We start from the raw sequence: 57,671 nt of genomic DNA, 5'->3' as shown, positions 1-57,671 counted from the left end.
GTTGTGACTAAAGCGATTAGATCCGAGCAATACGTTCAGAAATGCCAAAATTGATTTTCAATTTTGCGGATTTTTGACGTAATGTCGAGGGATCTGCTTTAGACACACCGTTTAAATAGAGGTTGTGACTAAAGCGATTAGATCCGAGCAATACGTTCAGAAATTGTTGAGTAATTAACTATAAAAGGGCCAGGAAATCCGAAGTGTTAAACTTCTGGATTTCCTGGCCCTTTTGTAGTTAATTGTCTTAGCTTCTTTTTAATGATTTCGTTTTAGTAATTGTTTGGTTAGGCGCTCTAATTGCTCACGTGCTGCACCTGCAGGTAATTCTTGAATGCCAGCCAATGCTTTTTCGGTATAAGATCGAGCGAAGGCTTTTGCTTGTTCGACGCCTTGGTAATGAACGACTAAAGCGGCGACTTCTTTGGCCTCAGATTCGGTTAAGTTTGCTCGTTTTTCTAAGAGTGGTGCAAAGGCAGCCGGATTCTTGGTTTTTGCTAATAGCAAGGGGATGGTGTAGACACCTTGCGTCAAGTCTTCTAAGACTGGTTTTTGTAAGATTGCTTCGTCAGCAGTGTAGTCCAAGATATCATCATAAGCTTGAAAGGCAATCCCGATATTTCGGCCAATTTCACCGGCTAAGGCTTCAATCTGCGGAGAGGTCTTGCCAAAATGGGCGCCCTCGAGGCAAGCGAGCCAGAAGAGTTCTGCTGTTTTGCCATTGACGCTTAGCAGGTAGTCATCAATTGTTTGATCGACATTGTAGCGTAAGTTCATTTGATCTAGCTCACCTAATAGCAAACCTTTCATCGCTTGGGCATTTGTCGCCATGAAAGGAGAGCCGTTCATCACATCAATCAGGACTTCAAAAAACAAAGTGAACAATAAATCGCCGGTATAAACAGCGATATCTTTGCCATAATGAGCTTGAACAGTCAGTGTCCCGCGGCGTAGCGGTGAATCATCTATAATATCATCGTGTATGAGTGTCGCCATATGGAGCAACTCAATCGAAGAAGCTACTTTGATCAATTCTTCTTCATTTTGTTTTTTTGGATCACCAAGTTCAGCAAATAAAAAGAAAAAGGCAGGTCGTAAATACTTGCCACCAGCTTGACTGAATTCAACCAAAGCATCTTGAATGTCTTTGTTGCGTACAGTCAGCTGTTTTTCTAAAAATGAGCATACGACTTGGAGTTTGTTTTGAATCGTGGGATAATCGTTCCAGTGTGAATGCATAATACAGCCCTTTCGATAGTCAGAGTCACATAGACACATTTTACCCTATTTTCTATCGAATTGGCTAATTTTATGCAAGTTTCTTGGAAAGGAGGATGTTATGTCACTAAAAGTTTTTTTAGAGCTTGTGGAGTTTAAAGCGAAGACTGCGAGCGTATTGCCGTTTTTGATAGGTATTTGCTATAGTTGGTATCAATTTCAGTCCATTCATTTAGGATTTGTTCTTATGTTTTTTATTGCAATGTTTTTATTTAATATGGCTGTAGATATTTTAGATAACTATAATGATTACCATCATGCGACAAGTGTGCATGATTATAAAGAAAAGACCAATATCATTGGCCGAGAAAATCTTTCACTGCGACTGGTGTTTTGGTTAATGATCGGTATGATTGTCGTATCGGCGACGATGGGGATTTTACTGGCGACTGTGGTTGGTTGGCCGCTGCTATGGATGGGCCTTTTCTGTTATTTTGTGGGTATTTTTTATTCGTCTGGTCCTAAGCCACTTTCGAGCATGCCAGTTGGTGAATTTTTCTCAGGTTTTACAATGGGCTTTATGATTACGCTCATCTGTGTTTATTTGAACACGTACCAAGCATTTTATTGGAATTTTTCACAAATTTTCAGTATCTTTATAATTGCATTGCCTAATACATTATGGATTGCAAATCTAATGTTAGCGAATAACACGTGTGACTTGGAAGAAGACGAAAAAAACAAACGGTTCACATTGGTGCATTACCTAGGTAGAAAGCGAGCTTTGGTTTTGTTTGTGAGTAATAATGTTTTAGCTTTTATTGCTATTTTTGGTGCGGTGTTGCTAGATTTGGCGCCTTATACAGTGCTTTTGACCTGTTTAGTCGTGCCATTTGTCTGGAAGCAAACAAAGCTGTACCTCGCAAAGCAAATAAAGAAAGAAACGTTCATTTGTGCGGTTCGGATTTTGGCAGTTGGCTCATTTGTACAAGTAATAACATATGCATTAGGAATAATGATTGATTTTTAGAAGAAAGAAGGAACGAATCGTGAAAGAAGTTACGATTTTGGGTGCTGGCTATGCCGGTTTGCGTGCATTACGAGCATTACAGGAAAAACAAGGGTCGTTTCATATTACATTGGTGGATCAAAATGATTACCACTACGAAGCGACTTGTCTGCATGAAGTAGCCGCAGGAACACAACCAAAGGAAAAAATTACGTTTCCAATTAAAGACGTAGTGAAAGGTTCTACGACATTTATTCAAGATTGCGTGCAAGCAATCGACACTGAAAAACAAGAAATTACGTTGGCCAACAATGCTCCTTTGCATTATGATTACTTGATTGTTTCACTAGGATTCCGTTCTGAAACATTTGGTATTCCAGGTGCAAAAGAAGATGCCTTGCAAATGGTAAACATCGAAACAGCAGAAAAAATTCATCAACATATTTTAGCGATGATGGCAAAATACAAAGAAACCAAAGATAAAAATTATTTGAAATTAGTTGTCTGTGGCGCTGGTTTTACTGGGATTGAATTGGTCGGTTCTTTAGTAGAAGCTCGTCCACGTTATGCCAAAATTGCAGGTGTTCAACCAGAAGAAATCGAAATCTATTGTGTCGAAGCTGCACCTAGCATTTTACCAATGTTTAATGACGACTTAACAAACTACTGCTTGAGCTACCTAGATAAATGGCAAGTAAAACTAATGACTGGTAAAGCAATCAAAGCAATCAAACCAAACACTGTTGTCTACCAAGATGGAAAAGAAGACACTGACTTGGCTGAATTGCAAGCAGCGACGATCATTTGGACTACTGGGGTTAGTGGTAGTGAAGTCATCACTAAATCTGGTTTCTCTGAACGTCGTGGCCGTGTAATGGTCAACGAAGATTTGACCGATCCAAATCATGCCAATGTCTACCTAATTGGTGACGTGTCTGCAGTGATGGATAAAGAATCAAATCGTCCTTATCCAACAACTGCACAAATCGCGACAAAAATGGGTGCGCACGCGGGTGAAAATATCTTGCGTCAATTAGCTGGTCAGGCACCAACACCATTTACGTATCAATCACAAGGTTCTGTGGCATCTATTGGAAACACGCATGCTTTTGGGGTAGTAGGTAAAGGCAGCAAGCCAATGAAAGGTTACCCAGCATCAGTCGTGAAGAAGATGATTGAAAACAAATCATTACTTGAATTAGGTGGGTTTAAAGAAGTCATGGCGAAAGGCCGTTTTGACTTGTACCATTAAGCAATAGCCAAAGTCTTAGTATCAGCACTCAGCGATGAGTAGCTGTTACTAGGGCTTTTTTTTGTGGAATGATGCAAGAAATTATCGTTGACAAATGTAAACACAAGTAATAAAGTGAAAGTAGCAAATAGGATAGGAAGGGATCGAAATGAAAGAGACGTTAGCGATAGAAGGCATGACGTGTGCTTCATGTGCACAAACAGTCGAAAAAGCAGTCAAAAAAGTTTCCGGCGTGAATGAAGCTTCCGTAAATTTGGCGACTGAAAAACTACAAGTAGCATTTGATGAAACGCAAACGACTATTCCTGCAATTGAACAAGCTGTCAAACAAGCGGGATATGGCGTACAACATACACAGGAAAAAGAAACCTTTGCGATAGAAGGGATGACGTGTGCTTCTTGTGTGCAGACAGTCGAAAAAGCAGTCAGTAAATTAACTGGTGTAGCAGCAGCGCCGGTGAATCTGGCGACGGAAAAAATGACCGTCACCTTCGACCAAAATCAAGTGACCACCCAAGCAATTATTGCAGCGGTAAAGGCAGCTGGGTATGATGCCAAACTGGCAACAGGCGAAGATTCCGCAAAGGATAGTAAAGAAGCTCATACGCAAGCCATGTGGCATCGATTTATCGGTTCGGCAGTCTTTACCATTCCACTATTATACATGGCGATGGCGGAGATGATTGGCTTGCCACTGCCTTCATTTTTAAGCCACGCGGGTCATCCAGTAGCTTTTGCAACGGTACAGTTGCTCCTATGCGTGCCGGTATTAGTATTGGGTCGCTCATTCTTTTACACAGGCTTTAAAACATTAGCAAAAGGACATCCGAATATGGATTCATTGGTCGCATTGGGTACGAGTGCTGCCTTTCTCTATAGCTTATATGGGACAATCGAGGTCATCATGGGTAGTCACCAGTATGCGATGAATTTGTATTACGAATCAGCAGCGGTCATTTTGACCTTGATTACATTAGGAAAATATTTTGAAGCAGTCTCAAAAGGGAAAACATCGGCTGCCATGCAATCACTGCTGAACTTAGCACCGAAAAAAGCCAGTGTGGTAAAAAATGGTACGGTACAAGAAATCCCAGTCGATCAGGTCGAATTAGATGATTTGATTGTCGTGCGTCCAGGCGAAAAAATCCCAGTCGACGGAGTGATTGTCGAAGGTGTATCAAGTGTCGATGAATCGATGCTGACAGGAGAGAGTCTGCCTGTTGAGAAGACAGTGGGCGATGAAGTAGTCGGTGCTAGCTTAAATAAGCACGGAAGCTTTCGATTTCGTGCCACGAAGGTCGGCAATGACACCGCACTGGCTCAGATTGTCAAACTAGTGGAAGAGGCGCAAGGATCAAAAGCACCGATTGCTAAATTAGCAGACAAAGTTGCGGGCGTCTTTGTGCCGATTGTCATTGCTTTGGCACTGGTATCTGGTGGTCTTTGGTTGTTCTTTGGTCAAGAGTCTTGGGTATTTGCTTTGACGATTACCATCTCAGTCTTGGTCATTGCTTGTCCATGCGCATTAGGCTTGGCGACGCCGACAGCGATTATGGTAGGGACAGGTAAAGGGGCTGAAAATGGCATCTTAATCAAAAGTGGGGATGCGTTAGAAATGACGCAAAAAATCCAAACAGTTGTGTTAGATAAAACAGGAACGATCACAGAAGGTAAGCCCGTAGTGACAGATGTATATGGGTACAATAACTGGCAAGAAGCAGACATTTTACAATATGCGGCGACAGCTGAAGAACTATCGGAACACCCTCTCGGTCAAGCAATTGTCGATGAAGCAAAGAAGCGTACGATTGCTGTCCTTACAGCGGAACAATTTACAGCAATCCCTGGTTTTGGGTTACGAGCTGTAGTTGACGGCAAGCTGCTATTTTTAGGCAATGAAGCCTTGATGAACCAACAAGCGATTGACGCTGATGTGGCCAAAGCAGCGGCACAAGGACTAGCGCAAGACGGCAAGACGCTGATGTTTTTAGCAGTCGATGGCCAATTAGTGGGTGTGATTGCCGTTGCCGATACGGTCAAAAAACATAGTCGCCAAGCCATTCAGCAATTACAAGCGCGTGGGGTCGAAGTCGTGATGTTGACAGGGGACAATCGACAAACAGCTCAAGCAATCGCTCAACAAGTAGGAATTAGTCGCGTACTAAGTGAAGTATTACCTGAAGACAAAGCCAATGAAATAAAAAAAATCCAACAAGAACACAAACGCGTGGCGATGGTCGGCGATGGCATTAATGATGCGCCGGCACTGGTGCAAGCCGATATCGGTATGGCGATTGGATCAGGGACAGACGTTGCCATTGAATCGGCCGATATTGTCCTTATGAAGAGTGAGCTACTCGACGTGGAAAAAGCCATTCACTTAAGCCAAGCAACCATGAAAAATATCCGCGAAAATCTATTCTGGGCCTTTGCTTACAATGTCTTAGGAATTCCAGTTGCGATGGGTGTGTTGCATGTATTCGGTGGACCACTATTAAATCCAATGATTGCCGGTGCAGCGATGAGCTTTAGTTCAGTATCAGTCGTTTTAAATGCATTACGCTTAAAACGATTACGACTAAATAGAGGTTGAATCAAAAGCGGTTAGCTCCGAGCGATAAGCTCAGAACTCTCGAAAATTGATTTTAAATTTTTGAGAATTCTGACTTATGGTCGAGAGAGCTGCTTTTGTACCACCGTAAATAGAGGCTGAATCAAAAGCGGTTAGCTCCGAGCAATAAGCTCAGAATTTTCGAAAATTGATTTTAAATTTTAGAGAAATTCTGACTTATGGTCGAGAGAGCTGCTTTTGCATCACCGTAAATAGAGGTTGAATCAAAAGCGGTTAACCACAAACAAAAGACCAGAACATCCAAATCGGATATTCTGGTCTATTTACGTATAGTTGCACACTACAGTCTAGTGTACGAATTCTTCTGTTATTTCAAGGAAAGTAGTAATATCGGCTAATACCATATCAATACCTGCTTGCCAAAAATCAGGCTGGGTCAAATCAACACCCAAATGTTTTTCGGCTAACTCTTCTGTCGTCATTGAAGCTGTATCACGCAAGAGTGCGATGTAATCATCTTCAAAGCTTGCGCCTTTTTGAGATGCATACGCATAAATGCCCATGCTAAACAAGTAACCAAATGTATATGGGAAGTTGTAAAACGGAATGTCATCAATGAAAAAGTGCAACTTAGCAGCCCAAAAATGAGGATGATAAGAAGCCAATTGATCAAGGTAACTTTCTTTTTGCGCAGCGAGCATCATGTCAGTGATTTGTTGCGGAGAGACTAGACCTTTTTGACGAGCAGTGTAGAAGTTATTTTCAAAAATAAAACGAGCGTGAATATTTAGAAACATCGCGACAGCATTTTGCATTTTTGTATCAAGTAAGTTGATTTTTTCTTCGACTGTTTGTGCTTCTTTCAAGGTCGCGTCGGCAACGATTAATTCCGCAAAGGTGCTTGCTGTTTCGGCAACGTTCATGGCATAGTCTTGATTCATACTAGGTAAGTCCCAAAGTACGCTACTATGGAAAGCGTGACCTAGCTCATGTGCAAGGGTCGCTACTTCATTAACTGAGTTGCTATAGGTCATAAAAATACGAGATTCTTTTGATTCTGGTAGACCCGTACAGTAGCCACCAGGACGCTTGCCAGGACGGTCTTCTGCTTCAATCCATGCTTTTTCAAAAGCCATTTGCGCGAAGTCTGCCATTTTTGGACTAAATGAGGCAAAGTTTTTGGTAATAAAGTCCGCCGCTTGATCAAATGAATACGTCTTTTCTTCCATATCCCCCAGAATAATAGGGGCATCTTGGTCTTGCCAAGGCATTTTTTCTTTGCCAAATAGTTGTGCTTTACGTGTTAAAAAGTCCATCATTGGTTGTTTGTTTTTTGCAATGGTCGCCCACATTGTATCAAGAGTTTCTTTTTTAAGTCGATTGTATTCTAATGGCTCTTTTAAGTAATCCGTGACACCGTGTAGTCGTTGTGTCGCAATTCGGAAGCCATCTAGATGATTGAGCGTATCGGCAAAGAGCGCTTCTTTTTCACCCCAAGCTTGCTCCCAAGCAGTGAACAATGTTTGGCGCACATCTGCATCAGGATCGCCCATCATTTTGTTAAAGGCTTGGCCAGCTGATAAGGTAATTGTTTTGCCTTCTTTATCAGTGAAAGGAATCGCAATTGTAGCGACCAACGTATCGTAGTGTTCACTCCAAGCATTCAAGCCGTCTAGAGCAAGCGTGTGAATAATATTTTCTTCTGATTCAGCTAACAATTCTTTTCCATCACGGCGAATTTCGCTTAAACGAAAAGCAACGGGTGCTAATGCTGAAGACTGCATTAATATTGCCCAATCGGCATCAGAAATGGTCGTTAATTTTTTTGAAAAGATGGTCGCAGCTAATTGAAAAACAGGGCGCTTGGCAGCTAGTTCACCCATTAATAATTTCGCTTCTTGGTCATTGACGTTACTAGAAAGCAAGGCAGTAATAAAGCTACCGCATTGGCCAAAGCCATTGGTACATTTTTCTGCAAGTTGCAAAATAGTCGCTAATTCTTCCGGTTGTTTTACTGAGGGGGTCCATGCTTCTATGGCGCGATGGTATTCAGCAATCTCCGTCGATAGTTGTGATAAACGAGTCTTTAGGGTCTCAGATTGGCTTCCACCAGGGAAGATGCTTTCTAAGTCCCAATTTATTGCATAAGTCATTGTGTTCATTCCTCCTTCTTTTCCTAGTATAGCATAGCTTTTCATGTTGGTTTGAAATGAAATCAGAAAATGGTAAGATAGAACAGGATAGGAGTGGCAGTAGATGAAACAATGGCAAAAAGATGGACGCTTATACTTAGCAATCGCGTTTGCAGTGATGGCGATATTGTTTTATAGTTCTTCGCAAACGTATGCACAGCAATCACAAATCGGATTGCTAGAGCGCGTGTTAAAGAATCAACCTTTTTTGGATAAATTGCAGACAATCTCGTTTGTCTATGCGGGCAAAGAGATTAGTATTGCAGCAGATGGCTACTTCTCGTTTGTGGAATTTTTCGTACGAAAAGGTGCGCATTTTGGCACGTATTTGGTGATGGGAGGTAGTTTGTTTTTAGGACTGCTACCGAGAATGAAGTCTTATCCGCTGACAGCGGTAGTGGCTTGGTTAGCAGCGGTCGGATATGCTGGTTTGGATGAATTCCATCAGATGATCACTGGTGGACGCACACCACTCTTTCAAGATGTTATGTTAGATGCTTCAGGAGCAGGCACGGCCATTATTCTTTGTATGATTTGGTCATTCATTCGAAAAAGAAGAACTTTTTAGGAGGAATACACATGTCAGGACACAGCAAATGGAACAATATTCAAGGGAGAAAAAATGCACAGGATGCCAAACGTGGCAAAATTTTTCAAAAGTTGTCGCGTGAAATTTACATCGCTGCCAAGGCTGGCGGTGGAGAAGTAAGTATGAATCCTGGGCTGCGCTTAGTTATTGATAAAGCCAAGGCAGCCAATATGCCTAATGACAATATTGAGCGCGCAATCAAAAAGGCAACCAGTGGCATAGAAGGTTCTAATTACGAAGAGCTCACGTATGAAGGGTATGGTCCAAATGGTGTGGCGATACTCGTCGAAGCGCTCACTGATAATCGCAATCGTACACAAACCAATGTCCGCGTGGCGTTTACCCGTAATGGTGGCTCATTGGGTGAGACAGGCTCAGTTAGTTATTTGTTTGAACGGCAAGGGTATTTAGCTATTGCGCGCGAAGGGATAGCACTTAGTGAGGAGCAGATGCTTGAAGCAGTGATCGATGCTGGAGCGGAAGATTTACAGATGCAACCAGAAGTAGTTGAAATCTATACGGATCCCGAAGATTTTCTGGCGGTAAAAGAAGCCTTAGAAGCTCAGTTTACACTCGCTCAAGCTGAATTAACTATGGTGCCTAAAACGACAGTCGCGCTCAATGACGCTCAGTTAGAGCAGCTGTCGCAACTAGTCGCGAAGCTAGAAGATGACGACGATGTTTCAGAAGTATATACAAACCTAGCAGAATAAAACAGCAGCACTAGCTACAAGCAAAAAGACCAGTAAATCCCTAAGTTTTTTCTAAAACTTTTGAATTTACTGGTTTTTTTTAAGTATAGCGAATTCTATCTTTTTTTATTCTAAAATAAATCAACACAATGGTTCAAAAGCTTTGTGTTAATTTATTTTTTTTCAGCTTGTGCATCTTCTTTTTCTAGTGCTTCAAAGGCAGCATCAACAACTTCTTTTAATTGTTTTGCGGAAGCAACCATTTTGTCTTGTTCGCTATCTGATAATGGGATTTCAATAATTTTTGCTACCCCATTGGCATTGACAACAGCTGGAGTACCAATGTAGATACCATCTAAGCCATATTGTCCTTCTAAGTAAACAGATAAAGGTAAAACAGCATTTTCGTTATCTAAGATAGCACGAGTAATTCTTGCCAAGGCAACGGCGATACCATAGTAAGTAGCACCTTTTTTCTCGATAATGGTATAGGCAGCATCACGAACACCAAAGAATAAGTTAACCATTGCTTCTTCATCTACTTCAGGGTTATTTTTTACCCATTCATAAATTTGTAAGCCGGCCACGTTGGCATGAGACCATACTGGGAATTCAGAGTCACCATGTTCACCTAAAATATAAGCATGGACATTACGTGCATCCACATCTACTAACTCAGCTAATGCTTGACGGAAACGAGCTGAGTCCAAAGAAGTACCAGATCCGATGACACGTTCTTTAGGAAAACCAGAGAATTTCCATGTTGCATAAGTTAAAATATCTACTGGGTTAGCAGCTACTAGGAAAATACCATCAAATCCTGAAGCAACGATTTGTGTGACAACTGCACGGTTAATTTTTAAGTTTTTATTTACTAAATCAAGACGAGTTTCACCAGGTTTTTGTGCTGCTCCTGCAGTAATAACTACTAAATCTGCATCGTGAGCATCAGCGTAAGTTGCAGAATAGATTTTCTTAGGAGAAGTAAATGCTAGCGCGTGTGAAAGGTCAATGGCATCACCTTCTGTTTTTTTTGTATCAATATCAATAATCCCGACTTCTTGCGCGATGTTTTGCGTAACTAATGCGAATGCATAACTTGAACCAACTGCGCCATCTCCAACTAAAATGACTTTTTGGTAATTCTTTTCAGTAGTTGCAACCATTTGAATCCATCCTTTTTCGTTTTTTTTTTTACAAAGTCTATGTTACCATCTTCTGGTCGATTTGTCATGTGATTTACTAAACAATGTAACAGTTTTTTTTGTGTGTTTTCTTGTAAATGCTTTCTAAAATGGATTTGCAGTATATTATATGACACAGTTGTAAGTGCTGTCATAAAATGATAAAAAAGAGAAAAGAAATTCACGAATTCACTCTTTTGGCTTGAGATGTGCTATAATTTTAGTACCAAATAATTTCCGATACTGGACAGCCTTAAGCTGCCCAGCATTTTGTGTTTGGAAAGAAAATTGATGGAGATTGTATCGCATGAAAATGATAGTAGGATTAGGCAATCCTGGAAAAAAATACGAGCAAACAAAACACAACGTCGGGTTTATGGTTGTTGATCAGATTGCCAATCAAGAAAATAGTGTTTTTAAGAAAACTGCTTTCGAAGCAGAAGTAGCTGATTTTTTTAGTAATGGTGAAAAGATATTACTTGTGAAGCCTCAAACGTTTATGAATGAATCAGGACGAGCTGTCGGCCCGTTGATGACATATTTTGGTGTATATCCAGAAGAATTAGTCGTTGTTTATGATGATTTGGATTTGCAAGTAGGAAAGATTCGATTACGACAAAAAGGCAGTGCTGGTGGACACAATGGGATTAAAAGTATTATTTCGCATCTGGACTCGCAAACATTTAAGCGTGTGAAAGTCGGCATTGGTCGCCCAAAAGGAAAGCAAACGGTGGTACAACATGTGTTAAGTCCGTTTGATAAAGTAGATGCACCATTGATTCAAGAAGGAATCGCACAAGGTGTAGATGCGACGGTAGCGTGGATGCGTGGAGAAGATTTTGTCATGGCTATGAATCGGTTTAATAAAAAAGGGGCATCTGAATGAATATAGTAGAATTAGTGCAAAAGACAGAGCCGGTTGAAAAGTGGCTTCGTCAATTGCAGGAAGGACTGTCGCGTCAGCTCATTACGGGGCTTGCTGGTTCGGCTAAGAATCTGGCCATTGTCGGAGCGTTTCAAAAGCTAGAGCAATCCGTGGTCGTTGTCGTACCCAATCTCTATTACGCCAATCAACTAGCAGAAGATTTGCGTCACGTACAAGAGCAAGTATATGTCTTTCCAGTTGATGAAGTTCTCTCAGCTGAGATGGCGTTTGCTTCGGCGGACGCCAAAGCAGAGCGTGTGGCAACCTTGACTGCAATCACGGCTGAAGAGAGAGGCATCTACATTTTACCAGTTGCAGCATTACGTAAAAGACTACCCAAAAAGCAAACTTGGCAAAATGCGCAACTAAGTATTGCACTAGAAGATGAGCTTGATTTAGAGCAACTGCCAAAAAAATTCGTACAAATGGGCTTTGTGCGTCAAGCAATGATTGAAAAACCAGGTGATTTTAGCATTCGTGGAAGCATCGTAGACATCTACCCATTAAATCAAGTACATCCTGTACGGATTGAATTATTTGATGTAGAAGTCGATTCAATTCGTTACTTTGATGCGCAAACGCAACGTTCACTGGAACAAGTAGAAAAAATTGCCATTCAGCCAACGACTGAACTTATCTTTGCGCCAGAAGATTTTGAACACGGTAAGGAAACATTGCGCGAAATGCTAGAAAAACGTCTGGCAGTGACACAAGATGAGACCGAGCGAGCATTTTTGACAGACTATTTTGGTCAGTTGATGCAATCATGGGACGAAGGTATTGCTGGAGATCAGCCACAGTTTTACACAGATATGCTTTATAAAGATACGGTCACGGTGATGGATTACTTCACCGACTCTTATTATCTGATGGTGGATGACTATGCACGTATCATGGAGACCAATCGAGAAATCGAGCGGGAAGAAGGTGAATGGCATACTCAAAAGATTGAAGAGTTGCGCCTCTTTGCCGATCAGACATTGGGGTATGATGTGCATGCCTTTTTCCAAAAAACGCATGTGCCGACTACATTTTTTGCGTTGTTTCAAAAAGGGATGGGAAATTTGCGCTTTCAAGCAATTGAAACCATTCAATACCGACCGATGCAACAATTTTTTGGTCAGATGGGCTTATTAAAAGCTGAGGTGGATCGTTGGGAGAAGCAAGCACAGACGGTCGTCTTTGTCGTTCAGTCGGCAGAACAACAAAAAAAATTGGAACAAGAATTTCGTGATCATGATATTTATGCAGTACAGACGACACCAGATCGATTATTTTTAGGGCGCTCACAAATTATACATGGGACGTTGCAAGCTGGGTTTGAGTTACCGCATGATCAAGTGGTGGTCGTCACGGAACGGGAGATTTTCCAAAAAGTTGCGAAGCGTCGTGCGCGTAGACAAACAGTGTCCAATGCCGAGCGCTTAAAAAGTTACAACGAGCTAAAAACTGGCGACTATGTGGTACATGAAAATCATGGGATTGGGAAATACATTGGTATGGAAACCCTTGAAGTAGATGGGGTTCATCAAGATTATTTGACAATTATTTACCAAAATGATGACAAACTCTTCATTCCAGTAACGCAGCTGAATATGATTCAAAAATATGTCGCCTCAGAGTCAAAGTCACCAAGAATCAATAAACTAGGCGGAAGCGAATGGACGAAAACCAAACGCAAAGTATCTGGTAAAATTGAAGATATCGCGGATGATTTGATTCAGCTTTACGCACAGCGGGAAGCGGAGAAAGGGTTTGCTTTTGGTCCAGATGATGGCTATCAAAAAGAATTCGAAGATGCCTTCCCTTACTCGGAAACAGAAGACCAGCTACGAAGCACGTCTGAGATAAAAAAAGATATGGAAAAAGAGAAACCAATGGATCGGCTGTTGGTCGGTGATGTTGGCTTTGGAAAGACAGAAGTCGCCTTACGAGCAGCGTTTAAAGCCATTCGTGAAAGCAAGCAAGTCGCAATTTTAGTACCTACGACAATCTTAGCGCAACAGCACTACGAGACCATGGTCGATCGCTTCCAAGGTTTTCCAGTCAATATTGGTATTTTGAGTCGCTTTAGAACCAAAAGCCAACAACAAGAGACCATCGAGCAATTGCGGCGCGGACAAATCGATATTGTAGTAGGGACGCATCGCCTATTATCAAAAGATATTACGTTTGCTGATTTGGGTTTATTGGTGATTGATGAAGAGCAACGTTTTGGGGTCAAGCACAAAGAGCGACTGAAGGAATTACGCTCGCAAGTCGATGTGTTGACCTTAACGGCGACACCGATTCCTCGTACGTTGCACATGTCTATGCTAGGTGTGAGAGACTTGTCGGTCATTGAAACGCCACCTGAAAATCGCTACCCCATTCAAACCTATGTGATGGAGAGTAACCCTGGTGCTATTCGGGAAGCAATCCTACGAGAGATGGCTCGCGGCGGCCAAGTCTTCTACTTGTACAATCGCGTCGATACAATCGAGCGGAAGGTGGAAGAGTTGCAAATGCTTGTTCCTGATGCACGTATTGGCTATGCACATGGTCAAATGACCGAAATCCAGCTAGAGAATACGCTCTTTGATTTTATCGAAGGAGAGTATGATATCTTGGTTACGACGACCATTATCGAGACTGGGGTAGATATTCCTAATGCAAATACGTTGTTTGTGGAAAATGCTGACTACATGGGGCTGTCTACATTGTATCAATTACGCGGGAGAGTCGGACGAAGCAATCGCGTCGCCTATGCCTACTTTATGTACGAGCCGCAAAAGATCTTGACCGAAGTCAGCGAGAAACGACTACAAGCTATTAAAGACTTTACGGAATTAGGTTCAGGCTTTAAAATTGCGATGCGTGATTTGTCCATTCGTGGGGCCGGAAACTTATTAGGTGCCCAGCAGCATGGCTTTATTGATTCGGTTGGGTTTGATATGTATGCGCAGATGCTACAAGAAGCAGTCGAGCGCAAGCAAGGGAAAAATACGCAATTACAAAAAACCAATGTGGAAATTGATCTAGGCATTGATGCCTACTTGCCGGCTTCTTATATAGAAGATGAACGACAAAAAATTGAAATCTATAAACGAATCCGTGAATTAGAAAGTATGGACGCGCTAGATGAGCTGCAAGAGGATCTGCTTGACCGGTTCGGTGACTTTCCAGATGAAGTATCGCATTTGTTAGTCATTGGAGAAGTAAAAATGAACGCTGACCGGGCGTTAGTCGAAGTAATTCGTAAACAACAGCAGACCATTACCGTATTACTCAGCAAAGTCGGTACCAAAAACTACACAGTTGAACAATTATTCGAAGGGTTGGCAGCGACGAAGCTAAAGGCGACAATGGGAATGGAAAAAGAAAAAATGGCGATTCGTCTACAAGTGCCAAAAGACATGAAGGCGATGGTTTGGTTGCAAGAAGTGGCTTCATTTATGCGGGCATTACGTGCCATTCGTTACCAGGAAAAAGGACAAAAATTAGCCGCCCAATCTTAGAAAGGGGACAAGAATGGCGAATAAAACTATGCATTCATTGGTCAGAGGGGCATTTATTTTAACGTTAGCTTCTTTCCTTGCCAAATTGCTGAGCGCAATCTATCGTGTGCCTTTTCAAAATTTGGTGGGGGATCGAGGGTTTTATGTCTATCAGCAAATTTATCCGATATATGGGATTGCAATGACGATTGCGCTGACTAGTGTGCCACAATTTCTGTCAAAATTATTAGTCGGACAGTCACCGTTAGAAAAGCGAACGCAGTTACGGACTTATTTTTCGTTTATTTTTGGTTTGTCTGTTTTGGCTTGGTTATTTTTGTTGCTTACGAGTGACTGGTTAGCGCTAGGTATGGGAGATAAGCAATTGGCACCTCTCATCCGAGTGACGTCCTTTACGTTTTTGTTGATTCCGTTTCTTTCGTTTTACCGCGGTAGTTTTCAAGGAGATTTCTATATGGTGCCGACTGCTGTATCACAAATCATTGAACAGGTGGTACGTGTTGGGATTATCTTGTTGGCGGCACTGGGCTATGTGACGCTGCACTATTCTATTTACCGCGTGGGTGCCTATGCGCTCTCGGGGTCGTTGTTTGGCGGAGTCGTTGCTTGGATGGTGTTGGTGCACTATAGCAAGCAGATGAGTGGTACCACTCTTTCCTTTTGGCGTTTTTTGCAGATTAAGCCACCGAGTAGAGCGGTTCGCATGCGTTTTTACCGTGAAGCCGGGATGTTGACGGTCTTTAGCTCATTATTGATCCTATTTCAGTTAATGGATTCGTTTTTTGTGGTGAATGGATTAATCATTGCGGGGATGCCCAAAGATTTGGCACAATTGGCCAAAGGGGTCTATGATCGCGGACAACCACTCGTTCAGTTAGGATTAGTCGTTGCTGGTGCATTAGGCACAAGCTTTCTGCCGGCTTTGACAGAACATTTGCGGTCGCATAAGCTAATGAAGTTTCGTTTTTCAGCGATTATGTACTTGCGCTTAACGGTTTCACTGTCGCTAGCAGCATCGATTGGGTTAGCAATGTTGATGCCTTTTGTGAACTACACGTTGTTTAAAGATTTCCAAGGAACAAAGACATTGCTTTTGTTTGTATTTGCGATTGCATTGATGGCAATCATTCAAGCCTTTCAAAGTATCGAACAGAGCCGCAACAAAGTCTTGGCTTCTTTTAAAGCAGTTGTTTGTGGCTGCATCGTCAAGTTTGTCACGACAGGAATCCTGACAGCCAGTATGGGGACAATTGGCGCGAGCCTGTCGACGTTGCTCGGCCTAGCAGCGGTGTTAGCGACATTTTTGCATTTTGATGAATTGCAGTTGCATCAATTTTGGACACAGCGAAAGTTTGGTTGGCGCTTGCTTGGGGCGCTGGCCGGTATGGTGGTGATGTTAAGTGGGTATGATGCCTTATGTGTAGCCCTTTTAGCAACCCAGTGGCATCGCAGTCTGACACTGGTGGTCAGCCTTGGCGGTGTTGTGCTTGGGGCAGCGGTGTTTTTGTTACTTATTATAAAATTAAAGGTTTTTACCGTACGGGAATGGTTATTCATTCCGTTTGGTGAGAAGTTACTACGAATAGGAGAGAAAAAATGAGAATTGATAAATTTTTAAAAGTTTCACGTTTGATTAAACGTCGGTCGGTCGCAAAAGAGGTTGCAGACAAAGGAAGAATTCAATTAAATGGCAAAATCGCTAAGTCGGGTACGACAGTCAAAGTTGGCGATGAGTTGCAAATTCAATTTGGTAATCGGACAGTGAACGTTCGTGTTGAAAAATTACAAGAGTCTACCAAAAAGGAAGATGCAAGCTCGATGTATACGCTTCTTTCAGACGAACGAGTGAATGCTTAAAAAATGCGCACGTATCAAAGTTGTTTGCAATATTGTTAGACAAGTGATTCTGATGTTGGTATAATGAAAAAGACAATCAAGAGACTGGGGCGAGTGGATTGAAAAAGCAAAAGAAAAACAAAGTAGCTTATCTGCCAACAGATTTCGCCAAAGAGCAATATGCAACTTACGCAAAGCAAAAGCGGCAAGTGATTTTTCGTCGTAGGCGCTTGGCTGTTATCTGTACAGTCGGTATTGTGGCGTTCATTAGTATCGGATATAGCTTGGCAAGAGACTATGCACGTTTAGCCACGCTAAACACGTATAAGCAAGAGACGTTAGTTGAGCAAAAGCAAGTAAACAAACAAGTAAAACAATTGAAAGCTGATGTCGCATTATTAGAAGACGATGACTATGTAGCCAAGCTGGCGCGCAGTCGGTATTTCTATTCAAAAGACGGCGAGATCAATTTCAAAATACCGGATTCAGATAGTCAATCACCGACTGAGTCTAGTGATAAATAGGTCATCATGACGCGTATGTGTCAATGGAATATAAAAGGGTAATAAAATAGGAGGAACACATTTTTTATGTCAATCGAAGTTGGAGCAAAAGTACCAGGGAAAGTTTCAGGAATTACTAATTTTGGTGCATTTATTGATTTGGGAGCGGGCAAGACGGGCCTTGTCCATATTAGTGAAGTATCAAATGGCTTTGTCAAAGATATCAATGAAGTATTGAAAGTCGGCGATGAAGTGACTGTATTAGTAACGAATATTGGAGCAGATGGCAAAATCGGCTTATCTATTCGTAAAGCAGAGGATCGTCCGCAAGAAGAAAAGCGCGAGTTCCCTAAAAAAGATTTCCATAAAGCGGGACCAAAAAAACCGTTTAACCGCAATCAAGGAAATCAAAATGCAGCAAATAATTCGAAACAAGACTTCGATTCATTGATGTCTTCTTTTTTGAAAGATAGTGATGATCGCCTTTCTTCTTTGAGAAGAAACACTGAAGGAAAGCGCGGCGGTCGCGGCGGTCGCCGTAGCTAGTCAGTATATTGATGGTTGAGCCTTGCGCAAGGTTCAACCTTTTTTTGATTGGAGGAATCACAATGGATGTGCAGCGCATGCAACAAGAATTTCAAACCCAACAATTTGCAAGCCAAGATGTCTTGCTGGCAGTATCGACAGGGGTTGACTCGATGGTTTTGCTCGATTTGCTAGTCTCTTCAGTGACGGATACTCAGCGAATAGCGGTGGCCCATGTGAATCATGGGTTGCGACCAGAGAGTGAAAAAGAAGCTTGCTTTATCAATGCGTATTGCAAAGAACACCAGCTAGATTTCTTTCAAGCCAATTGGACACCGACGTCTAGCAATATCGAAGCCAATGCACGCCAGTTTCGGTATAACTTTTTCAAAAAAATAATGAATGAACAAGGCTACAAGGTACTACTTACTGCACATCATCGCGATGATCAACTCGAGACAATGCTGATGAAGGCGATTCGGGATGGGCAATTGACCGCGCTAAAAGGAATTGTACCAAGTCAGCCGTTTGCCAATGGTCAACTTGTTCGGCCGCTACTACCTTATGACAAACAAACACTTTATGACTATGCCAAAAGGCGTGAGCTAACCTATTTTGAGGATGAGACAAATCAAGACTCGCTTTATTTCCGTAATCGGATGCGTCAGCAAGTCGTCCCGCTCTTAAAAAAAGAGCATCCCCAAGTAACGGAACACTTTCAACAGATTGCCAAGCAAGTCGAAGACAACGAGGCCTTGCTTGAAGAAGTCCTCTGGGAACAAGAAAAAGGGATGTTTAAGAAAACTACTACTGGTTGGTCACTGGATTTGTCTTTATTCCAAAAAAGATCGCCGCTGGTACAAAAATATTTACTGGAAAAAGCAGCCCAAATTGTTCGTTCGACAGGGACAGTCGCGCTCTCGCAAAAACAAATCAATCAAACGCTCACTTTGCTTGATGAACACAAATCCCAATGGCTACTCAACATCGCTCATGGTTGGGTCATTCGCCGAGCCTATCAGACATTGGTTTTGGAGAAAAAGCCTGAGCAACAAGAACGGCAAGCCGTCACTTTAATGGAAGGCACACAGCTCTATTTATCAGATCATCAATGGATTGGGCTCTTCCAATCACCTGTGGACGAGAGTTTACTGCCCCTAAAAGTTCAGACTTGGTCGACTATGTCTGTGGCTTTTTCGGATGAACTAGCCTTGCCACTTTCGGTTCGAAAGCGGCAAGATGGTGACCGAATCGCCCTGACTCCTGAATTGACGAAGCGACTTTCTCGCTGGCTAATTGATCAAAAAATCCCGCAAACACAACGCGAAGATGCTTGGTTTGTTTTAGATTCTACTAAGAAGGGTTTGGTTTTCTTTCCTTTTCTTCATTCCTATTTGAGTATTGCGAAAGAAACTGATAAAATACGGTACGTACTTCTGTATAAATTTCAGAAGTAACTTTGAAAGGAGAACGGTATGTTAGATAAAGATATTGAAAAAATACTTATCACACGAGAGCAAATACAAATGCGTTGTGCAGAATTAGGAAAACAATTAACGGAAGAATATCAGGATAAAACACCGCTTGTGGTTGGCATATTAAAAGGAGCTGTTCCTTTTATGGCGGATATTGTTCGTGAAATGGATTGTTATTTAGAAATAGATTTCTTAGATGTTTCTAGCTATGGAAACGCGACGGTATCTTCCGGAGAAGTGAAGATCGTGAAAGATTTAGATACAAATGTTGAAGGTCGCGATTTATTAATCGTGGAAGACATTATCGACAGTGGCAGAACGTTGGCTTATTTAGTTGACTTGTTTAAATACCGTAAAGCGAAGTCAGTGAAGATTGTGACGTTACTGGATAAACCAGAAGGACGCGTTGTGCCGATTGAAGCCGATTATGTTGGTTTTGATGTGCCAAATGAGTTTGTGGTCGGCTATGGACTAGACTATATTCAACAATACCGTAACCTCCCTTATGTGGGTGTGTTAAAACCATCTGTTTATCAATCGTAAACTATCATAAATTCTATTTAAATATGATACAATGAAATGGTCAGATAAAGACAAGACGACAAGGAGGGCCCGCATGAATAAAAAAGGAAATGGTACGGTCAAAACGACCTTATATTATGTACTCATTTTGTTAGCCATGGTAATGGTTGTCTATTACTTTTTTGGTAACGGCAGCGATCGTTCGCCAGAAATTGAGTATTCGACTTTTACAGAGCAATTAAAGAATGGCGAAGTTGAATCGTTTACGGTTCAACCATCAAATGGTGTGTATCGCATTACTGGGCAGTATAAAGATGCACAAAAAGTAGACAATGACAGTGGATTGAGCGTATTCGGCACAACGTCTTCTACCTCTACTTCATTTTCAACGATTGTCTTACCAAATGATTCCACATTGAATGAGATTACGACATTAGCGAGTGATCAAGGAGTCAAAACAGAGATTGAACAAGAGTCAAATAGTGGGATTTGGTTGTCACTATTGGTTAGTTTCTTACCTTTAGTGATCATCATCTTTTTCTTCTATATGATGATGGGTCAACAAGGCGGCGGCGGTGGCGGCGGAGGCCGCGGCGTGATGAACTTTGGTAAATCAAAAGCCAAAGAAGCAGACAAAAAAGCCAACCGCGTACGTTTTTCTGACGTAGCTGGAGCGGAAGAAGAAAAACAAGAATTAGTTGAAGTGGTCGAGTTCTTAAAAGACCCACGTCGTTTTTCTGCGCTTGGTGCGCGTATTCCAGCAGGGGTATTATTAGAAGGCCCTCCAGGAACAGGGAAAACATTGCTTGCAAAAGCAGTAGCTGGTGAAGCTGGCGTCCCATTTTATTCTATTTCTGGTTCAGATTTTGTTGAAATGTTTGTCGGTGTCGGTGCTAGTCGTGTACGTGACTTGTTCGATACTGCGAAGAAGAATGCGCCTGCGATTATTTTCATTGATGAAATTGATGCAGTCGGACGTCAACGTGGTGCCGGTATGGGTGGCGGACATGATGAACGCGAACAAACTCTAAACCAATTACTAGTTGAAATGGATGGCTTTAACGGAAACGAAGGCGTGATCGTGATTGCTGCGACAAACCGTTCGGACGTATTGGATCCAGCGCTTCTTCGTCCAGGTCGTTTTGACCGCCAAATCTTGGTCGGACGTCCAGATGTGAAAGGCCGCGAAGCTATCTTAAAAGTACATGCTAGAAACAAGCCATTAGCCGATGATGTCGACTTAAAAGTGGTAGCACAACAAACACCTGGCTTTGCCGGTGCAGAATTAGAAAATGTCTTAAACGAAGCAGCGTTAGTCGCAGCTCGTCGAAATAAAACCAAAATCGATGCATCTGACATTGATGAAGCAGAAGATCGGGTGATTGCTGGGCCAGCGAAGAAAGATCGCGTGATTAGTAAGCGCGAACGAGAAATGGTGGCCTACCATGAAGCAGGACATACGATTGTCGGTTTAGTTCTTAGCCGTGCGCGTATTGTCCACAAAGTGACGATTATTCCTCGCGGTCGCGCGGGCGGATACATGATTGCCTTGCCGAAAGAAGATCAAATGTTAATGACCAAAGAAGATATGTTTGAACAAATTGTTGGTCTACTTGGTGGACGGACAGCAGAAGAAATTATTTTCAACGTTCAATCAACGGGTGCTTCCAATGACTTTGAACAGGCGACTGGATTAGCACGTAGTATGGTTACAGAATATGGAATGAGTGACAAATTAGGTCCTGTTCAATACGAAGGAAACCATCAAGTGTTTGTCGGCCGTGATTATGGTCAAACAAAAGCATACTCTGAACAAGTGGCTTATGAGATTGACGGAGAAGTTCGTCGCATTCTCGTTGAAGCACACGCGAAAGCACGTGAAATCATCGAAGAACATCGTGCGCAACACAAATTGATTGCAGAAAAATTATTAGAGTTTGAAACGCTAGATGCCAAAGCAATCAAATCTTTATTTGAAACAGGTAAGATGCCTGAGGGAGTGGAAGAAAATCCTTTCCCAAGCGAAAAAGCAGCATCTTATGAAGAAGCAAAACGAGCATTGGAACAAAAAGATGCGGAAAAACAAGCAGAACAATCAGAAACTGAAACGAAAGAAATCACACCTGATTCAACTGATGACACAACTGTATAATGTTTTGACAAGAGAGCCGTTCATGGAATGACTCTCTTGTTTTTTGATGGAACGAGCGAGGCAGTTGAAAAAATTACGCATTCTCGGTATGATGCAGTAATGAAAAAGAAAGAGGAATTGGAAATGGCAAAAGATTATTTAGTAAAAGCATTAGCATATGGTGGCTATGTGCGTGCGTATGCAGTTTGTGCGACAGATGTCGTAGCAGAAGCACAGCGTCGTCACGATACTTGGAATACAGCGACAGCAGCACTTGGTAGAGCAATTGTCGGATCACTTCTATTAGGAAGCACTGTAAAGGGCGAAGACAAATTAACCGTAAAAATCCAAGGAAATGGACCGGCAGGCTTAATTATGGTCGATGCGAATGGTAGCGGTGAAGTAAAAGGGTACATTCAAAACCCAAAAATTAGTTTACCGTTGAACGCTCAAGGAAAATTAGATGTACGAGGCGCAGTAGGGACAGAAGGTATTTTCACAGTGATCAAAGATTTAGGATTAAAGGAGCCGTTCTCTGGTCAAACACCGATTGTCTCAGGTGAGCTCGGTGAGGACTTTACTTACTACTTAGCGGCTTCTGAGCAAGTACCTTCAGCTGTAGGCTTGAGTGTATTAGTTGATACGGATGATTCTGTGCGCTCGGCAGGGGGCTTTATGCTACAAATTATGCCAGGTGCATCCGAAGAAATGATCGCAAAAATCGAAAATCGTCTTCAAGAACTACCAAAAGTTTCGACTTTGCTTGATCAAGGCAAGACACCCGAAGATATTTTAGATACCATTTTTGCTGGCGAGTCAGTAATGATTTTAGAAGAAATGCCAGTTGAGTTTAAATGTGATTGTTCAAAAGAAAAATTTGCTTCAGCTATTTTAACGCTAGGATCCAAAGAGATTCAAGATATGATTGATGAAGACCATGGCGCAGAAGCTGTTTGTTCATTTTGCGGGAACAAGTATTTCTTTGATGAGCAAGAACTGACAGAGATTAAGGAAGAGATTACTGGAGGAGCAAAGTAAAATGTCTACATCTTGGATGATTGGTCAAGTGGAGATTCCCAATCGTGTCGTTGTGGCACCGATGGCAGGTATTTCAAATGCCGCATTCCGTGTGACAGTGAAAGAAGCTGGTGCGGGACTAGTCGTGTGTGAAATGATTAGTGACAAAGGGATTCAGTTGCGCAACAAAAAGACATTAGAAATGTTGTACATCGACGAAACAGAGCATCCGTTGAGTTTGCAAATTTTTGGTAGCACAAAAGAATCACTCGTTGAGGCGGCTCAGTTTGTCGAGAAAAATACGACGGCAGATATCATTGACATTAATATGGGCTGCCCGGTAAATAAGATTATCAAAGCCGAGGCGGGTGCTAAATGGCTGCTTGATCCAAACAAAGTATACGAAATGGTACAAGCAGTTGCTTCGGCAGTATCCATTCCTGTGACGGTAAAGATGCGTACGGGCTGGGATGAGGAGCATTTATTTGCTGTAGAAAATGCGTTAGCCGCACAAGCTGCTGGTGCCGCAGCTGTTGCGATGCATGGAAGAACGCGTGTACAAATGTATGAAGGCAAAGCTGATTGGTCCGTCTTGAGAGAAGTGAAGAAAAAACTCTCGATTCCTCTCATGGGCAACGGCGATGTACGCACACCTGAAGATGCGCGGCGTATGTTTGAAGAAGTCGGCTGTGATGCCGTCATGATTGGTCGAGCAGCCTTAGGTAATCCGTGGATGATTGGGCGTACCAATCACTACTTGCAGACCGGTGAATTGATTGCTGAGCCGACACCAGAAGAGAAAATTGCGATGGCTAAGCTTCACTTTGACCGACTAGTAGCTCTAAAAGGAGAAAGAATCGCAGCAAGAGAGTTTCGCCAACATGCCGCCTATTACTTAAAAGGCATTTCAAGAACGGCTAAGCTAAAGGCTGAAATTAATAAATCAGAAGATCGTCAAACGACCATGATGTTACTCGATGATTTTTTGGCAAACCAAGTAGTGGCTGGATAATTGTTGCAAATCAAAGCAAGTCGGAGTAGAGATTCGGCTTGCTTTTTTGCCTGAAGATTGGCATTATAAGAAAGAAGCATATCTGAGAATGGAGGAAAACTCGTGACAGAGGAACGACAAACACAAGAAGAATTAAATGATCAAATGCTGGTTCGTCGCCAAAAAATGGAGTCATTACGTGAAGAAGGGATAGATCCTTTTGGTCATCGTTTTGAGCGCACACATCAATCAGCAGAACTACATGAATTATTTGATCCTCGTACGAAAGAGGAATTAGAAGAGATGGGTCTGACTGCTAGTGTGGCTGGACGTATTGTAACCAAGCGCGGTAAAGGGAAAGTTGGCTTTGCTCACTTGCAAGATCGTGAAGGCCGCATCCAGATTTATGTCCGTAAAGATCAAGTAGGTGATGAGCCCTATGATGTCTTTAAGCATGCTGACTTAGGTGATTTCTTCGGTGTGACTGGTCAAATCATGAAGACCGATACTGGTGAAGTAACGATTAAACCAACTGAAATTACCATTTTATCAAAAGCGTTGCGTCCATTACCTGACAAGTATCATGGGTTAACGAATGTTGAGCAACGCTACCGTCAACGTTATTTGGATTTGATTAGCAATCAAGAAAGCTTTGATCGTTTTACAAAACGAAGCAAAATCATCAGCGAAATTCGTCGCTATTTAGATGGATTAGGCTATCTTGAAGTGGAAACACCAGTATTGCATAATCAAGCAGGTGGGGCAGCTGCACGGCCATTTATTACACATCACAATGCATTAGATATAGATTTGTATTTGCGCATTGCGTTAGAATTGCACCTAAAACGGCTAATCGTAGGTGGCATGGAAAAAGTCTACGAAATTGGACGAGTATTCCGTAATGAAGGAATCGATACGACGCATAACCCAGAATTTACCATGATGGAATGTTATACCGCGTATACAGATTATCGTGATGTAATGGACTTGACAGAAGGAATTATTCGGACTGTCGCTGAAAAAACACTAGGTATAACAAGTATCACGTATGGTGGAGCACCTGTTGATTTGGGTTCTGACTTCCGACGCGTACACATGGCAGATGCTGTAAAAGAAAAGACGGGCGTAGATTTCTGGCAAGAAATGTCCATTGAACAAGCACGTCAATACGCGAAAGAACACAATGTTGAAATTACCGATGCAATGGCAGTTGGCCATATTTTGAATGAATTTTTCGAAACATTTGTTGAAGAAACATTACAACAACCGACATTTGTTTACGGTCATCCTGTTGAAGTATCACCATTGGCTAAGAAAAATCCAGAAGACCCACGATTTACTGATCGTTTTGAATTGTTCATCGTTGGCCGTGAATTTGCCAACGCCTTTACTGAATTAAATGATCCAATCGATCAAAGAGAACGTTTTGAAGAGCAAGAACGTGAAAGAGAAGCAGGAAATGATGAAGCACATGGCGTGGATGAAGATTTCTTGGAAGCTTTGGAATATGGTATGCCACCAACCGGAGGGCTAGGGATTGGAATCGATCGACTAGTGATGCTTTTGACGGATGCACAATCAATCCGTGATGTGTTGTTATTCCCGACAATGCGTTAATAGTAGTGTATTAACCAAAGAAACTGAATAATGAATGAATTATTTGTTATAAAAGAGCTGGAAGACGAACGTTTTTCAGCTCTTTTTTTCGAATGAAAGTGTTTAGAAGAAGAACTGAAAAACCACAAAAAAAGATTGACCTATGGCAAATTACTTGTTATATTAATAGAGGTCTTAAAAAGAGAGCTTCATCTGAAATTTTATTTTTAAAAAGTGTTGACGAATGTCAAATCAGATGGTAATATAACGAAGTTGATTTGTTTCTAGTTTTATAAATGCTGATACAGCAGTTTAAAAAGTGAAAAAACATGTTGACAAATAACATTTCATTTGATAAGATAGTCAAGTCGCTAAATGAGTGATGAAAAACATTTTTAAAAATCTTATTTCTAACTGTTGACAAATCAACGGAGAAGTGTTAAGATACTCAATAGAGAAAAAGAGTAAGAAAGATGTTTCTTTCGTCCGGAGAGTTGTCCGAGAGGCCGAAGGAGCATGATTGGAAATCATGTAGATGGCTAAAGCTGTCTCAAGGGTTCGAATCCCTTACTCTCCGTTAATACAATGGTCCGTTGGTCAAGCGGTTAAGACACCGCCCTTTCACGGCGGTAACACGGGTTCGATTCCCGTACGGATCATATTATTGAAATATTGGAGGTTTAGCTCAGCTGGGAGAGCATCTGCCTTACAAGCAGAGGGTCAGCGGTTCGATCCCGTTAACCTCCATAGAAAAAAGGTTCCGTGGTGTAGGGGTTAACATGCCTGCCTGTCACGCAGGAGATCGCGGGTTCAAATCCCGTCGGGACCGTATTTTCAAATATTTCACTAATAATAGCATAGAAAATTTGGCTCGGTAGCTCAGTTGGTAGAGCAATGGATTGAAGCTCCATGTGTCGGCAGTTCGATTCTGTCCCGCGCCATCTGGAGGAGTAGCGAAGTGGCTAAACGCGGCGGACTGTAAATCCGTTCCTTTCGGTTCAGTGGTTCGAATCCACTCTCCTCCATTAAATATTTAGGGGCATAGTTTAAAGGTAGAACAGCGGTCTCCAAAACCGTTAGTGTGGGTTCAATTCCTGCTGCCCCTGCCATGGCGATCGTGGCGAAGTGGTTAACGCACCGGATTGTGGCTCCGGCACTCGTGGGTTCGATTCCCATCGTTCGCCTTTATAATTGGGGTATAGCCAAGCGGTAAGGCAAGGGACTTTGACTCCCTCATGCGTTGGTTCGAATCCAGCTACCCCAGTTGCTTGAAAAGAGCAAAAATTGTATAATGGCGGTATAGCCAAGTGGTAAGGCAGAGGTCTGCAAAACCTTCATCACCGGTTCAAATCCGGTTACCGCCTTAGTACAATATATACTTTTAACAACAGGCCGGCGTGGCGGAATTGGCAGACGCGCTGGACTCAAAATCCAGTGCCCGTTGAGGGCGTGCCGGTTCGACCCCGGCCGCCGGTATTGACTAAGATGAGTCATCGTCTTAGTTTTTTAATTTGTCTTTGTAATATGGCGATCGTGGCGAAGTGGTTAACGCACCGGATTGTGGCTCCGGCACTCGTGGGTTCGATTCCCATCGTTCGCCCTTTTTATTGGGGTATAGCCAAGCGGTAAGGCAAGGGACTTTGACTCCCTCATGCGTTGGTTCGAATCCAGCTACCCCAGTCATTTAAAGAGTACAAGTGGTTCCTATTTGTTCTTTTTAAAATAGTGATGATTTTAAATAAATATTGAAAAAGAGCATGCTTGGACAAGCTCTTTTTTGTAATGTTAATTGATTCATTTGATCACATGTTACTTGTAAATTAAAAACGCCTTCCACGCGAGTGAGGTAGTCAGATAGAGAGAAATGACAGTAGGTGATACAAATGGCTAATAAAGCGATATAGCTCATACAAAGTGGTTATGGAGACACTATAGCTGTTTCAAAAAAACTTGTCGCTTGTTTAGATGCTAGATAATTGGAGTTTTTTATAAAAAATTAGTGTTCTTACTTATTAAGTAAGAACACTATTTCAGTTTACGTATCATCTTTGTAGTAGTAATTGATCGTCAACTAATTCAGCCCCGCTATTTTTTTGGAATAACGCCATTAGTTTTGGAACGGTAAGTTGGTCTTTGTCGGCTCCTTGTATATCAACGACGATAGTTCCTTGATGAAGCATAATTAGTCGATTTCCATAACGAATGGCATCTTCCATATCATGAGTAACCATAAAGGCTGTTAATTTTTGTTCTGTTATTAATTTTTGAGTTAATTGCATCACGGTAATTGATGTCTTTGGATCTAGTGCAGCTGTGTGTTCATCTAAGAGTATCAATTCGGGACGTTCCAAAGTGGCCATGAGTAGGGTAATTGCTTGACGCTGCCCTCCAGAAAGCAGTCCGATTTCAGTAGTTAAGCGATTCTCTAGTCCTAAATTCAGCATTGAGAGCTGTTTTTTGAAATAGTCTTTATCTTTGTTTTTTACCCCAGATGCAAAGCCTCTTTTTTTGCCACGTTTCATAGCTAGCGCTAAATTTTCTTCGACAGTCAATCGTACGGCTGTTCCTAATTTAGGGTCTTGAAATACACGAGAAATGTCTTTCGATCGCTTCATGACGGATTGTTTGGTGATGTCTTTGCCATTTAACTCTACCGTACCAGAAGTAATCTGATGGGTGCCTGCGATACTGTTAAGCAACGTAGACTTCCCAGCGCCATTGCCCCCAATAATTGTGATGAAGTCACCGGGATGGATCTCTAGATTAATGCCTTTTAAAACATGGTTTTCATTAATTGTGCCTCGTTCAAAAACTTGATGAAGATCATGGATAGATAAGACAGGTGTCATGTTAATTCACCTCTTTCTTTGCGTTCTTACGTTTACCTGGGAATCCGTGAATGCCTAATTTAGACTGTACTTGCGGTAATGACAAACAAATAACTAAGACGATGGCAGAGGCAATTTTTGAATCAGAAGGCTCAACATTGAATTCAAAAACAATCGCTAATATGAAGCGATAAATAATTGAACCAGCCACGATTGTTAATAGGCGAATAAGAAGAGGCTTATTTCGTAACAATACTTCTGCAATAATAATGGATGCTAAACCAATAACGATTGTTCCGACACCGGAGTTCAAATCGGCAAACCCGTTATTTTGAGCGATAAGTGCTCCCGATAATGAAATGCATCCGTTTGAAATCATATAACCGATCATTTTCATATTGTCGGTATTGATTCCATTTGCTTCACTCATGTCTATGTTGTCACCGGTAGCACGTATGGCTAGGCCGATTTCGGTTTTGAAAAAGACGTAAAGAACTGCAATGACGAGTAGGGCTACGATAAATCCAACGACAATGACGGCATTTACTTTTGTTAAGCCTAAGTCTTGAATCCAAGTGAAAATAGTAGATTCACCTAATAGTGAAATATTAGGTGCTTTTCCCATAACACGGTTGGTAATAGAGTAGAGACCGGTCATGGTAATAATTCCTGCTAGGAGAGCAGGAATTTTTAGTTTTGTATGGAGCAAGCCAGAGATTAGACCAGCTAAAACACCACCACAAAAACCTAAAATAGTTGCAAGTACTGGCGAAAAGCCATTTGTGATAGAGATTGCTGCAATACCTGCTCCTAAAGGAAAACTTCCTTCAGCAGTCAGGTCAGCAATATCTAAAATACGAAATGTGAGGTAAACACCAATCGCTAGTAAAGACCATAGTACACCTTGCGATGTTGCAGATTGAAAAATTGTTAAAAAGTCACTTATTGTCATAATAGTCATTCCTTTATTAGTTAAGCATACTATTCCGGTAGTTTGATTGAATCAGGGTCGATACCTAGTGCTTCGGCCATTTCTTTGTTAACAGTTAGTTTTAGATCGTTTGCTGATTCGATAGCAGTGGTACTTGGCTTGGCATCTCCATCTAAGATTTTAGCTGCCATGATACCTGTTTGTTTACCTAATGCTTCATAGTCTATACCATATGTTGCTAATCCGCCTTGTTCGACTTGTTCGACAGAACCAGCTACGATCGGTGTTTTCGTTTCTTTTGCAACTTCACCGACAATTGTCGCAGCTGAGGCAAAGGTGTTATCAGTTGGAATGTAGATACCATCCACGTCTTTAGCAAGAGAGGTAGTTACTTGTTGGACGTCGTTTGTAGTATTGGCTGTCAAAACTTTTACCGCCACTCCAGCTTCTTTTAATTCTTTTTCAGCTAAGTCCGCCTGAATTTTTGAATTTGATTCGCCAGCGTTATACATGATCCCGATTGTTTTTGCATCAGGTACGATACTTAAAAGAAGATCGATTTGTTTCTTGATAGGAACCATGTCTGTGGTACCAGTCACATTGCCACCCGGTTCTTTTTCTGATTTTACTAATTTAGCTGCTACTGGATCAGTTACTGCGGTAATAACGATTGGGATATCTTGAGTTTCATTTGCCAATGATTGCGCGGAAGGAGTGGCAATTCCTAGCAATAAATCTGGTTTTTCTTTCACTAGTTTTTCACTCATACTTTTTAAGTTGTCTTGATTGTTTTGAGCATTTTGGTAGTCAAAAGTAACATTTTTTCCTTCGGTGTACCCTCCTTCAGCTAGACCTTCTTTGAATCCTTTATAGGCCGCATCGAGGGATTCGTGTTGCACGACTTGCAAAATCCCCACAGTTTTTGTGTCAGATGACTCACTAGAACTCTTTCCACATGCACCTAAAGCAAGTAAACTCACTGCTAAAATTGAAGCTGTAACCATTTTTTTCATTTCTTTTCCCCCTTTATAATTGCTCTAAAAAACCCATCCAGACAAAGTCCAAATGGGTTACATAATCTTTTTTTGTAAGATTCAGCCATTTGGATGTGTCCACTGGCTAAAATCAGAGCGAAATACCTTAGCCATTCTAGATAGTACATGGGTACTTGTATCCAGAATGCTGCATACAAGTCTATCTAAAGTAGCTAAAGTAATACGTATTCAATTGTGTGAGTTGTGATGTTTTGTTCATCATGGAACATTCCTTTCACATTGAATTGTATTTAGTATAAAAAAAGGCGGAATAGATGTCAATAAGAAAAGAAAAAATATTCAGAAAAATCAAAAGAAAGACAAATAAAACAAGCTATCTGTTAAAGAAGTTAGTAGCAAAAAAAAAGCTAGCCCACTGATTGGCACTAGCTTTTTATGATTATTGACGATAAAAACGGATGTAGTCTTTGATTTCGGTTATGCTGAATGGTTGATCATCTTGAAATTGACTATATTTTGTCATGTCCAATGTATCATTGAATAGCTGTTCATATTCAGGAATAGCTAGCTTGATTCGTCGCGATAGTAGTTGCGTATGCAACTCTTCGTGTAGATGATGTTTATAGCCGTCTACTAAATGCCCTGTGAAAAATTCAGCGACACTGCCTGAGCCGTAGCTAAATAGGCCAATTTTGTCACCTGATTTTAAAGCAACACTTGTTTCGAGCAATGAAATTAGACCTAGGTAGAGAGACCCAGTATACAGATTACCGACTTTGCGACTGTAATGAATGCTCTCTTCGTAGCGTTCAAGTAACAATTCAGCGATTTCATGAGGTGCTGTCTCTAATTTAGATAATAACGCTTTTTTCCCCATCTTGGTGTAGGGAACATGAAAACATAATGCAGCAAAATCTGCAAAAGATTGCGAGTAGCGCGTGGTGTATTCGTCCCAAATTTTTTGGAATGACGCGATATACGTTTCATTGGAAAGTGGTCCATTCACTTCGGGATAGAGATTGCCGGTCGGACGCCAAAAGTCATAAACATCTTGAGTGAAAGCGACGGTCTCTGACGAAAGCTCTAAGATACGAGGGTTGGCAGAAAGAATCATAGCTACAGCACCAGCTCCTTGAGTGGGTTCTCCCCCGGAATTTAGACCATAGCGTGCGTTATCGGTCGCGATGACCAAGACTAGGCTGTCTGGATGAGCGGCTATGTGGTCACGGGCGATTTGAATCCCAGCCGTAGCTCCATAACAAGCTTGTTTAATTTCAAATGATCGTGTAAAAGGGCTCAGACCCAATAAGCGATGTAAAACAACAGCGGAAGCTTTTGACTCATCGGTACTGGACTCCGTTCCTACAATAATCATATCAATTTTTTCTTGATTTTCTTTAGTGAGTATTTGTTTAGCGGCATTGGCTGCGAAAGTCACAATATCTTGAGTTTTCGGCGCAATAGCCATCTGGGATTGTCCAATCCCAATAATGTATTTGTTTGGATCGACGTTACGAGCAATTGCAAGTTCGGGCATGTCCACGTAATAAGGGGGTACAAAAAATGATAGTTGATCTATACCTATCGACATCGGTTTCTCCTTTCAAATTGAAAAAAATTTTGCTACGTATAACATAACATATAAAGGAAAAGATATGCTTGTAATGATAGAATTTTAAAGATTGTTAAAGAATCCTGTAGCGAATGATGTTAGCTATTGGTGAAGTATTCTTTTTTTTGTGTATCCATGCTATATTTTTTATGGAGGTGGCCAAGTGGAGAAAGTAGTAATCATTGATGCGTTACGCACACCAATTGGAAAATATCACGGTGAATTAGCAGTGTATTCGGCCGTTGAGTTAGGAACCATTGTGACAAAAGAACTATTGGATCGACATAAAGGAATGGTAAACGATATTGATTATGTCGTTTTTGGGAATGTCTTACAAGCTGGAAATGGCCAAAATCCAGCGAGACAAATTAGTCTGAAGGCTGGGTTAGAAGTAGCGGTACCGGCTGTGACTGTGAATGAAGTATGTGGGTCAGGCATGAAAGCTATAGCGCTTGCACGGCAAATGCTCCAATTAAAAGAAGCAAACATTGTGCTAGCTGGTGGGGTAGAGAGTATGACCAATGCACCATCTGTTAGTTATTTTGATAAAGCAACAAAGACTTATTCGCAGCCTGAACAAGTCATGTTTGTTGATGGGTTAAAGGATGCATTAAGTGGGAAAATGATGGGAATGACGGCTGAACTTGTGGCCGAACGCTATGGTGTCTCAAGAGAAGCACAGGATGCGTTTGCCTATCGTTCGCAACAAAAAGCAGCCCATGCCCAAAATAGTGGCTGGTTTGAGCAAGAAATCGTGCCAGTTCCTTTAGCAGATCAATCGCTAGTAACCAAGGACGAAGGCATTCGTCCGCAAACAACGACGGAAAAATTGGCGACGTTAAAGACCGTATTTAAAGAGAATGGCACGGTAACAGCAGGAAATGCTTCGACTATTAATGATGGGGCAGCGGCACTCCTACTATGCACCAAAACGTATGCACTAGCCAATCGTATTCCATACCTTGCTGAGATTGAAGACATGGTAGAAATTGGGATTGAGCCAGAAGTGATGGGGATTTCTCCAATTCAAGCGATTAAAAAATTAAGCCAACGCAACCAGCTGGCACTTGATGACGTAGATTTATTTGAAATCAACGAAGCATTCGCAGCTTCTTCCATTGTGGTCGAAAACGAATTAGGATTGGACGAGACGAAAGTTAATATTGCTGGTGGCGGAATTTCTTTAGGCCATGCGATTGGTGCGACAGGTGCTAGAATTGTCACGACACTGGTTCATCAGCTTCGTCGCACGAAGCAAAAGACAGGTATTGCATCGTTGTGTGTAGGTGGTGGACTTGGATTGGCGTTGCTTTTACGCGTACCAGACCAAGAAATACTCGATCAGGCGGATCTTCCTTTTTATAAGAAGACACCAGGGGAGCGACGGGCTGACTTGGTGGAGCAAGGCATTTTAACAAATGAGCAAGCGGAATTATTGTCACAGCAAGAACTATCTGAAAGTATTAGCAATCACTTAATTGAAAACCAACTGAGTGATTTTCCGTTGCCTTTAGGTGTGGCCAAAAATTTACTAATTAATGGCAAAGAATACATTGTTCCACTCGTGACAGAAGAGCCATCTGTCATTGCTGCTTGTAGCAATGGAGCGAAAATGGCCAAGACGACTGGTGGCTTTGTTGTCAAGGCGACTGAACGCTTGTTGCGGGGGCAAATTATTTTTACTCAAGTAGCCAGTCTCCAGTCGTTCGTCCAAGCGCTTGAGGAGAAGAAAAATCATTTTTATCAGCTAGCAAACAAAGCATATCCGTCGATTGTCGTCCGTGGCGGTGGCGTGCGCAAGATTGAAGTGCGGACCTTTGCAAATACACGTGATGTATCATTAGATGTCTTTATGGACACGCAAGAAGCGATGGGCGCAAATATGCTAAATACGGTTCTGGAAGCTATTGCCAATGAAATAAAAGAGCAGTTTACTGAACAGCTTTTGATGAGCATTTTATCGAATTATGCGACAGAGGCAGTGACGACCGTCTGCTGCCGCATTCCATTTGCAAAACTATCAAAAGGAACAAACGGTGAACAAATTGCAACGAAAATTACCGAAGCAGCACGCTATGCGAAAATCGATATCTATCGAGCAACGACGCATAACAAAGGAATAATGAATGGTATCGAGGCATTCGTACTAGCGACGGGTAACGATACACGTGCAGTAGGGGCGGCTATCCACGCATATGCGGCACGAAATGGTTCATATCAAGGCTTAAGTGACTGGTATATAGAGGAAGGTGAGCTTGTAGGTGAACTAGCAGTCCCTATTCTCATGGCGTCTGTCGGTGGTGCCACGACCATTTTGCCAAAAGCGCATGCAGTTCATGAAATGCTAGGAAACCCATCGGCACAAGAATTAGCGTATATAGCCGTTGCAGTAGGACTCGCGCAAAACTTAGCTGCATTAAGAGCGCTGGTTTCAGAAGGAATCCAGCAAGGACATATGGCCTTGCAAGCACGATCGCTGGCTATGAGTGTTGGTGCGAATGCAGAAGAAATAGACACGGTCGTAAAAAAAATGACACAAGGTGAAATGAATCAAAATGCGGCTCGCTTGTATTTGCAGCAAATTCGACAAGAAACCATAAATGAATAAATAATATGAAAAGAATATTTGTATTTTAAAGAAATCATAGAAAATTTTTTGATTTAGTGGAAATCGCTTTATTTTTTTCAAAGAATAGCATAAACTAGAACTTGTAGGTATTTTATAATTGAAGTGTTGGTTAGGAGGATATACGGTATGACAGAATTTGATAATAATCAAGTGGAAAATGTGAATGTTTCAATGGAAGATGCTCTAAACAGCTTTAAAGAAGTGAGTGTCGGCGATGTAGTCAAAGGTGAAGTACTTGCGGTAGAAGACAAGCAAGCAATCGTTGGCATTGAAGGTGCTGGGGTGGAAGGGGTCGTTCCTGTTAAAGAACTTTCGACTTTACCAGTAGAAGACATCAATGAACTAGTTAAAATTGGTGATGTTTTAGATTTAGTTGTCATCTCAACCATCGGCAAAGACAAAGAAAATGGAAGCTATTTACTTTCAAAACGTCGCTTAGATGCCAAGAAAGTCTGGGCAGACATTGAAAAAGACTTTGAAGATGGTAAAATCCTTGAAGCACCAGTAACGAATATTGTAAAAGGCGGCTTAGTGGTCGACGTTGGTGTACGTGGTTTTGTTCCAGCATCAATGGTTGAAGATCATTTCGTCGATGACTTTGAAGAATACAAAGGCAAGACACTAACGCTAAAAATTATTGAAATTGAACCATCTGAAAATCGGTTAATTTTATCCCATAAAGCAGTAGTAGAAGCTGAAAAAGAAGACAAAAAAGCAGAATTATTGGCTTCTATCAAAGAAGGCGACCAGTTAGAAGGAAACGTGGCTCGTTTGACGAATTTTGGTGCATTTGTAGACTTAGGTGGTATTGATGGCCTAGTTCATGTGTCTGAGATTTCACATGGTCATGTCGGTAAACCAAGTGATGTGTTAGCTGTTGGCGATACAGTCAATGTAGCGGTCCTTTCTATTGACCCAACAACTGAGCGTATTTCATTATCAATTAAAGATACATTGCCTGGCCCTTGGGACAACATCGAAGAAAAGGCGCAAGTGGGTGCCACTTTAGAAGGAACAGTGAAGCGATTGACTAGTTTTGGAGCATTTGTGGAAGTCTTCCCTGGCGTCGAAGGCCTGGTACACATTTCCCAAATCTCGCACAAACACATTGCAACACCGCATGAAGTGTTACATGAAGGTGATACCGTACAAGTGAAAGTATTGGAAGTAAATCCGACTGATCATCGAATTGCCTTAAGTATCAAAGCTTTAGAGGAAAAGCCTGAAGCAGAAAAAGCCGAAAAACCAGAAGAATCTTATGAATTACCTGAAGAGTCAACCGGCTTTACGATGGGTGATATCTTAGGTGATGCGATGAAAGATGCAGAGTCTGAAGAATAAAAAATAATTCGATTTTTATAGAATAAAGAATAGACATGAAGTTACCGAAAGAAGGCAATGGCGAACCATTACTTTTGATTGGGATTCATGTCTTTCTTTTTGTCAGTGAAAAAAGGACAATTGAAACGTTCGCAAGCCAAGTTATTGAGAAGAGATACATTTAAAAATCATTCAAAAGATGCTAAAATGAATAGATAAGTAAATTTATGAATACATACAAGGAGTTAATAAAATGACTAAAAAAATACTTTTGGCAACAATTTTTTCACTATCGATTCTTATTTCAGGGTGCGCTAAATGGGTAGATCAAGGAGAGTCTATCACTGCTGTTGGTTCATCTGCTTTGCAGCCACTAGTGGAATCCGTTGCCGAAGAGTTTCAATCCAACAATCCTGGGAAATTTATCAATGTTCAAGGTGGTGGGAGTGGTACTGGATTGAGCCAAGTGCAGGCAGGTGCGGTAGAAATCGGTAACTCAGATTTATTTGCTGAAGAAAAATCAGGCATTGATGCGACGAAATTGGAAGACCACCGTGTAGCAGTGGTAGGTATTACACCGATTGTCAATCCAAAAGTAGGGATAAAAAATATATCCTTAGCTAACTTAAAAAAAGTTTTTACTGGTGAAATCACAAACTGGAAGGAACTGGGTGGAACAGATACCCCAATTGTCTTATTAAACCGAGCATCTGGCAGTGGAACGAGAGCGACTTTCGAAAAATGGGTGATGGACGGTCAAGAAGCCAAACAAGCTCAAGAGCAAGATTCAAGTGGAATGGTGCGTCAGATAGTGAAAGATACCGCGGGAGCGATTAGTTATGTTGCATTTTCGTACGTTACAAGTGATGTCCAAACACTGTCAATTGATGGAGTGAAACCAACTGATGAAAATGTAATGGACAATAAGTGGATCATTTGGTCATATGAACATATGTATACCAAGAAAAGTCCTGATTCACTTACGCAGTCATTTATTGAATACATTTTATCAGATGAGATCCAAGAAAATTTGGTGACTAAGTTAGGGTACATTCCAGTATCGAAAATGACTGTCCAACGAGATTGGGAAGGAAATCTAATTAATTAAGCGTTATTTACAAAAAATTTACAATCTCAATCATTCCCTTACAAGACGTTTAATAGAAATTGATGTTGAACTATTACACTTAGTCTGAGAAAAAAGTTTTGAGGAGGACCCTCTTGTGGAAGATGTAAAAAAAGTGTTAATGAAAAAATCAAAACGTTCTAAGATGGAGCAGTTTGGTAAAGCAATCAGTTTTCTTTGTATCGCATTGATTGTTGTGGTTGTATTGTCAATTTTTTATTTTGTAGCAAGTAAAGGATTGGCCACTTTCTTTGTAAATAAGGTCAACGTATTTGATTTTCTATTCGGATCAAAATGGAACCCTAGTGTCGTCGGATCAGATGGTAAAGCATTAGTCGGTGCATTACCGATGATTTTGGGCTCTTTTATCGTTACATTACTATCAGCTATTTTAGCGACACCATTCGCTATTGGTGCCGCTGTCTTTATGGTTGAAATTTCCCCTAAGCAGGGTCAAAAGATTTTGCAACCGGTTATTGAATTGTTAGTCGGTATCCCTTCTGTTGTTTATGGGTTTATTGGACTATCTGTCATTGTTCCTGCTATCCGATCGGTATTTGGTGGTACGGGATTTGGTATTTTAGCAGGTACTTTTGTCTTATTCGTGATGATTTTACCGACAGTAACGACGATGACTGTTGATGCATTAAATTCAGTCCCTAGATATTACCGAGAAGCCTCGTTAGCATTGGGTGCAACTCGGTGGCAAACAACGTACAAAGTCGTCCTTAGAGCGGCTGTACCAGGTATTTTAACAGCGGTCGTATTTGGAATGGCACGCGCATTTGGTGAAGCCTTGGCTATTCAAATGGTTATCGGAAATGCTGCTCTTATTCCAACTAGCCTAACAACGCCAGCATCCACCTTGACCTCTATTTTGACGATGGGAATTGGAAATACGATTATGGGGACGTTAGAAAATAATGTCTTGTGGTCCTTAGCACTGATTTTACTCTTGATGTCATTATTATTTAACATTATTATTCGCCTAATCGGTCGGAAGGGGGCATTGAAATAATGAATGCAAAACGTGCAGATAAAATCGCTACAGGAATTCTTTATAGCATAGCAGGTGTCATCGTCATTATTTTAGCTGCCTTATTGCTATACATTTTGGTTCGTGGCTTGCCTCATATTTCATGGGAATTTTTAACCCAACCATCTAAGGCTTACCAAGTCGGTGGTGGGATTGGTATTCAGCTTTTTAATTCATTTTATTTATTAATTGTAACGATGATTATTAGTTTTCCAATTTCATTGGGAGCTGGTATTTATTTATCAGAATATGCGAAGCAAAATTGGCTGACAGATGTGATTCGTACATCGATTGAAATTCTTAGTTCGTTGCCTTCTGTTGTGGTTGGTTTGTTCGGTTTCTTGGTCTTTGTTTTACAATTTCAATATGGCTTCTCGATTATTTCAGGTGCATTAGCGCTGACATTTTTCAACTTGCCTCTTTTGACAAGAAATGTTGAAGAATCATTACGAGCTATCCCAGCAACTCAGCGTGAAGCAGGCTTAGCTTTAGGTCTGTCACGATGGGAAACAGTATTACGCGTGATTGTTCCTGAGGCTACCCCGGGTATTTTGACGGGCGTAATTTTAAGTTCTGGTCGAATTTTTGGTGAGGCCGCTGCGCTTATTTACACTGCAGGTCAAAGTGCACCTGCATTGGATTTTAGCAACTGGAATCCATTGAGTGCTGCTAGTCCACTGAATATCTTCCGTCAAGCGGAAACGTTAGCTGTATATATTTGGAAGGTGAATTCAGAGGGGACAAAACCTGATGGCGATGCGATTTCGGCAGGTGCTTCAGCAGTGTTGATTTTAGCAGTACTAGCGTTTAACTTTGGCGCACGTGCAATAGGCAAACGCCTGTACAAAAAAATGACTTCGGCAGCATAAGGAGAAGAGTATGAAAGAGTATAATTTAGCAGATCGTCATATCATCGAGTTGAAAAAGCCCGAAGAAATTATTATAGAAACCAAAGATCTTCATGTTTTTTATGGCAAAAATGAAGCGATAAAAGGGGTAGACCTCCCCTTTGAAAAAAATAAAATTACAGCCTTAATTGGTCCGTCTGGATGTGGAAAATCGACTTACTTACGTAGTTTGAATCGTATGAATGATGAAATTCCTAACACGACAGTAACAGGAGAAATTATTTATAAGAATGTTGACGTAAATTCAAAAGAAGTGGACGTTTATGAAATGCGTAAACGAATCGGAATGGTGTTTCAACGTCCAAATCCATTTAGTAAATCTATTTATGAAAATATTACCTTTGCACTTAAAAGACATGGTGAAAAAGATAAGAAAAAATTGGATGAGATTGTTGAAACGAGTCTGAAGCAGGCTGCACTATGGGATCAAGTAAAAGATAGTTTACATCAAAGTGCTCATGCTCTGTCAGGTGGGCAACAACAAAGATTGTGTATCGCCCGTGCAATTGCTATGAAACCAGATATTTTATTATTAGATGAACCAGCGAGCGCGCTCGATCCAATTTCGACAAGTACTGTTGAAGAAACGTTAATTAATCTAAAAAAAGATTACTCCATCATAATCGTCACCCATAATATGCAACAGGCGGCACGGATTAGTGATTACACAGCCTTCTTCTACTTAGGCTATGCGATTGAATATGATGATACCCGCAAGATATTTACGAGACCAAAAATAAAAGCGACGGAAGACTATGTTTCTGGACATTTTGGGTAGATGGAGGTTAGCAAAATAATGACAAAACCAATGATTAGTTCAAAAGATTTGCATTTGTACTACGGGAAAAAAGAGGCATTAAAAGGGATTGACCTGGCAATTTACCAAAATGAAATTACGGCGATGATCGGTCCGTCAGGTTGTGGGAAATCGACTTATTTACGATGTTTAAATCGGATGAATGATTTGATTCCTAATGTTACGATAACTGGTAGTATTGTTTATGGTGACAAGGATATTTATAGTCCGAAGATGGATACTGTTGAACTACGTAAAGAAATTGGTATGGTTTTTCAACAACCCAATCCATTTCCTTTTTCAGTCTATGAAAATGTTGTTTATGGCTTACGTTTAAAAGGTGTAAAGGACAAGCAGTTACTTGATCAAGTTGTAGAAGAAAGCCTCAAAGCAGCTTCTGTCTGGGAAGAAACAAAAGACAATTTGCACAAAAGCGCACTGTCATTTTCTGGTGGTCAGCAGCAACGGATATGTATTGCTAGAGTTTTAGCCGTTAATCCGAAAATTATTTTACTTGATGAACCGACTAGTGCCCTGGATCCAGTTTCATCAGGCAAAATAGAAAATACATTGTTGGAATTAAAGAGCAAGTACACAATGGTCATCGTGACGCACAATATGTCACAAGCTTCTCGTATTTCAGATAAGACTGCTTTTTTTCTGAACGGCAGTCTGATAGAATACGATGCAACCAAGAAAATATTCTTGGATCCTAGCAAGCAAGAAACGAATGATTATATTTCAGGCAGATTTGGGTAATTAGGAGGAGAAAAAATGTTACGTTCACAATTCGAAGAAGATTTACTTAATTTGCATAATCAATTTTACGAGATGGGTATGATGGTTAGTAGTGCGATTCATAAATCGGTAAAAGCATATGTCAAACATGACAAACAATTAGCAAAAGAAGTGATTGCATATGACGACCACATCAATGAATTAGAAATTTCACTTGAAAAAAGAAGTTTTGAAATGATTGCATTGCAACAACCGGTAACGACAGACTTAAGAAATATTATCACTGTAATGAAAGCTAGCTCTGATTTAGAACGTATGGGAGATCATGCGGTTTCGATTGCAAAATCAACGATTCGTGTCAAAGGGCAACAGCGCATTGCAGATGTAGAAAAAGAAATTTCTGATATGTCTGATTACGTAAAAAAAATGGTAGATAATGTATTGGTTGCATATGTGAAGACAGATCAAAAAGATGCACGGATGATTGCACAGATGGATGAAAAGGTGAATAAATATTATAATGATATTTATTATATGACAATTGATTCTATGAAAGAAAATCCTGAGACAGTGATTAGCGGTACGGAGTATTTATATGTAGCGCAATATCTTGAACGTATTGGTGATTACGTAACCAATATTTGTGAATGGATAGTGTATCTAGCAACAGGTAAAATTACTGAGCTTGGATCAAGTCAAGAACCAAAAAGAGAATAACCCTAGTAGTTGGACTTTAGCTACGTTTCTGCTACTAAACCAAAAAGGCTTGAAGTAGAGTTACAAGTAAAAAAGCCATAAAATCCAAAAGTTCGAGATAAAACTTTTGGATTTTATGGCTTTTTTACTTGTAGTTGAACAGTGTTGTGTCAGATATAAACTTTTATCTTTCAGCTAATGGCACTGCTGCATAGGCATCAATAACTGGGATGACTTCTAGTTTTAGCTTGTATTTTCTTTCCAATGCGGACTCAATCACCCGTGTGTTTTCTTCTACTTTAGATACGGAAGCAAGCAAGCGAGGTTCTTTCGCTGTTTCTTCATAGATTTCTAGTGAAGTATCGGATTCTTTAACAGTGAATTTAGGGAAGCTCTCGATTTCTTTAATGAATGCTGTCGTTTTTTCACCATCTGTTGTTGCAATTGTTGGTGTTGATCGTGTTTGTTCTGGAATCCAATAACTTGCCACTTCTTCTACTAAATTAGCACTAAAACGATCCAATAAGCCTTTTTCTTGGTTTTGGATTCGTTTTACCACCGTTGTAAAATTTTCATCCAGTGGTACTTTGATTTGCTGATCGCGTTCGGTTGGTTGCAGCAATTCAATGCGCATCTCATGACCTTCCGTACCATTTAGGAAAACACGAAGATTCAATTGATAGTCTTCTTGTGCTTTCTCTTCCATTTTATGGAAAAGTTGTTGTCGAGCATCCGTAAAAGATGGACGAAATTGTTGTTTTAATTTAGCTAATTGTTTCTTTTTCATGATGTTCCCCTTTCAATACCATTTGATTATATGAAAAAAAAAACTATTTGAACAGATTTTTTTTAGATAATGAAAATTTAATGAGAATCAAATTCTTTTTTTAAAGATGTGATGGTTTGATATCTGGGGATGATTAAAAGTTTGGTTTTTTGTGCATTCCAACAAATCAAATAATTATGCCAACTAGAACTTTCATAATTCGGGCCTAATTGCCGCTGAATTTCGGCGAGAATTTGGCCGGCCTGCCATTGGCGAATAGGAAAATGTTGGATTATGTCCTCATTTATCAAAAAAATAAATGATGGTTGCAATGCTTGTTTGACTTGAGTGGGGATGTTTTCTAGTCGATTTTGAATATTCATCGTAATCACCTCTAAAGAAATTGTATCAAGGAGATAGGAGAAAAGTCAAAGGATGTAACGAAATTGTAGATGGAACGTATGGTATAATGATGTTTATTTCATAGAAGGAGAGAACATGTGTCATGATTTACTTAAAGAGTGCCTACTTACACGTGATTGATCGTGAAGCAGGCCTACCTATCTTTTCTAGTGTAGCGTTAGATTTATCCAAAGAATTTATTAGAGAATTTATTGAGAAAAAAATTACGAAGATTAGCAATGCTAAAGCACAGACGGGGTATTTATCGCCTACTAGTATTGTTAATGAGCTGATCATGTCTAATCAGGACAATTTTGCCGCATTAAATCAGCAAGTAGTCGAGCGTTGGTATCAGTGTTATGTAGAAAGTGAAGGAGCGCCAAGCTGTGATGTTCTTATTGTGTCATTTGAACGAGAAGAGACGTCCCATCTAGCATTTCTAAAAATGGATTATCAAACGGGCTTCACGCATGCGATTGAATCCAATGAGCAAACTTTTTTTACGGATTTACTCATGCATCGTGCTCTTATTCCTTCTCTTTCACAAGCGGCTAGTGAAGGATTTTTACTTGAGTTGTCGACGAAACGATTTGAACTAATCGAGAAAAAATACGAGTTTTCTGGTAAAAAGATGGCATATTTAGCTGAGAAAGTCTTGCAGTCGCCAGTCGAATTATCCTTTACTCAACAAGTAACCGTTCTTGAAAAAACAGCAAAAAAAGTTGGTGAAAAATTTTCTGAAGAGGGTGTTGCATTTCAGGCGACAGTTCAAGATGTGTTGGCGACCTCCTTTGTTGAAGAAGAAGAGACGTCTGTTGAAAAAATTGCGCAACACGTTTTCCAAGACAATCCAATTGCGCAAAAAGCATTTATAGAGGAAGTCGCTGAAAAAGGTGTCCATGACGATATACCGACCATCCACAATATTGAAAAAGTTTCTGCGAAAAAATTTGAGAAGCAAAAAATTAAATTGGCTAATGGAATTGAAGTAATTATCCCAATGGAATTATATCGTGATCCGAACGTCGTCGAGTTTGTCCAACAATCGGACGGAACCCTCTCTGTGATTTTAAAAGATCAGATTGTGCAAGATTAAAAGAAGTAGCGTAAGCGCCCAGAAGTAGCGCGTCAGCACTAAAAAGGCCATCTCATCCGGAAGATGGGGTGGCCTTTTTACGACTAGTTAATTATTTTTTTAAGGAGTCATCGTTTTTTTGATTGTCGACGATTAATAAGACAATAATCACATACAAAATCCAACTATCTCTTGAATACAATGTATATCTAGGATTCCATAAACTGGCATATTTTGACTTGTATTCTCGTAGTCCTTGGAATGAATACAATTCAGAACCAAATTCGTAGACGAACGCTGCTATGCGCTCTTGAACAAAGCTACTACGGTATTTGCCGACATTGGATAAGGGCGCCATACCTAAGTTAAAATACTGAATGTCTTCTTCTTTTAAATACTCAAATAGATGGATAAATAGAAAATCCATGCTGCCAGCAGGGGCATTCTCCTTATGGTGACGCATCAAATCGATGGTGGCACTTTCTTTTGTATATGTTGGAATAATATTTGCAAAGGACACAATCTCTCCCGCTTGATTTTTGACTAAGGCAATTGGATTTCGTTGCAAATAGGCTTCATCAAAAAATCCTAAAGAGAATCCTTTTTCTTTGCGCCCTTCAAGCCAGCTATCTGAAATTGCTTTAAGGGCTTGCATGTTCTCAGCAGAAAAAGGTGGTTGAACCACTTCGAACGCGTACCCCTCTTTGGTCAAACGATTCATTAAGGAACGAGCACCTCGTTGTTTCTTACCTGCGAGAGAAAAACTTTGCAAATCAACCAAGGCTTCTTCGCCCATTTTGATAAAATCGTAACCAAATTCGTGCATAGTGAGGACTGTCTTTTCGCTAACTTCGTAAAACACAGGTAAATATCCTAACACATCGCAATCAAATATGAAGGCCTTCAGAGCGGCAGTGAAGTCGTCTTTTTTCCCAGATGGATTGCCCATTACGATACATTTATTATTTATCGTACGAAATTGCAGAAAGACTGTCGGCTCATCGTCTTTGTAGTAAGTATACATTTCTTTGTCTCGTAAAAAGATTAATTCACTATCTATATTGCCACCATATGTAGTCAAAATTTGACTTGCTACAGCTTCATTTAATGCAGTACCGACTTTTTTCTTCTCTCCTCTTAAATAGCGCGTGAACAACGATAGGAAGGCAATTACGACCATAATGGCAATAAATCCTGAAAACCAAGCTTTTTCAGAAGGGAAGAGTAAAAATGAGCCGGGTCTTAATATATGATGACGCTGGAAATGATTGGAAAAACTAGGTAAATTATAAAAGCCAATAATCAGATATAGAACGGTCAAAATACCATAGATTAACCCGTCCATAGTCAACCACTCCCATGAATACACCAATTGCTCACGATACAGCTCAGATTTAGAAACAATGACCAAAATGAGAAGTAAAACAAAGTAGCTAACAGTAAAGAGACTAAAGTCAGTTATGAAGGCATAAAAAATTGTCACAACTAAAAGAATAATCGTCGGCCAATAGGCTCTCTTGACTCTTGCAGCCATCCCACGGCCCATGATTAAGAGTGAAAAGCCTAATAAGATACTTGGGAATTGAGCGATGATATGGAGACGGAAAGGATTCAAATGTTCCAACCATTTGTTGGTGGTAAATGCCTCTGGAATGGTCGCAACTAAAATCATTAACATACCAGAGAAGTAAAGCAGTCCGACAATTAATTTATGAAACAGTTCTACAGCTAATTGAGAAGGAACACTGTTATATTTTTCATCAAGTTTAGTAAATAAGTGCTTAGAAAAGAGTAAGGCACCTAATAAAAATGGCAAGAAATAATAAGCGACCCGATACAAAAGCAACCAAAGCACAACAGTCTCACGAGGTAACCCCATTGAAGAAAAGCCAAGAATGATCATAACATCAAAGCTACCTAGTCCGCCTGGAATCATGGACACAATCCCAATTACAGTTGCTGCAATAAATAACGGAATGGAATCATTTAAAGGTATTGGACTATCCAAAAAATAACCAATAACCGAGAAGGTCACAATCATCCCTGTCCATTCAAAGAAAGAGGTTCCGATTAAACGCCACCGATTTTCTAAAGATAGTCCTGTTAATAGACCGTCTTTTTTCCTACGTGCAATTAAAAAGACAATCGGGAAATAAAGTCCTGCGCCCAATAACCAAATCCAGTACTGTTTGACATAGTCAGAAAGGGCAAAAAATTGTGTCAACACGAAGAAAAATAAACTATAAATGGATAGACCAGATAGTACAAATACTAATATTTTTGTTAATGCCCCAATAATTCGTTGATCTTTTGCTCCTTTACGGAAGAATTCATTCCGTAAACCAACGCTCACCAATCCTCCAAAACCGGCTAAATTATTAATGGTATTAATAATCCAACTCGCTTCGAAAATATAGCGTTTTGAATAGTCAAGTTGGACCATTTTTTTCAAAGTAAAATCATAGCCAGTCATCGGTACAATCGAAAGCAATCCGACGAGCAAAATAATAACAAATTTCCACCAACTTACATTATCGAGAATGGATTGGAATTTATCGATAGACAGACTGTTAAAAATAGACAATAACTGCGCCACAACGAGGACCGATACAATTAAAATAAACATTCCTTTTAAAAATTTGGCATGCTTGTTTATCACTTGTATTGCTTTTTTCAAGATGATTCTCCCCCCACTAAAAAGTGCAAAACTTCTTCATTAAAAACATTTGGTAATTTCTTTGCTAATAAGTGCCCTTGATTTGGAATGAGCACAAAGGTCGCCTTTGGTATCGTTGAGGCGATAGCCATTGAGTGCTCAATTTTGATAATATCTTTTTTGCCGACGATTACTAGTGTATTGGCAGTAATTTTTTTTAGCATCTCTTTCGATAGGCCGGTTGGGGCTACCATCAAGTGAACGATATGTTTTCTTTTTTTGAAATGGGATGAAAAAAGTCCCAGAAATTTGACCAAGGCGTACTGCATGTCCGTCAAAATTCGAACACCTAGTTTGACACCGGAAACCGAATAATTACCGGCATTTAAAACAAGCTTGGTGACTTTATTTGGGTAACTCGCGCTAAAAGCCATGGCGACATTCGCTCCATCACTAAATCCTAAGATATAGGCCTGTTTCAAATGTTCTGCTTGAAATAATTCATATAAATCGTTTGCCATCAATTGATAAGAGAGTTGACTCAGTTCACCTGTCGACTTCCCATGACCGCGGCTATCTACGACAATGACCTTAAATTGCTTGGCAAAAAAAGGAATTTGATTGGCAAAATAGGTACGATCATTGCCGTTTCCATGTAGTAAGACAAAGGGGAAGCCGGTTCCGAAAATTTCATAGGCTAATACACTTTTATCTGATAGAATGATTGACTTGACTATGCCATGCTCCATAATAAAACTTCCTTTTACTAAAATACGATTATCTAAATTGAGGATACGTTTAGTATAGCGATTTTTTCCGAGGAATAACAGCATGAGTGGCGAACATTATCGTAAGATATGGTATAAGGCTTTATTTTTTTATAAAGATTATAAGTGAAAGGAGAGAAATGATAGACAGAGCTCTTATTGCAAGGTACCCTATAAAAAGTGTATAGCGAAACAAAAAAGGTTGGTACAGTGTTTTGAAGAAAAAAAGCAAACAATTTATTGTCCGAGGTATTCTTTTCCTCTTGGTGATTAGTGTCAGTGCAATTGGTTATCGAAACTATAAAATTTTAAAACAAGTTCATACTTTTGATGAATTGGTGACGACAGAGACTAAAGCACATGGTATTTCAGAATACCGGGATCTGGCGCTCAGTATTATTTATACGGAGTCAAAAGGTCTTGGCAATGATCCGATGCAGAGTTCTGAAAGTCTGACGAATACAGCAGGAACAATTACTGCCTCAGAACAAAGTATCAAACAAGGTGTACTTTTTTTAGCCAAAGCAATCAAACAGGCCAAAGAAGCAGATGTCGATATTTGGACGGCTGTTCAAGCCTATAATTTTGGATTGGATTACATTTCCTATGTGAAAGAAAATGGTGGGAAAACGACGGTTGAGTTAGCTGAAACGTATTCAAGAGATGTTCTTTCACCAAAATTGGGTAATGAAGAACAGACGAAGTATCGCTATTACGCTTGGCGATCCTTTATTTACAACGGTGGCTATTTATATCATAATGGTGGTAATATGTTTTATGCAGATTTAGTCCAATGGAATCTTTATAAAATACAATGGACGACTATCTTTTTTTAAATCTTGTTAGGGGGAAATTATGAAAGAGCAAAACCATAAGAACGATTGGGTGTTACGATTTATCAAGGGGATGTTTATCGGATCAGGATTTATTCTACCAGGTGTGAGCGGCGGGGCACTCGCAGCTATTTTTGGCATTTATGAACGCATTATTTCTTTCTTAGCGCACATTACACGAGACTTCAAAGAGAATGTTCGCTACTTCTTACCAGTTGGTCTTGGTGGGATTGCGGGTGTTTTTGTTTTGTCTTTTGCGGTAAGTTTTTTACTAGGAAATTATGAAACAATTATTTTATGGTTTTTCGTCGGCTGTATTGTTGGAACTGTTCCTTCTTTATGGAAGGAAGCAGGCAAGAAAGGACGAACGAACCGCGAATTAATTATTTTTGCGGTAACGTTTTTTGTCGGTTGGTTGTTTTTATGGAAAGGAGCCGCACTTTTTGGAACTGTGGAGCAAAATACCTTTACATGGGTGATCGCCGGTGCCTTAATTGGATTGGGGATGATTGTTCCAGGTCTAAGTCCTTCCAATTTTTTAGTTTATATGGGGATGTACAAAGCAATGTCCGATGGAATTAAGACGGTCAATCTGGGCGTTATTTTGCCTATCGCTGTAGGTGGCTTGGTAACTGTTTTAGCATTGTCAAAAGTGATGGATTATATTTTTAGTAAAGCATACGCCCAGCTGTTTCATTTTATTTTAGGAATTGTTTTTGCATCTACGGTTATGATTATTCCTACGAACTACGCCGGAATGAGTGCACTAGGCTATCTAAGTTGCTTTGTGTTGTTTCTTTTAGGTTGTCTATTAGGAAGTTGGATGAGTCATTTGGAAGAAACCTATAAATAAGAAGACATTAAGCAAAAAAACTTGCCACTTGTAAAAAATATGTTATGATAGAAAGAGTAAAAAAAACAAACGATAAATCGCGCTAATTTGATTAGTGCGATTTTTTACCGAAGTTTTTCTATGTATTTCGAGTTGGATGGAGGTGATTTTTTTGGCGAAGATACCTTCGACTGTCGTTGATTCTATCAGGGAGCAAGCCAATATTGTTGAAATTATTGGTCAATATGTCCAGCTAAAAAAAGCAGGTAAAAATTACCTAGGTCTATGTCCATTTCATAATGAAAAAACGCCTTCTTTTAGTGTTGCAGAAGACAAGCAAATTTTTCATTGTTTTGGTTGCGGAAAAGGAGGCAATGTTTTTCGCTTTATCGAAGAAATTGATCATCTTTCTTTTGCTGAAGCCGTTTTAAAAGTAGCTGATCTTGAACAAATTCCCATCGACCATGCTTTACGCGTATCGCAGCCAAGTACAGTTGAATCGTCACCCTTACTGGTACTGCATGATAAAGCAATGCAGTTTTATCATCATATTTTGGTGAATACTGAAGTGGGGCAGCAACCATTAGACTATTTGCATCAAAGAGGGCTGACGGATGAATTAATTCAAGAGTTTCAAATCGGTTTTGCGCCACCACAACGAACATTTTTGGAGCGCATTTTTCGAAATGAATCGTTAGCGCCTGATGCTTTTCCTAATTCTGGTCTTTTTGTAGAAAAAGATGATCACTCTTTAATCGATCGATTTTATCAGCGTATTATGTTTCCAATCCGAAACCCACAAGGTAAGACGATTGCCTTTTCGGGAAGGTGGTTTGAATTTGAAAATGAAGAGATCTCCGATCAGCCAAAGTATTTAAATTCTCCTGAAACATCGATTTTTAACAAAAGAGATGTCCTCTTTAATTTAGACAAAGCGAAGGCAACCATTCGAAAAGAAAATACGATCGTATTGTTTGAAGGATTTATGGACGTGATTGCAGCTTGGCAAGCTGGGGTTACAAACGGCGTAGCGTCCATGGGAACCAGTCTCACCGAACAACAGATCCGTCAAATGGAGCAACTCGCAGCGCAACTTATCTTTTGCTACGATGGCGATCAGGCTGGTCAAAATGCAACTATGCGAGGGGTTCAGTTATTAAGAGAGCATAGCCGGCTAAAGCTAACCACTCTACTACTTCCTGAAAAGCTAGATCCAGATGAGTATATTCGTAAATATGGCGGCGATTCATTTGTACAAGCAATGAAGCATCAGCAACTGACGCCTTTTCTATTCACGATGGATTACCTCGCAACACAATTTCATTTGGAGAATGAACAGGAAAAATTGTCCTATTTGGAGCAGCTTTTAAAAGAGCTTACGTATGTCGATTCAATTTTAGAGCAAGATGGCTATCTGACCAAAATTGCTAACCAGTTTGACATTCAACGTGCGACCCTAGTCCAACAATTGCAAGTAGTCAAACGAGAAAGCCGAAAAAAAATGGCACCACAAAGTCATACTGGTGCACAGTCAGTTCCTTCGCAAAGATCTATTCAGCAACGGAAAACGCAATTACAAAAAGCCGAAGAGCTACTATTATTTCGGATGACAAATGACAGTTTGTATCGCACCAAGTTTAAACAACAAGACGGTGTATTTCCTGAGGATCACTATCAAGAACTTTTTGTTCTTTTAGATACTTATTTAGATGTAAATGAGACGTTTGATTTTGCAAAATTTTTAGATTTTTTGCAAAAAGATTCGTTAAAAACATTGATGATTGCCATTGGCTCAGCCAATCTTTCAGAAGAAGGTTCCGAACAAGAATTTCATGATTTGATGAGGCAGCTTAAAATGGCTGCATATCAGCAACAAATCAATCAAAAGCAACAAGAGTTACGACACGCATCAAACGTAAGTGATGCACAATTGCAAGTAACACTAGCAATGGAGATTATTGATCTCACCCGTAGATTAAAGAACGTAGATTAAGCAAGCACCGAAGGGGGCATCTTTCATGACAAAAGAAACAAACGCAACGTATGAACAAGCAGTAAAAGAATTTATTCGCAAAAATAAGCCAAATGGGCAAGTTGTCTATGATCAATTGACCAATCAACTAGCAACACCTCATAATTTAGATGCAGATCAAATGGATCAATTGATTCAAAAAATTGAAGATGCTGGAATTAGTGTTGTTGATGAAAATGGCGAACCATCTGTTCACAGCTTGAAAAATGCAAGCAAACAAGAAAAAACTGTCCAACAAGAAGATTTATCGGCTCCAACTGGCGTGAAGATAAATGATCCTGTTCGGATGTACTTAAAAGAAATTGGTCGTGTGCCACTTCTAACTGCCGCAGAAGAAGTAGAACTAGCCCTAAAAATTGAAGAAGGCGATCAAGAAGCAAAGCAACGATTGGCAGAAGCCAATTTACGTTTGGTTGTAAGTATCGCCAAACGCTATGTTGGTCGTGGTATGCAATTTTTAGACTTGATACAAGAAGGAAATATGGGTCTAATGAAAGCTGTTGAAAAGTTTGATTACCGTAAAGGATTCAAATTCTCAACTTATGCTACTTGGTGGATTCGTCAAGCCATCACTCGTGCGATTGCCGACCAAGCTCGCACTATCAGAATCCCAGTCCATATGGTAGAAACTATTAATAAATTAATCCGTATTCAAAGACAATTATTGCAAGATTTAGGTAGAGAACCAACACCGGAAGAAATCGGCGCAGAAATGGATTTATCTACAGAAAAAGTAAGAGAAATTCTAAAGATAGCACAAGAGCCTGTGTCACTTGAAACGCCGATTGGTGAAGAGGATGATTCACATCTAGGGGATTTCATTGAAGACCAAGATGCAACTAGTCCAGCAGAACACGCTGCTTATGAATTACTAAAAGAACAATTAGAAGATGTGTTGGATACACTAACAGATCGCGAAGAAAATGTGTTACGACTACGTTTTGGTATTGACGATGGCCGGACAAGAACGTTAGAAGAAGTTGGAAAAGTATTTGGTGTAACAAGAGAACGGATTCGACAAATCGAAGCCAAAGCACTAAGAAAATTACGCCATCCTTCTCGTTCAAAACAATTAAAAGATTTTCTTGAATAGTTTGTAAAGAAGCTAAGACAGACTCAGCTAAACGCAAAAGATCAGAAAATCCAGAAGTTGTTTCTCAAACTTTTGGATTTACTGGTCTTTTTGTCTTAGTAACTACTCTGACCATTTTATCAAATTATCCGGACAAAACGATTGATGTCACATGATATGGTTTTAAAGTAAAAAATGTAACACAATCAAAATTGGTGAAAAGCCCATCTTTTACTGCCCTGTTTTTTAGTGTATGATAGGATTATTAGTAGTTTGCTAAAGGAGTGGTCCAAAGAGTTATGAGTAACTACCCAAAGGAAGAAAAAGAGAAACAAGAAAAAAAGAATGATACTGCTAAATCGCCCGACTATCAATCAGAAAAGCAAAATGATGATATCAACTGGTCTGATTTAAAAGACCTTTCGCTTGGCGAGGTGATGGAGCAATTAGATAAATTTACAGATTCCAGTCATACTGATGCAATGGACGAACAAGCTTCAGATTCAATGGAGGAGTCAGTTGAAAAATTATTTGAAGATAACCCGATTCTAGCGACCTATTTACGTGGCCATAAGGAAGGGACTCAAGTCGAGGCCTTAAAGAAAATTGAAGAGCTAGTCAAGGAAAAAGAAACCGCAGAAAAAGTGACAGATTCACCTACTTCATTGGATGATGATCCAAAAGACGCTATCATTATGTCAAACGAAGATGCTGAAGAGTACCAAGAGGAACTGCAAGCTGAAGAAACTATTGTGGAACCAGATGAAGAAGCAGATGAAGAAACAACAAACGAAGATGCTAGTGAGCCAACATTACCAACTGTTGAGGTGGAGAGCGATTCTCAGCAAGTGGAAGCTGCTGAGACAGCCGAATTGGAGGCACCCGCTGAATCAACGGTTGAAGAAACGGTAGTCAATCAAACTGCTGTAGCTAAAAACGAGCAGCCGATTGCAGAGCATCGAGTTAGTGAACCAGAGACAGAAAGAACGCGCCAATCACTGCAAAAGAAAAAACATCCAAAGCGTAAATGGTATGCTTTGGCAGCAGTCTTAGCTGTTGGAATTACTGGTGGAGCGTATTACAACCATGTTCAAGCAGTTGCGCAAGCAGAGAGGGAGCAAGAAGCCAAAGAGAAGGCTCAATTAGCTAGTATTGCCTCTGAGGTTACTGAATTATTTACTGATGATCAACAACAATTTCTAAAAGATACCACCACTGCCACTCAAATTTCCAATTTAGACAATCGATTAAGTTTACTAAAAAAAGTAGCAGGCTATAAGGATATCAAACAAGTGCTAGCAGATGCGCAAGAAAAATTAACACAAGTCGAAGCTTTGAATGAAAAATTTACGAGCCCTATATTGGTTAATGGCGAAATTCAGACAGATGCACATGTAAAAAATGTGGATACCGCTACATTTTCAAAATTAACTGGGAACTCTACTTTTGAAGAGACATACAATAAAGCCGTTACAGTCGCTGAAAAAGAGATCGCAAATGCGAAATCAGTCATGGCAAATGTCACTCACTTAACCGATCAGTTATCCAATGAGACAGTAGCAGCTACGGTCAACCAAACAAGCTATGACGATGTCAAAAAACAACTAACAACGTTGTATGATGAGGACCTAAAGGCGAAGCTACAAACCCAAATTACACCCGTGCAAACTGCGCTAACGAAACGAGCGGCAGCTGAGAAAACTGCCCGTGAAAAGGTTGCTGCTGAGCAAGCCGCTCAAGAGCAAGCAGCCAAACAAAAAGCAGCAGAGGAGCAAGCCGCTCAAGCACAAGCCACTTTACTAGCTAAAATAGCTGCCAATACAACCTATAGTGAATCAACGCAGATCTTAAGTACAAATACCGCGACCAATAAAGAAAATCGCCCGATTATTGATTCTCGTAAAAGTGATTTGGCTAATTCTTCTAGCTCTGCCTGGAATTGGGGAGCTGGGATGTATGATTTCGTCATTAATCGTGCTATTGCAAAAGGGTATATTGTTCAAAATGGCTTTTATTTGGAACGAGTTCGAATTGAAAACGGCGAAGGGTATTACAACCTATACGCCATGAATAATGAATCATCACTAATGAAAACGATTAGTGCCAAGGCGTTACCTATGTATATCGCAACCATCAATGCAAAAACAGGCTATTTTAAAGGCAATGGATCAAATTAAACCGTTAGCTAGTCTTAAAAGGAGAAAACTATGAGTGAGTTAGTAGCTACAGTATTTAGTGGCATGATTATTGACGAAAATGAGCGTGCATACTATGTTCAAAAAAATGGTGTGACCTTTCGTTTGCCAAAAAGTGAAGGGGAACATAAATTAGGGGAATTAGTGGAAGGTTTTGGTTACCAAAACCAAAATCAAGACTATTGCATGACAACAACAGTGCCTTTAATTGGTAAAGGCCGATTTAGCTGGGCAGAAGTCAAAGAAGTTCGCAGAGACTTAGGTGTCTTTGTGGATATTGTTTTACCAGATAAAGATATTGCCGTGTCACTTGACGAGCTCCCGCTGATGAGAGAGCTTTGGCCTAAAAAAGGCGATCGCTTAATGGTTGAATTACGCACGGATGAAAAAAATCGTATTTGGGCGAGAATTGCTGACGAAAAATTATTTCAAGCGATGGCGCAAAAAGCGACAATTGAAGAAAAAAATAAAAATATTACTGGCACCATCTATCGGTTAAAGTTAGCAGGTAGCTTCTTAATCACCGATGATCAACATTTAGCCTTTATTCATCCGAGTGAACGGTTTCAAGAGCCACGACTGGGTGAAATCGTCCATGGTCGAGTGATTGGTGTACGTCCAGATGGAATTTTGAATGTTTCATTAAAACCGAGAGCTCATGAAGCGATCTCGGATGATGCATTAATGTTGATTGCCTATTTAGAAAGAGCCAGCGAGCATAAAATGCCATATACTGACAAGTCTTCACCAGAAGATATTAAGCAACTCTTTGGCATCAGTAAAGGTCAGTTCAAACGCGCACTAGGGCATTTGATGAAACTGAGAATGATTGAACAAAAAGATGGGTATACGACACTAATTAAAAAATCTAATTGAGAATGCTTGAATAATATTGGATGATAAATTATAATAACTTTAGATTTAGTTCTAATAATTAGGTGCTAAATTAAAATAATTGTAATCAAGGTAGGTTTTTTCATGAATACTGTGGCAGCATTAAAAAAAACAAAACAACAATTGCATGATTCTGGTTTTAAGCTAACCCCACAGCGGGAAGCAACTGTATTAGTTTTGTTAGAAAATGAAAAAGAACATCTATCTGCAGAGGAGATTTATTTCTTTGTAAAAAAGAAAAGCCCAGAAATAGGCTTGGCCACAGTGTATCGAACGCTTGAAATTCTTACCGAACTAAACGTTGTCAACAAAGTCAGTTTTAATGATGGTGTGGCTCGTTATGATTTAAGGAAAGAGGGAGCAAAACACTTCCATCATCATTTGCTTTGTCTTGAATGTGGCAATATCGAGGAAATTGAAGAAGACTTGTTAGGCGAGGTAGAAGAAGTCGTTGAGCGTAGGTATCAATTTTTGGTCAAAGATCATCGCTTGACGTTTCATGGAATTTGTCATTCTTGCCAAGAAAAAATGCAAGCTAACAAAGATACGTTGCTTTCTAAGTGAAAACAGAAATGTTCTCATTTAGAAAGTTTTTTTATTGAGGATTAGAGTCAGGTAATGGGTTCAGAACTATCTATTTAGCTGGAAATTTGTTACTATTAGACAGTGAATGTAGAGGTGAGTAGAAATGTACGAACAGATAGAAGACTACTTGCATTTTTTGACGATTGAGCGAGGCCTATCTCTCAATACTCGTTCAAGTTATGAAAGAGATTTAAAACAATATTATACGTTTGTGCAAACAAAACAAATTACTAGTTGGCAGCAAATTGACCGCTATACTATTTTGGCTTTTTTGGAGCAATTAAAAAAGGAAAATAAATCGACCGCTACGATTACTCGTATGATTTCTAGCTTACGCCGCTTCCATCAATTTTTAAGGCAAGAAAGGCATACCGATCATGATCCAATGCAACACATTGATACGCCCAAAAAAGTACAAAAATTGCCAGATACGTTAAGCTTAAAAGAAGTGGAACGCCTGATCGATACACCTGACACCCGAAAAATATTAGGGATTCGGGATCGAGCGATTCTTGAGGTCATGTATGCGACTGGACTGCGAGTGAGCGAATTAATTCAGTTGCAGTTAAGTGATATTCATCTCAATATGGCCTTATTACAGACAATCGGTAAAGGAGACAAAGAGCGTATCGTTCCCTTAGGAGATATGGCGATTCATTGGCTGGAGGTCTATTTAAGTGATGCGCGACCAATACTTGTTAGCAAACAACCGAATGAAACGGCCTTGTTTGTAAATAGTCATGGGAAAAAATTGACCAGACAAGGAATTTGGAAAAACCTAAAAGAAATTGTGCGAGCAGCTGGCATCCATAAGACGGTGACCCCACATACGTTGCGCCATAGTTTTGCGACACACTTATTAGAAAATGGTGCAGATTTGCGTACGGTTCAAGAGTTATTAGGTCATGCAGATATTTCAACAACGCAAATCTATACGCATATTACAAAGAAACGTATGACAGATGTCTACAAGCAATATTTCCCAAGAGCATAGAATTAGGAGTTAATGGATGAAGGAAATGAATTTGAAGCTAGCTGTATTTGAAGGGCCGCTTGACCTTTTGTTGCATCTAATTCAGCAATATGAACTGGATATTTATGATATTCCCATTTCAGAAATTACTGAACAGTATATGAGCTATATCCATGCAATGAAGGACTTGCAGCTTGAAGTAGCGGGCGAGTATTTGGTGATGGCTGCGACCTTGATGTCGATAAAAAGCCAAATGCTTCTACCGACAATGGAGGAGGAAGAGGAGCTTTTCGATGATTTCTTTGAAGAAGATCCTAGAGATTTGTTGGTAGCTCAACTGGTTGAGTACAAAAAGTACAAAGCGGCTGCCCATCAATTATCCGACTATGCAGATCAACGCCAGCTTTTTTTCAGCAAAGAACCGCTAGATATGGATGAGTATAAAGAAGTCAATCAAGAACTACCAGACAATCAAGTCAATACCATTGATTTATTTTTAGCATTTCATCAATTACTTGAAAAAAGGAAAAAGCGTGCCAAGTTTGAGGCTAGTATTTCCAATGATAAAGTAACAATTGAAGAGTGCATTAAAACAATTGAAACGCGTGTTCAATTGTTAACGGATAAGCAAGGCTGTCCTTTTGATTCATTGTTTGATACAGGAAGCAAAGAGGAAATTGTCACCACGTTTATGGCATTATTAGAATTATTGAAATACAAAAAAATTAAAGTAGTTCAGGAAAACAGCTACGAACAAATTATGATTTTTGCAGGAGAAGGTACAAATGAGGTCTTATCGTGAGTTAGAAGCATTATTGTTCATTGCAGGTCAAGAAGGAATAGGGTTGGACGAGTTAAGCTATGTGCTAAAAGAACCCACAGCAGATGTATTTGCAGCCATTCAATTGTTAAATCAGCAATTTGAAGAAGACAGTCACTCCCCTTATATTATTTTGGAATTGGGCAATCAATTTGTCCTATCAACAAAAAAAGAATTGAGTCCCTTACTAAAGGAATATGCGCAGTCACCACTATCTGCAAAATTGTCACAGGCTGCGCTTGAAACATTGGCTATTATTGCCTATAAGCAACCCGTTACCCGTACGGAAATTGAGACAATTAGAGGGGTAAAGACAACTGGTTCAATTCAAAAGCTGATTGCGTTACAGTTTATCCAAGAAATGGGAAGAGCTGATGGACCTGGTCGGGCAATTTTATATGGCACGACGGAGTATTTCATGAATTATT

At 40.3% G+C, this 57,671-nt stretch carries 47 protein-coding genes and 13 tRNA genes (1 of these 60 only partly in view); 49 read left to right on the top strand and 11 right to left on the bottom strand.

Annotation, left to right across the window (positions count from 1 at the left end):
• Positions 1-258: 258 nt before the first annotated feature.
• Positions 259-1,239, bottom strand: a complete 981-nt coding sequence (locus NE257_RS05855) for a polyprenyl synthetase family protein (RefSeq protein WP_251851776.1) — start codon at positions 1,237-1,239, stop codon at positions 259-261.
• Between the two features lie 100 nt (positions 1,240-1,339).
• Here NE257_RS05855 and NE257_RS05850 point away from each other — a divergent pair, with 100 nt between their 5' ends.
• The 3 genes from NE257_RS05850 (at position 1,340) to NE257_RS05840 (ending at position 6,072) form a co-directional block, all read left to right on the top strand.
• The gene (locus NE257_RS05850; RefSeq protein ID WP_007207993.1) at positions 1,340-2,248 is read left to right on the top strand and encodes a prenyltransferase; all 909 of its coding nucleotides are present in this window, start codon (positions 1,340-1,342) and stop codon (positions 2,246-2,248) included.
• 19 nt (positions 2,249-2,267) lie between these two features.
• Positions 2,268-3,479 carry an NAD(P)/FAD-dependent oxidoreductase gene (locus tag NE257_RS05845; RefSeq protein ID WP_040366420.1) on the top strand — a complete coding sequence of 404 codons (1,212 nt, stop codon included), beginning with the start codon at positions 2,268-2,270 and terminating at the stop codon, positions 3,477-3,479.
• 148 nt (positions 3,480-3,627) lie between these two features.
• Entirely contained in the window at positions 3,628-6,072 is a 2,445-nt protein-coding gene (locus NE257_RS05840) for a heavy metal translocating P-type ATPase (RefSeq protein WP_276532305.1), read from the top strand.
• A 326-nt stretch (positions 6,073-6,398) separates the two neighbouring features.
• On the opposite strand, the gene NE257_RS05835 is transcribed toward NE257_RS05840, so the two are convergent.
• A complete protein-coding gene (locus NE257_RS05835) occupies positions 6,399-8,204 on the bottom strand; it encodes a M3 family oligoendopeptidase (RefSeq protein WP_251885982.1) in 1,806 nt (601 codons plus the stop codon).
• Between the two features lie 103 nt (positions 8,205-8,307).
• Here NE257_RS05835 and NE257_RS05830 point away from each other — a divergent pair, with 103 nt between their 5' ends.
• The gene (locus tag NE257_RS05830) at positions 8,308-8,811 is read left to right on the top strand and encodes a VanZ family protein (protein WP_251885981.1); all 504 of its coding nucleotides are present in this window, start codon (positions 8,308-8,310) and stop codon (positions 8,809-8,811) included.
• A gap of 11 nt (positions 8,812-8,822) precedes the next feature.
• Positions 8,823-9,545, top strand: a complete 723-nt coding sequence (locus NE257_RS05825) for a YebC/PmpR family DNA-binding transcriptional regulator (RefSeq protein WP_251851775.1) — start codon at positions 8,823-8,825, stop codon at positions 9,543-9,545.
• 152 nt (positions 9,546-9,697) lie between these two features.
• Here the strand turns inward: NE257_RS05825 and NE257_RS05820 are convergent, their stop codons facing one another.
• Positions 9,698-10,690 carry an L-lactate dehydrogenase gene (locus NE257_RS05820; protein WP_071859037.1) on the bottom strand — a complete coding sequence of 331 codons (993 nt, stop codon included), beginning with the start codon at positions 10,688-10,690 and terminating at the stop codon, positions 9,698-9,700.
• Positions 10,691-11,015: 325 nt separating this feature from the next.
• On the opposite strand from NE257_RS05820, the gene pth reads away from it, so the two are divergent.
• The 25 genes from pth (at position 11,016) to NE257_RS05695 (ending at position 27,406) form a co-directional block, all read left to right on the top strand.
• Positions 11,016-11,594, top strand: coding sequence for an aminoacyl-tRNA hydrolase (gene pth, locus NE257_RS05815; RefSeq protein ID WP_251854689.1), 579 nt, complete (start codon positions 11,016-11,018; stop codon positions 11,592-11,594).
• Positions 11,591-15,130, top strand: a complete 3,540-nt coding sequence (mfd, locus tag NE257_RS05810) for a transcription-repair coupling factor (RefSeq protein WP_251885980.1) — start codon at positions 11,591-11,593, stop codon at positions 15,128-15,130. The genes pth and mfd overlap by 4 nt, the downstream gene beginning before the upstream one ends.
• A 13-nt stretch (positions 15,131-15,143) precedes the next feature.
• Positions 15,144-16,730 carry a putative polysaccharide biosynthesis protein gene (locus NE257_RS05805; RefSeq protein WP_251885979.1) on the top strand — a complete coding sequence of 529 codons (1,587 nt, stop codon included), beginning with the start codon at positions 15,144-15,146 and terminating at the stop codon, positions 16,728-16,730.
• On the top strand, positions 16,727-16,987 hold the full coding sequence (locus tag NE257_RS05800; RefSeq protein WP_007208005.1) for an RNA-binding S4 domain-containing protein: 261 nt from the start codon (positions 16,727-16,729) through the stop codon (positions 16,985-16,987). The genes NE257_RS05805 and NE257_RS05800 overlap by 4 nt, the downstream gene beginning before the upstream one ends.
• Positions 16,988-17,085: 98 nt before the next feature.
• Positions 17,086-17,490: an FtsB family cell division protein gene (locus NE257_RS05795; protein ID WP_007208006.1), complete on the top strand. Its 405-nt coding sequence runs from the start codon at positions 17,086-17,088 to the stop codon at positions 17,488-17,490.
• A gap of 66 nt (positions 17,491-17,556) precedes the next feature.
• Positions 17,557-18,015 carry a S1 domain-containing RNA-binding protein gene (locus tag NE257_RS05790; RefSeq protein WP_007208007.1) on the top strand — a complete coding sequence of 153 codons (459 nt, stop codon included), beginning with the start codon at positions 17,557-17,559 and terminating at the stop codon, positions 18,013-18,015.
• A gap of 62 nt (positions 18,016-18,077) precedes the next feature.
• Positions 18,078-19,451: a tRNA lysidine(34) synthetase TilS gene (tilS, locus tag NE257_RS05785; protein ID WP_251885978.1), complete on the top strand. Its 1,374-nt coding sequence runs from the start codon at positions 18,078-18,080 to the stop codon at positions 19,449-19,451.
• A gap of 18 nt (positions 19,452-19,469) precedes the next feature.
• A complete protein-coding gene (hpt, locus tag NE257_RS05780; protein WP_251854695.1) occupies positions 19,470-20,012 on the top strand; it encodes a hypoxanthine phosphoribosyltransferase in 543 nt (180 codons plus the stop codon).
• A gap of 73 nt (positions 20,013-20,085) precedes the next feature.
• Positions 20,086-22,143, top strand: coding sequence for an ATP-dependent zinc metalloprotease FtsH (ftsH, locus tag NE257_RS05775; protein WP_251885977.1), 2,058 nt, complete (start codon positions 20,086-20,088; stop codon positions 22,141-22,143).
• 123 nt (positions 22,144-22,266) lie between these two features.
• Complete coding sequence (gene hslO / locus NE257_RS05770) at positions 22,267-23,160, top strand: Hsp33 family molecular chaperone HslO (protein WP_040367253.1); 894 nt, start codon at positions 22,267-22,269, stop codon at positions 23,158-23,160.
• 1 nt (position 23,161) lies between these two features.
• A complete protein-coding gene (gene dusB, locus NE257_RS05765) occupies positions 23,162-24,151 on the top strand; it encodes a tRNA dihydrouridine synthase DusB (protein ID WP_007208012.1) in 990 nt (329 codons plus the stop codon).
• Positions 24,152-24,253: 102 nt separating this feature from the next.
• The gene (gene lysS, locus NE257_RS05760) at positions 24,254-25,747 is read left to right on the top strand and encodes a lysine--tRNA ligase (RefSeq protein WP_251885976.1); all 1,494 of its coding nucleotides are present in this window, start codon (positions 24,254-24,256) and stop codon (positions 25,745-25,747) included.
• A 467-nt stretch (positions 25,748-26,214) separates the two neighbouring features.
• Positions 26,215-26,303 (top strand) — tRNA-Ser (locus NE257_RS05755).
• Between the two features lie 10 nt (positions 26,304-26,313).
• Positions 26,314-26,385 (top strand) — tRNA-Glu (locus tag NE257_RS05750).
• Positions 26,386-26,400: 15 nt separating this feature from the next.
• Positions 26,401-26,473: transfer RNA gene (locus NE257_RS05745), tRNA-Val, on the top strand.
• Positions 26,474-26,482: 9 nt separating this feature from the next.
• Positions 26,483-26,555 (top strand) — tRNA-Asp (locus NE257_RS05740).
• A gap of 39 nt (positions 26,556-26,594) precedes the next feature.
• Positions 26,595-26,667 (top strand) — tRNA-Phe (locus NE257_RS05735).
• A 3-nt stretch (positions 26,668-26,670) separates the two neighbouring features.
• Positions 26,671-26,751: transfer RNA gene (locus tag NE257_RS05730), tRNA-Tyr, on the top strand.
• 10 nt (positions 26,752-26,761) lie between these two features.
• Positions 26,762-26,835 (top strand) — tRNA-Trp (locus NE257_RS05725).
• A gap of 2 nt (positions 26,836-26,837) precedes the next feature.
• Positions 26,838-26,910 (top strand) — tRNA-His (locus NE257_RS05720).
• 8 nt (positions 26,911-26,918) lie between these two features.
• Positions 26,919-26,990 (top strand) — tRNA-Gln (locus NE257_RS05715).
• 29 nt (positions 26,991-27,019) lie between these two features.
• Positions 27,020-27,090, top strand: a tRNA-Cys gene (locus tag NE257_RS05710).
• A gap of 27 nt (positions 27,091-27,117) precedes the next feature.
• A tRNA-Leu gene (locus NE257_RS05705) sits at positions 27,118-27,202 on the top strand.
• 51 nt (positions 27,203-27,253) lie between these two features.
• A tRNA-His gene (locus NE257_RS05700) sits at positions 27,254-27,326 on the top strand.
• 8 nt (positions 27,327-27,334) lie between these two features.
• Positions 27,335-27,406, top strand: a tRNA-Gln gene (locus tag NE257_RS05695).
• A gap of 362 nt (positions 27,407-27,768) precedes the next feature.
• On the opposite strand, the gene NE257_RS05690 is transcribed toward NE257_RS05695, so the two are convergent.
• The 4 genes from NE257_RS05690 to NE257_RS05675 all read right to left on the bottom strand — a co-directional run bounded on the left by NE257_RS05690 (position 27,769) and on the right by NE257_RS05675 (position 32,071).
• Positions 27,769-28,575: an ABC transporter ATP-binding protein gene (locus tag NE257_RS05690; RefSeq protein WP_251851767.1), complete on the bottom strand. Its 807-nt coding sequence runs from the start codon at positions 28,573-28,575 to the stop codon at positions 27,769-27,771.
• A gap of 1 nt (position 28,576) precedes the next feature.
• Positions 28,577-29,500, bottom strand: a complete 924-nt coding sequence (locus NE257_RS05685; protein ID WP_211205552.1) for an ABC transporter permease — start codon at positions 29,498-29,500, stop codon at positions 28,577-28,579.
• 35 nt (positions 29,501-29,535) lie between these two features.
• Entirely contained in the window at positions 29,536-30,498 is a 963-nt protein-coding gene (locus tag NE257_RS05680) for an ABC transporter substrate-binding protein (protein WP_251851766.1), read from the bottom strand.
• Between the two features lie 421 nt (positions 30,499-30,919).
• On the bottom strand, positions 30,920-32,071 hold the full coding sequence (locus tag NE257_RS05675; RefSeq protein ID WP_251851765.1) for a hydroxymethylglutaryl-CoA synthase: 1,152 nt from the start codon (positions 32,069-32,071) through the stop codon (positions 30,920-30,922).
• 184 nt (positions 32,072-32,255) lie between these two features.
• Between NE257_RS05675 and NE257_RS05670 the strand changes: the two genes are divergently transcribed.
• The 8 genes from NE257_RS05670 (at position 32,256) to phoU (ending at position 41,362) form a co-directional block, all read left to right on the top strand.
• Positions 32,256-34,700, top strand: coding sequence for a hydroxymethylglutaryl-CoA reductase, degradative (locus NE257_RS05670; RefSeq protein WP_251885975.1), 2,445 nt, complete (start codon positions 32,256-32,258; stop codon positions 34,698-34,700).
• Between the two features lie 147 nt (positions 34,701-34,847).
• Entirely contained in the window at positions 34,848-36,062 is a 1,215-nt protein-coding gene (gene rpsA, locus NE257_RS05665; protein ID WP_007208022.1) for a 30S ribosomal protein S1, read from the top strand.
• 232 nt (positions 36,063-36,294) lie between these two features.
• On the top strand, positions 36,295-37,149 hold the full coding sequence (locus NE257_RS05660) for a phosphate ABC transporter substrate-binding protein PstS family protein (protein WP_007208023.1): 855 nt from the start codon (positions 36,295-36,297) through the stop codon (positions 37,147-37,149).
• Between the two features lie 115 nt (positions 37,150-37,264).
• Positions 37,265-38,185, top strand: a complete 921-nt coding sequence (gene pstC, locus NE257_RS05655) for a phosphate ABC transporter permease subunit PstC (protein WP_251851763.1) — start codon at positions 37,265-37,267, stop codon at positions 38,183-38,185.
• The gene (gene pstA, locus NE257_RS05650; protein WP_007208025.1) at positions 38,185-39,072 is read left to right on the top strand and encodes a phosphate ABC transporter permease PstA; all 888 of its coding nucleotides are present in this window, start codon (positions 38,185-38,187) and stop codon (positions 39,070-39,072) included. The genes pstC and pstA overlap by 1 nt, the downstream gene beginning before the upstream one ends.
• Positions 39,073-39,082: 10 nt before the next feature.
• Positions 39,083-39,889 carry a phosphate ABC transporter ATP-binding protein PstB gene (gene pstB, locus NE257_RS05645; RefSeq protein WP_007208026.1) on the top strand — a complete coding sequence of 269 codons (807 nt, stop codon included), beginning with the start codon at positions 39,083-39,085 and terminating at the stop codon, positions 39,887-39,889.
• Between the two features lie 18 nt (positions 39,890-39,907).
• Positions 39,908-40,666: a phosphate ABC transporter ATP-binding protein PstB gene (gene pstB / locus NE257_RS05640; protein WP_040366430.1), complete on the top strand. Its 759-nt coding sequence runs from the start codon at positions 39,908-39,910 to the stop codon at positions 40,664-40,666.
• A gap of 15 nt (positions 40,667-40,681) precedes the next feature.
• Positions 40,682-41,362, top strand: coding sequence for a phosphate signaling complex protein PhoU (phoU, locus tag NE257_RS05635; RefSeq protein WP_251885974.1), 681 nt, complete (start codon positions 40,682-40,684; stop codon positions 41,360-41,362).
• Between the two features lie 163 nt (positions 41,363-41,525).
• On the opposite strand, the gene NE257_RS05630 is transcribed toward phoU, so the two are convergent.
• Together NE257_RS05630 and NE257_RS05625 are read right to left on the bottom strand one after the other, a co-directional pair.
• The gene (locus NE257_RS05630; RefSeq protein ID WP_007208029.1) at positions 41,526-42,128 is read right to left on the bottom strand and encodes a hypothetical protein; all 603 of its coding nucleotides are present in this window, start codon (positions 42,126-42,128) and stop codon (positions 41,526-41,528) included.
• A gap of 77 nt (positions 42,129-42,205) precedes the next feature.
• Complete coding sequence (locus NE257_RS05625; protein WP_007208030.1) at positions 42,206-42,490, bottom strand: hypothetical protein; 285 nt, start codon at positions 42,488-42,490, stop codon at positions 42,206-42,208.
• Positions 42,491-42,612: 122 nt separating this feature from the next.
• On the opposite strand from NE257_RS05625, the gene NE257_RS05620 reads away from it, so the two are divergent.
• Entirely contained in the window at positions 42,613-43,605 is a 993-nt protein-coding gene (locus tag NE257_RS05620; protein WP_251885973.1) for a nucleoid-associated protein, read from the top strand.
• A gap of 91 nt (positions 43,606-43,696) precedes the next feature.
• On the opposite strand, the gene mprF is transcribed toward NE257_RS05620, so the two are convergent.
• Both mprF and NE257_RS05610 read right to left on the bottom strand, forming a co-directional pair.
• On the bottom strand, positions 43,697-46,261 hold the full coding sequence (gene mprF, locus NE257_RS05615) for a bifunctional lysylphosphatidylglycerol flippase/synthetase MprF (RefSeq protein ID WP_276532304.1): 2,565 nt from the start codon (positions 46,259-46,261) through the stop codon (positions 43,697-43,699).
• On the bottom strand, positions 46,258-46,989 hold the full coding sequence (locus NE257_RS05610; RefSeq protein ID WP_251855242.1) for an alpha/beta fold hydrolase: 732 nt from the start codon (positions 46,987-46,989) through the stop codon (positions 46,258-46,260). Before NE257_RS05610 ends, mprF begins: the two co-directional genes overlap by 4 nt.
• Before the next feature lie 233 nt (positions 46,990-47,222).
• Between NE257_RS05610 and NE257_RS05605 the strand changes: the two genes are divergently transcribed.
• The 10 genes from NE257_RS05605 to scpB all read left to right on the top strand — a co-directional run.
• Positions 47,223-47,843 (top strand): lysozyme family protein, encoded by a 621-nt coding sequence (locus NE257_RS05605; protein ID WP_007208034.1) that lies wholly within the window; start codon positions 47,223-47,225, stop codon positions 47,841-47,843.
• A gap of 19 nt (positions 47,844-47,862) precedes the next feature.
• Complete coding sequence (locus NE257_RS05600; RefSeq protein ID WP_007208035.1) at positions 47,863-48,693, top strand: DUF368 domain-containing protein; 831 nt, start codon at positions 47,863-47,865, stop codon at positions 48,691-48,693.
• A gap of 136 nt (positions 48,694-48,829) precedes the next feature.
• Positions 48,830-50,665 (top strand): DNA primase, encoded by a 1,836-nt coding sequence (dnaG, locus tag NE257_RS05595; protein ID WP_412339468.1) that lies wholly within the window; start codon positions 48,830-48,832, stop codon positions 50,663-50,665.
• Between the two features lie 25 nt (positions 50,666-50,690).
• Positions 50,691-51,797, top strand: a complete 1,107-nt coding sequence (rpoD, locus tag NE257_RS05590; protein ID WP_007208037.1) for an RNA polymerase sigma factor RpoD — start codon at positions 50,691-50,693, stop codon at positions 51,795-51,797.
• A 278-nt stretch (positions 51,798-52,075) separates the two neighbouring features.
• Positions 52,076-53,953, top strand: coding sequence for a cell division site-positioning protein MapZ family protein (locus tag NE257_RS05585; protein ID WP_251885972.1), 1,878 nt, complete (start codon positions 52,076-52,078; stop codon positions 53,951-53,953).
• Between the two features lie 30 nt (positions 53,954-53,983).
• A complete protein-coding gene (locus tag NE257_RS05580) occupies positions 53,984-54,847 on the top strand; it encodes a CvfB family protein (RefSeq protein ID WP_251885971.1) in 864 nt (287 codons plus the stop codon).
• A gap of 102 nt (positions 54,848-54,949) precedes the next feature.
• A complete protein-coding gene (gene fur, locus NE257_RS05575; RefSeq protein WP_007208040.1) occupies positions 54,950-55,429 on the top strand; it encodes a ferric iron uptake transcriptional regulator in 480 nt (159 codons plus the stop codon).
• Positions 55,430-55,553: 124 nt separating this feature from the next.
• Complete coding sequence (xerD, locus tag NE257_RS05570) at positions 55,554-56,444, top strand: site-specific tyrosine recombinase XerD (protein ID WP_007208041.1); 891 nt, start codon at positions 55,554-55,556, stop codon at positions 56,442-56,444.
• Between the two features lie 16 nt (positions 56,445-56,460).
• A complete protein-coding gene (locus NE257_RS05565; protein ID WP_251851753.1) occupies positions 56,461-57,225 on the top strand; it encodes a segregation/condensation protein A in 765 nt (254 codons plus the stop codon).
• Positions 57,209-57,671, top strand: partial view of an SMC-Scp complex subunit ScpB gene (scpB, locus tag NE257_RS05560; protein WP_251851752.1) — the 5' portion only. It continues 122 nt past the right edge of the window; 463 of the gene's 585 nt are visible here — the first part of the coding sequence; the start codon lies at positions 57,209-57,211; the stop codon falls past the right edge of the window. Before NE257_RS05565 ends, scpB begins: the two co-directional genes overlap by 17 nt.

Origin of the sequence: Enterococcus italicus, from assembly GCF_023743875.1 — a bacterium.
Classification (GTDB): domain Bacteria; phylum Bacillota; class Bacilli; order Lactobacillales; family Enterococcaceae; genus Enterococcus_G; species Enterococcus_G italicus.
The sequence above is the reverse complement of the archived record's forward strand: the minus strand, read 5'-3'. Positions and strand labels throughout refer to the sequence as shown.

Coding starts and splice junctions, on each gene's coding strand:
- NE257_RS05855 (WP_251851776.1), bottom strand. CDS start 1,239: ATGCATTCACACTGGAACGATTATCCCACGATTCAAAACAAACTCCAA.
- NE257_RS05850 (WP_007207993.1), top strand. CDS start 1,340: ATGTCACTAAAAGTTTTTTTAGAGCTTGTGGAGTTTAAAGCGAAGACT.
- NE257_RS05840 (WP_276532305.1), top strand. CDS start 3,628: ATGAAAGAGACGTTAGCGATAGAAGGCATGACGTGTGCTTCATGTGCA.
- NE257_RS05835 (WP_251885982.1), bottom strand. CDS start 8,204: ATGACTTATGCAATAAATTGGGACTTAGAAAGCATCTTCCCTGGTGGA.
- NE257_RS05830 (WP_251885981.1), top strand. CDS start 8,308: ATGAAACAATGGCAAAAAGATGGACGCTTATACTTAGCAATCGCGTTT.
- NE257_RS05825 (WP_251851775.1), top strand. CDS start 8,823: ATGTCAGGACACAGCAAATGGAACAATATTCAAGGGAGAAAAAATGCA.
- NE257_RS05820 (WP_071859037.1), bottom strand. CDS start 10,690: ATGGTTGCAACTACTGAAAAGAATTACCAAAAAGTCATTTTAGTTGGA.
- pth (WP_251854689.1), top strand. CDS start 11,016: ATGAAAATGATAGTAGGATTAGGCAATCCTGGAAAAAAATACGAGCAA.
- mfd (WP_251885980.1), top strand. CDS start 11,591: ATGAATATAGTAGAATTAGTGCAAAAGACAGAGCCGGTTGAAAAGTGG.
- NE257_RS05805 (WP_251885979.1), top strand. CDS start 15,144: ATGGCGAATAAAACTATGCATTCATTGGTCAGAGGGGCATTTATTTTA.
- NE257_RS05800 (WP_007208005.1), top strand. CDS start 16,727: ATGAGAATTGATAAATTTTTAAAAGTTTCACGTTTGATTAAACGTCGG.
- NE257_RS05790 (WP_007208007.1), top strand. CDS start 17,557: ATGTCAATCGAAGTTGGAGCAAAAGTACCAGGGAAAGTTTCAGGAATT.
- tilS (WP_251885978.1), top strand. CDS start 18,078: ATGGATGTGCAGCGCATGCAACAAGAATTTCAAACCCAACAATTTGCA.
- hpt (WP_251854695.1), top strand. CDS start 19,470: ATGTTAGATAAAGATATTGAAAAAATACTTATCACACGAGAGCAAATA.
- ftsH (WP_251885977.1), top strand. CDS start 20,086: ATGAATAAAAAAGGAAATGGTACGGTCAAAACGACCTTATATTATGTA.
- hslO (WP_040367253.1), top strand. CDS start 22,267: ATGGCAAAAGATTATTTAGTAAAAGCATTAGCATATGGTGGCTATGTG.
- dusB (WP_007208012.1), top strand. CDS start 23,162: ATGTCTACATCTTGGATGATTGGTCAAGTGGAGATTCCCAATCGTGTC.
- NE257_RS05690 (WP_251851767.1), bottom strand. CDS start 28,575: ATGACACCTGTCTTATCTATCCATGATCTTCATCAAGTTTTTGAACGA.
- NE257_RS05680 (WP_251851766.1), bottom strand. CDS start 30,498: ATGAAAAAAATGGTTACAGCTTCAATTTTAGCAGTGAGTTTACTTGCT.
- NE257_RS05675 (WP_251851765.1), bottom strand. CDS start 32,071: ATGTCGATAGGTATAGATCAACTATCATTTTTTGTACCCCCTTATTAC.
- rpsA (WP_007208022.1), top strand. CDS start 34,848: ATGACAGAATTTGATAATAATCAAGTGGAAAATGTGAATGTTTCAATG.
- NE257_RS05660 (WP_007208023.1), top strand. CDS start 36,295: ATGACTAAAAAAATACTTTTGGCAACAATTTTTTCACTATCGATTCTT.
- pstA (WP_007208025.1), top strand. CDS start 38,185: ATGAATGCAAAACGTGCAGATAAAATCGCTACAGGAATTCTTTATAGC.
- pstB (WP_007208026.1), top strand. CDS start 39,083: ATGAAAGAGTATAATTTAGCAGATCGTCATATCATCGAGTTGAAAAAG.
- pstB (WP_040366430.1), top strand. CDS start 39,908: ATGACAAAACCAATGATTAGTTCAAAAGATTTGCATTTGTACTACGGG.
- phoU (WP_251885974.1), top strand. CDS start 40,682: ATGTTACGTTCACAATTCGAAGAAGATTTACTTAATTTGCATAATCAA.
- NE257_RS05630 (WP_007208029.1), bottom strand. CDS start 42,128: ATGAAAAAGAAACAATTAGCTAAATTAAAACAACAATTTCGTCCATCT.
- NE257_RS05625 (WP_007208030.1), bottom strand. CDS start 42,490: ATGAATATTCAAAATCGACTAGAAAACATCCCCACTCAAGTCAAACAA.
- NE257_RS05620 (WP_251885973.1), top strand. CDS start 42,613: ATGATTTACTTAAAGAGTGCCTACTTACACGTGATTGATCGTGAAGCA.
- NE257_RS05610 (WP_251855242.1), bottom strand. CDS start 46,989: ATGGAGCATGGCATAGTCAAGTCAATCATTCTATCAGATAAAAGTGTA.
- NE257_RS05600 (WP_007208035.1), top strand. CDS start 47,863: ATGAAAGAGCAAAACCATAAGAACGATTGGGTGTTACGATTTATCAAG.
- dnaG (WP_412339468.1), top strand. CDS start 48,830: ATGGAGGTGATTTTTTTGGCGAAGATACCTTCGACTGTCGTTGATTCT.
- rpoD (WP_007208037.1), top strand. CDS start 50,691: ATGACAAAAGAAACAAACGCAACGTATGAACAAGCAGTAAAAGAATTT.
- NE257_RS05585 (WP_251885972.1), top strand. CDS start 52,076: ATGAGTAACTACCCAAAGGAAGAAAAAGAGAAACAAGAAAAAAAGAAT.
- NE257_RS05580 (WP_251885971.1), top strand. CDS start 53,984: ATGAGTGAGTTAGTAGCTACAGTATTTAGTGGCATGATTATTGACGAA.
- fur (WP_007208040.1), top strand. CDS start 54,950: ATGAATACTGTGGCAGCATTAAAAAAAACAAAACAACAATTGCATGAT.
- xerD (WP_007208041.1), top strand. CDS start 55,554: ATGTACGAACAGATAGAAGACTACTTGCATTTTTTGACGATTGAGCGA.
- NE257_RS05565 (WP_251851753.1), top strand. CDS start 56,461: ATGAAGGAAATGAATTTGAAGCTAGCTGTATTTGAAGGGCCGCTTGAC.